Genomic DNA, 57,139 nt, shown 5'->3' with positions numbered 1-57,139 from the left:
GCGCGAGAGCCGCGTGGTGCGGCTGCTCGGTCTCCGTCGGATCCTTGAAGGCAGGAATCGGCTCGGGCTTCGGGGCCTCGGCCGGAGCGGCCTGGGCAGGCGCCTTTGCGGCGGAATCGGACGCCGGCGCGGCCTGAGAGGCCGCCGCGGGAGCGGAGAAAATCGACGACCAGTCGGGGCGCGCCCCCTGCTTCTGCGCGTCGGCTCCCGAAAGCGGGCTGTCCATGCCGGTGGCCACCACCGTCACCCTCAGGTTATCGCCCATCGAATCGTCGCGGGCCGAGCCGAAAATCACGTTCGCGCCAGGCGAGACGAAATTGTTCAGGATCTTCATCACCTTGCGCGGCTCGGAGAGCTTGAGCGAGTTGCTCGCCGTCACGTAAACCAGAAGCCCGCGGGCTCCGTGCAGGTCGGTACCTTCGAGCAGCGGCGAGGACACGGCCTGCGTGGCCGCCTTCTCCGCGCGGTCCGGCCCGGAGGCGGTAGCCGATCCCATGAGGGCCGTGCCGTGCTCGCGCATCACGGTGGACAAATCGTTGAAGTCGACGTTGATCAGGCCCGGCGTGTGGATGATCTCCGCAATGCCGTTGCAGGCCTTGTAGAGCACCTCGTTCGCGGCATTGAAGCAGTCTTCCATGGTCGCGTCCTCGCCAAACTCGTCTTCGAGCTTGTCATTGAGGATCACGATGAGCGAGTCCACGTACTTCTTCAGGTTCTCGATGCCCTTTTCGGCGCGCGTCATGCGCGGCGTGCCCTCGTAGGAGAAGGGCTTGGTCACCACGCCGACGGTGAGGATGCCCTCCTCCTTGGCGATCTTGGCGATGACGGGGGCCGCGCCCGTGCCGGTGCCGCCGCCCATGCCCGCAGTGATGAAGAGCAGGTGCGCACCTGAGACGGCGTCGCGGATCCGCTCGGCGGAATCCACCGCGGCCTTCGCTCCGACCTCGGGGTTGGCTCCGGCGCCCAGGCCGCTCTCGCCAAGCTGCAGCAGGACGTGGGCCTTGTTCATCGCAAGCGCCTGGTGGTCGGTATTGGCGGCGATGAACTCGATGCCGTCGGCGCCCTGGTCCACCATATACTGGACGGCGTTGCCGCCGCCCCCGCCCACGCCGATCACTTTGATCACCGTGTTGCGCGGGTCTTTGTCCAGCATTTCGAAACTACTCATTGCACATCTCCGTGAGGCAGCCCTGACTGCTCGCCTTTAAGCCCTCCGTCGCGGAGAGCGTGAATTTGGAACATTATCTACGATTTTGGTGTGTTCAGCTCAATTTTCGCAAGATCGGCGCGCCCCCGCAGGGGCGGGGCAAATCAGTAATTGCCGATGAACCAGCGCTTGATCGTCTCCCAGGTGCCCCGGCCCATATGCATTTTTCCGCTGTCCATCGCCTTGCGGTGCACCATGGCGTCCCGGGCCGCCTCCCTGAGCAGCCCCACCGCCGTCGACCAGGCCGGGGAGCTGCCCGTGCCGCCGATCGTCTGTCCGATATCCGGCGAGCCGATCCGGCAGTGCTGCTCAAAGACGCTGCGGGCGAGCTTAAGAAAGCCCTCGGTCTGGCTCACGCCTCCGGTGAACACGATGCCGGCGGGAATGCGCTGGTCGAGCCCCGTCCACTTGAGCATCTCGCGCACGATTTTCAGGATTTCGCGCAGCCTCGCCTCGATCACCTCGGCGAGCTCCTGCTGCGCGATCACTCGGGCTTCGCCCACCGGAGTGTCGGCGTACAGCAGCTCCGCGGGATTGATGACGTCGCAGGCCCTGTAGCGGCTCGCGTCCGCCCCGCCGAAGCGCAGCTTCACGAGCTCGGCCGCCTTCTCATCGAGCTGGTAGAGCGCGGCGATGTCCTTTGTGACGGCGCTGCCGCCCAGGGGGACGATCGCCGTGAACCAGACGACGTTGCGGATGTAGACGGTCACGTCGACCGTGCCGCCGCCGAAATCGATCAGGCAGACCCCCAGATCGCGCTCCGAGGGCGTGAGAACCGCCCAGGCCGAGGCCCACACAGGCACGGTCCAGTGCGCCACCTCGACGCCGCTGCGGCGAACGCACCGCAGCAGGTTGGTCGCCGTCGTGGGCGAGCCGCAGGCCACGTGTATCGATGCCTCGAGCCGGTTTCCCGTCATGCCCATGGGCTTGAGGATGCCGCTCTCGCCGTCGACCGCGAACTCCTGGATCAGGATCTTGAGCACCTGCTCGCCGCTCTTGAGCTTGACCTCCTTCGCGTTGGCCACGGCCGCGTCCACATCGGACTGGCCGATCTCGGGTCCGCGCACGGGCGTGGCGCCCACGTTGTTCACGAATCTGAGCCGGTAGTCCTCGCAGGCCGTGTACACATCGGTGATGTGCAGCCCCGAGGTTCTCTCGGCCTCGTCAATGGCCGCGCGGATCGATCCCACGGCCGCCCCGATGTCCACCACGACGCCGCTGCGCACGCCCTCGGAGCGCGTGGAGCCGAGGCCGCAGATCTTCACCGCGCCCTCGCTGTTCGGTTCCGCAACGATCACCGCGACCTTGCTGGTGCCGACGTCGAGCGCCGCCAGTAAATTGCTTTTGTCCATATCGTCCTACACCGCCGGGCCATCCGCTTTCCCGGCGTCCTTCGGCTGCGCGGCCTGGGCCTCCGCGGCGGCCTGCTTCTGTTCATGGGCCGCGATCTTCGCGGGGTCCGGCATCGTGGCCGCGAATGCGTTCACGTAGCGCGCGTCAATCTGAGCGGGCGGCCCTCCCATCATGCGGGCCACCTCGCCGTAGTGGGCGACCACCAGGGCAAAGCGGCTGCCCGCGCTGCTGTCGTGAGTCTCGCGCCCGAGGATAATCCGCGTTTCGGGAACGCTGCCGCCCTCGATCTTCATCGACCAGGCCCCCCGGTCGGTCACGGAAAGCTCCTCGACGTCCGCGCCAAGCCGGCGCGCCAAGGGCTCGAGCACGCCGAACATCTCCACCACCTGCGGGGCCATCGGGTCGGGCCCGGAGAACCGGGGCAGCTTCTGCGCCTCAGAGGCCTTCACCTCCTTCGGCGCGAAAATCTCCCCGCGATCCGACAGCAACCGGGTTCCTCCCCAGAGCGCCGCCGCGCGCCGGCGCACGATTGTGACGCGGAGCGCATCGGGCCAGACCCGCTCGACGCTCGCCCGCGACACCCAGGGCACCGCCTCGGCCACCCCGCGCAGCGCGTCGATGTCGGCGGTGAAGTAGTTCCCGCGCAGGCCCTCCCAGAGCGATTTCTCGAGCGCCGGGCAGTCGATGAAGTCCGTCTCCCCGACGATCTCTATCGTGCGGATGCTGAAGTACGGCCGGTGCACCACATAGTCGCCCGCCAGCCAGGCAAGCGCCGCCAGGCACAGCATCATCACGATGCCCGCGCCCCTGCGGATCTGCCGCTTCGCCCCCGTGGTTTCCTGCATGGCTGTCGTCCCTCAGCCTTGAAAAGGCGCCCCCGGCCTCAGTCGAGCCTCGCCGCGGCCGCCACCTGCATCACGAGCTCCTCGTAGGAAATGCCCGCGGCGCGCGCGGCCATCGGCACGAGCGAATGCGGAGTCATCCCCGGATTCGTGTTGATCTCGAGCAGCCGCCAGGCCCCCTCTTCCATCATGAAGTCGATGCGGCCCCAGCCGCGGGCCCCAATCACCCGGTAGGCGCGCAGCACGTCGCGCTCAATCGCCTGCGCGGTGTTCTCGGGAAGACCGGCCGGGCAGGCGTACTTCACCTCGCTGCCCTGATACTTGTTGACGCTGTTGTAGTCGCCGCCCGGGGCGATGATCTCCACAATCGGGAGCATCCGCGCCGAGCCGCCCTCGCCGAGCACCGCGGCGGTGAACTCCCGGCCGTGGATCAGGCGCTCGACGCGCACCGAATCGTGCCCTCCGCAGCTCTCGCGGATCGCCTTCGCCAGCGAGGCCTCGTCGGCCCGCTTGAGCTTCACGACCCCGAAGGAGCTGCCGTCGTGGTCGGGCTTCACGATGAGGCTCGCGCCGAGCCGGGCGATGATGGAGGCCGCCTCCCGCGGATCGTTCGTCCTCACTCCGTCGGGTACGGGCAGCCCCTCCCCGTGCCAGAGCCGGCAGGTCGCGTCCTTGTCGATGGCCAGCGCGCTCGCAAGCACGCCCGAACCCGTATAGGGGATTCTCAGCCACTCGAGCACGCCCTGAATCGTTCCGTCCTCTCCGCCCAGGCCGTGGAGCATGTTGAAGGCCCGGTCGAATCCCCCGGACTCGAGCTCTCCGAGGCTCTGCCGGCCCGGGTCGAAGGCGCGGGCGTCCACGCCACAGCTGCGAAGCGCCTCAAGCACGCCCTGCCCGCTCGACAGCGACACCTCGCGCTCGCTTGAGCGCCCGCCCATCAATACCGCCACCCGGCCCAGACTCGCCGCGTCAATCATTTTTCTTCCCCCCCTGCAAGCTTGATGATGGCCGGTGCGGCTCGGCCTATGGAGCCGGCGCCCAGCGTGAGCACGACATCGCCGTCGCGCACCACCTTGAGGACTGCCGCGGGCACATCCTCCACTTTTTCCTCATAGATCAGATCCGCTCCGCCCGCAAGCCGGATCGCCCTGGCCAGGGAGCGGCTGTCGGCCCCCACGATCGGGGACTCGCCTGCAGGATAGACCTCGGTGAGCACGAGCACGTCGGCGCCGCGGTTGAGCACCTGCACGAGATCCTCAAAGCAGTCGCGCGTGCGAGTGAAGCGGTGCGGCTGGAAGGCGACCACGATGCGGTGCCCGGGGAAGGCTCCACGGGCGGAGTCGATCGTCGCCTGCATTTCATGGGGATGGTGGCCGTAGTCGTCGATCAGCGTAAAGGTTCCGCCGCCCTCCTCCTGCGGCACGCGCAGCCCCTCGGTCACGGCAAAGCGCCTGCCGACGCCGCGGAAGGAAGCAAGGCCGCGGCGGATCGCTTCGTCGGAGACGCCCACCAGGGTGGCCACCGTGATCGCGGCGAGCGAATTGGCCACATACTGCATGCCCGGCAGGTTCAGAACCACAGGCAGGGGCTCGTAGCCCGGCCGCAGCACCGTGTACTTCATCTGCAGCCCGCAGCGCTCGACGCCCACCGCGCGCACCTGGGCGTCCTCGCTGAGGCCGTAGGTCACCACGCGCTTGGTCACCCTCGGGATGATCGAGCGCACGTTCTCGTCATCGATGCACAGCACCGCCACGCCGTAAAAAGGCAGCCTCTCCACGAAGCGCACGAAGGCTTCCTTCAGCCGCCCGAAGTCCTGCCCATAGGTGTCCATATGGTCGTGGTCGATGTTGGTGACCACGGCGAGCACCGGCGAGAGGTTGAGAAACGAGGCGTCGGACTCGTCGGCCTCGGCGACCAGATACTCGCCTGTCCCGAGCTTCGCGTTGGTGCCGGCCGCGTTGAGCCTGCCGCCGATCACGAACGTGGGGTCGAGCCCTGCCTCGGAAATGAGTGCGGTGGTGAGCGACGTGGTCGTGGTCTTGCCGTGCGTGCCCGCAATGGCGATGCCCTTGCGCAGCCGCATGAGTTCGGCGAGCATCACCGCCCGGGGAACCACCGGGATGCGCGCCGCGCGGGCCGCCTGCACCTCCGGATTGTCCTCATGCACGGCCGAGGAGACCACCACCGCATCAGCCCCTTTTACGTGGCTCGCGTCGTGCCCCTTCCAGACCGTGGCCCCCAGGCTCCTGAGGCGGGCGGTGGTTTCGCTCTCGGCGATGTCCGACCCGGTCACGTGGTAGCCGAGGTTCAGGAGCACCTCCGCTATGCCGCTCATGCCCGCTCCGCCGATTCCGACGAAATGCACGTTTTTGACTACAAATTTCAATGCCATCAGAGCACCTTAAAAGTTAAATCCGTACGTGCCTCAATGATATCCGCAACTCGATCGGCGGCATCCGAATGCGACAGGCGCCGCGCCGCGCAGGCCATGCGCAGCAGCTCCTGGCGGTCTGCGCCGCGCAGCCTCTGCGCAAGCGCCTGCGGCGTGAGGGCGTTTTGCCGCAGGCAGATCCCGGCCCCGTTTTTCTCCATGTACTCGGCGTTCTGCAACTGGTGGGAAGTGGTCTTCACCACCAAAGGAACGAGCATCGCCGCGACGCCCGCCGAGCAGATTTCCGAAACGCTGGTCGCGCCCGCCCTGCAGATCACGAGATCCGACCAGGCGTAGGCCGCGGCCATGTCATCGATAAAGGGGCGGATCGAGGCCTTGAGGCCCGCCTTCGCGTAAAGCCCCCTGACTTCCTCCTCCGCCCCGGCGCCGCACTGGTGAATGACCTCGGGGCGGGCCTCAGGAGGCAGCAGCGCGAGGGCTGCGGGCAGCAGCCGGTTGAGGAAGCGCGCCCCGAGGCTGCCGCCGAAGACGAGCAGGCGCAGCCTCCTGCCGCGGCCCGCCAGCCGCTCCTCGGGAGGCGGAAGCGCCGCAATCTCGCTGCGCACGGGGTTGCCCGTCACCACGGCGCGCGCACCGGCCCGCCGGGCAGCCTCGCCGTCAAAGCCGCACGCGAGGACATCGATAAAAGGAAGCACCATCCGCACCGACAGCAGGCTCGCGGCGTCGCAGTTCATCACCACGGCGGGAATCCCCATCCTGTGAGCGGCGATCGCCGACGGGACGGCGATGTAGCCACCGGTGGAAAAAAAGGCGTTCGCCCCGCGCCGCCGGAGGATGTCCCGCGAAGCGGGAAATGCCCGCAGCAGCTTCACCGCGCCCCTGGCGGCCTCGGCGAGCCCGCGGCCCCGGACGCCTGAAAAGTCGACCGCGTCCATCTCGATGCCGCGCCGCTCGACAAGGCGCCGCTCCATGCCCGTCTCCGTGCCGAGCCAGGAGACCGTCCAGCCCCGGGCGCGCATGGCCGCGGCCACCGCAAGGCCGGGCATCACGTGCCCGCCGGTCCCCGCAGCCGCTATTACCAAATGTTTTCCAGAAGTCATCGCTTTTTCGCTTTTTTCTTATTCCGCAAGCCGGCCTAGATCTGGCCGCCGTGCATCAGCACGCGGTTTTCGTGGTCCACGCGCAGCAGCAGCGCGATGCCGCACAGCGTGGACAGGATCGCCGAACCCCCGTAGCTCATGAGCGGCAGCGTGAGCCCCTTGGTCGGCAGCAGCCCCGTGGCCACGCCGACGTTGATGCAGACCTGCACCCCAATCCAGATGCCCACGCCCTGGGCGACAAGGCCGGAGAAGACGTTGTCCATCTTAACGGCGATGCGGCCGATCTCAAAGGCGCTGCGGATCAGGCGGTAGTACAGGAAAAGCACCACGACCACGCCGACAAATCCGAGCTCTTCGCCGATCACTGCGAAAATAAAGTCCGTATGGGCTTCGGGCAGATAGTTGAGCTTCTCCACCGACCCGCCCAAGCCCGCCCCGAAAATTTCCCCGCGCCCGAGCGCGATGAGAGAGTGGGAAAGCTGGTAGGCCTTGCCCAGCACGTTCTCCTCGTTCCACGGGTCGAGATAGGCCACCACCCGGCTCAGCCTCCAGGGCGTCCAAATGATCATGGACGCCACGAGCCCGACCACGGCCGCGACCATGAGAAAGAAGATTTTATAGGAGAGCCCCCCGACGAACAGCACGCCCATCACGATGGCGATGACAACAATGGTCGCGCCGAGGTCCGGCTGCACGATGAGAAGCGCGGCCACGGCCCCCACGGCAAGAGCCATCGGCAGGAACCCCTTGCGGAAGGAATGCATGTAGTCCTGGCGCGTGAGGGTGAAGTACGAGGCGAAGATCACCGCCACGAACTTCGTGAACTCCGAAACCTGCAGGTTCATGAACGGGAAGCGGATCCAGCGCCGGGAGCCGTTCACGCTCACGCCGACGCCCGGCACGAGCACGAGCACGAGCAGTAGCACGGCCAGCACCCCGAGGGGCTTGGCAAGCCGCAGCCATACCCTCATCGGGACGTGGTAGACGCCGTAGGCCGCGACCAGGGAAATGGCAAGCGAAAAGAGGTGCCGGGTGAGGAAATAGGTCTGGGAGGTGCCGTACTTGGGCGAGTCGGCAAGGGAAATCGAGGCCGAGTAGACCATGACGGTGCCCAGCCCGAGCAACAGGCTCACCACCGCGACCACCACCCAGTCGAAATCGAGGCTCCTGCCGCGCATGAGCCTGCCTCCCGAAACGGGGGTGCTCATCTCGTTGGGATAGACCGCCTCGACCCTGAGCGCGTCTTCGTCCTTTCTGCGGCGCGCAAGGCGGCCGCGGAGCCTATCTAGCACGACCGGCCGGCCTCCTCGGAAGCGATTCGAGCGACGACCTCGCGAAAGAGCTTCGCGCGCTCCACGTAATTAGGAAACATGTCCCAGCTCGCGCAGGCCGGGGAAAGCAGCACCGTGTCGCCCGCGCGGGCCATGGCGAAAGCCTGGCGGACAGCCTGCTCAAGGTCCGGGGCGGCGCTGTGCGGAACGCCCGAGGGCTCGATGGCCCGGGCGATGATCCCGCCGTCGCGCCCGAAGGTGACGGCTCCCTTCGCCCAGCGCTTCACGGCGGGCTCAAGCAGCGAAAAATCCTGCCCCTTGCCGTCGCCGCCGAGAATGACGATAAGCTTCGCGCCTGCGCTGCCCAGCCCTTCGAGCCCGGCGGCGGTCGCCCCCACGTCCGTGCCCTTCGAGTCATCGATGAAATCGACTCCGCGCACCGACTGCACGAACTCCGTGCGGTGCGGCTCGCCGCGGTAGGCCTGCAGCGCCCGCAGCGCGGCGCCCAGATCCGCGCCCGCGGCAAGAGCCAGCGAGAGCGAGGTGAGGGCGTTGAGCGCGTTGTGCAGGCCGCGGATCTTTAGCGCCGAGACCGGCATCAGCCGCTCCAGGCGCAGCCCGCCTGCGTCGTCCAGACGCGAGCGGCACAGCCACTGCACCCCGTCAGATTCCGTGAGTCCCCAGTCGCCGGGGCGCTTCGGCTCGTCAAGCCCGAACGTCTCCGTGCGCTCGCCGGGCCTCGCGCTTTCCATCGACAGGCGGTCGCCCCGGTTGAGCACCTCGAGTGTCCCCGGAGTGAAGATCCGGCGCTTGGCCTCGACGTACGGGCCGAATCCGCCGTGCCAGTCAAGGTGGTCCTGCGTCACGTTGGTAATCACCGCGGCCCTGCAGTGCAGGCTGGAGGTCGTTTCAAGCTGGAAGCTCGAAAGCTCCAGCACCCAGACCTGGGGCAGCTCGCCCGAGGCCGCGCGCATGGAGAGCTCCCGAATCGCGCTCGGCCCGATGTTGCCCGCCGCCACCGCCGTCAGGCCGCTTTCGAGCAGCATCCTCGTGGTGAGCGAGGTGGTCGTGGTCTTGCCGTTTGTGCCCGTCACGCCGATCACGCAGGGACTGTAGCCTGTCTGCCCGCGCAGCCTCTCGAGCTCCCGGGCAAAAAGCTCGATCTCGCCCACGACCTCGATGCCGCGCTCCCGCGCCGCCTTCACCACGGGAGCCGCGGCGGAAAACCGCGGCGAGAGCCCGGGCGAAATCATGACGAGCTGCGCCCCGTCAAGGCCTGCCGGGTCCATCGGGCTTGAAAACTTCGCCGATGGCACCTCCGAGCGCAGCCTGTCCAGCAACGGCGGCTGCCGCCTCGTGTCCTGCACCAGCACGTCAAAACCCCGCCCGGCCAGGTACAAGGCGGCGTTAAAACCGGAGGATCCCAGTCCGAGAACCACAGCCTTTTGAGTTGACATAGCCTTATCCCTTCTTCAGATCCCGCTGCGGGAGATCAGCGGATTTTAAGCGTTGTGAGGCCGATCAGAACAAGAATGATCGTGATGATCCAGAAGCGCACCACCACCTGCGTTTCCGCCCAGCCCTTCAGCTCGAAGTGATGGTGCAGCGGGGCCATGAGGAAAACCCGCTTGCCGTGCGTGAGCCTGAAGTACGTGGTCTGGATGATGACCGAAAGTGTCTCCACGACGAAAATTCCGCCCATGATCGCCAGCACAAGCTCCTGGCGCACGATCACCGCGATGCAGCCAAGAGCGCCTCCGAGCGCGAGCGCGCCCACGTCGCCCATGAACATCTGGGCCGGATGGGCGTTGAACCAGAGGAACGCGAGCCCCGCGCCGGCCATCGCCCCGCAGAAAACGACAAGCTCGCCGGCTCCCGGGATGTAGTGGAAAAGCAGGTACTCGGCGAAATCGGGCCGTCCCAGCGCATAGGCGAAGATGCCGAGCGCGCCGCCCACCATCACGCAGGGCAGGATCGCGAGGCCGTCAAGCCCGTCGGTCAGGTTCACGGCATTGCTCGTGCCCACGATGACGAAATACGTGAGTACGACGAAGCCGAACACGCCGAACGGGAAGGAGATCTGCTTGAAAAACGGAATCGTGAAGTCGAGTCTGCCGCTGTAGGGCAGCGTAAAGCCCGAGCGGAGCCAGTCCCAGAGCATTGAGAAAGCCGAGGAGCCCGAGGGGGCCTCGATCGCGAAGGCGAGGTAGACCGCCACGAGGATGCCGATGAGCGACTGCCAGCCGAACTTTTCACGTGCGCTCATGCCGTGGGGATCGTGGTGCACCACCTTGCGGTAGTCGTCCGTCCAGCCGATCCAACCGTACCCGAGCGTCACGAGCAGCACCACCCAGATGTAGCGGTTCGACAGGTCAATCCACAGCAGCGTCGAAATGGTCATCGAGGCCAGGATCAGGATGCCGCCCATCGTGGGCGTCCCGTCCTTTTTCAGATGGGTCTTCGGCCCGTCGGTGCGCACCGCCTGGCCGAAATGCAGCTTCTTGAGCTCGCGGATCGTGTAAGGGCCGAAGGCCAGCCCTATCGCGAGCGCCGTCAGCGTCGCGAGCACCGCCCTGAGCGACAGGTAGTCGAAGACTGCAAAGGCCCGGACGCTGCCGGAGAGCCAGTGGAAAAGGTAAAGAAGCATGTCAAAACTCAGTTCGTTGTTTGATCAGAGCGGCATCCGCCTTCCTGCAGCGCCTTCACAATCCGATCGAAGTGCATGAAATTGGACGCTTTCACGAGCACCGTGCCGCCCTTCATTGCGGAGACCTCCTCGAGCGCCTGCTGCTGCAGATCGCCGAAGCTCGCGAAATGCCGCGCCCCGGGACCGAAGGCCCGGGCCGCGCAGGCCATCAGAGTCCCGCAGCACAGCATTTTCTGCACCCCGCTTTCTGCGGCGAAGCGCCCGATTTCCTCGTGGTACTCGGCGCCTCGGGAGCCCACCTCGCCCATGTCCCCCGCGATGAGCACGCGGGGAGCGGGAGCGCCGGCGAGCACGCGGATCGCCGCGCGCATCGAGTCGGGGTTCGCATTATAAGTGTCGTCGATCAAGAGCACTCCCGAGGGCAGCATCGTCCTCACGCCGCGGCGGGCGACAGGCCGGAACCGGCGCAGCCCCTCGGCCACCGCCTCCAGCGGAATGCCCGCGGCGAGCGCGCAGGCCGCGGCCGCGCAGGCGTTGCGGCCATTGTGCGCGCCCGCGATCGCGAGCCGCACCATCAGGTCGCCCGCGGGGGTTTTCATGCGCACCTCCGTGCTCGAGGCCATGGCGAAGACTTCCGCCGTCACGTCCGCCGCAGTACCGGGCTGGGTCGCGAAGGTCATCGTGCGCCGCCCCGCGGCGTCCCTGCGCCAGATGCCGGCGCAGGCGTCATCGGCCGGGAAGACCGCCACGCCGTCCTCCGGCAGGGCCTCGATCGCCCGGCCGTTCTCGACAGCCGTTGCCTCAACGTTCGGCAGGAACTCCTGATGCTCGCGCTGGGCGTTGTTGACCAGCGCGACTGTCGGGGCGATCTCTGCGGCGAGCTCGGCCATCTCGCCCACATGGCTCATCCCCGCCTCAACCACGGCGGCCCGGTGGGCGCGGCGCAGCCGCCACAGGGTGATCGGCACTCCCACGCCGTTGTTGAAGTTGCCCTCGGTGGCAAGGCTCCCCTGCTCGCCGAAAGCCGCGCGAAGGACAGAGGCGATCATCTGGGTCGTCGTGGTCTTGCCGTTGCTGCCCGACACGAGGATCACCGGAATCGTGAACCGGCGCCTCCAGGCCGCCGCCGACTCGGAAAAGGCGCGCCCGACGTCGGGCACGACGATCTGGGGCGCGTCCGAGCCCTGCACGGGGCGGGAAACCAGAACCGCGGCCGCGCCCTTGCCAAGTGCATCCCCCGCAAAGTCCGTGCCGTCGAAACGCTCGCCTCGCAGCCCCACGAAAAGTTCTCCGGGCCGCACTTTCCTCGCGTCCGTTGAGACGCCCGTCACCCTGACCGAGCCGTCGCCCAGAAGCTTCGCGCCGGCGATCGTGGCCGCGATTTCCGCTGCCGAAATCAACTCTTCACTCATTTCTGTTCCTTGTTCCTGCGGGCAGCCCGGGCGCGTTCCCCGAAGGCCCGTTCAAGCGCCTCCGCATCGGAGAAGTGATGCCTCACGCCCCGCACTTCCTGATAGGTCTCATGGCCCTTGCCCGCCACGAGGATCACATCCTCGGGGGCGGCCTCGGACACCGCCATCTGAATCGCCTCCGCCCGGTCGAGGATGATGCGGGGACTTCCCGCTCCGGCGGCCACGGCCTGTGCGATGGTCAACGGGTCTTCAAAGCGCGGATTGTCCGTCGTGACGATGACCCGGTCGGCGCCTGCGGCCGCCGAGCGGCCCATGAGGGGCCGCTTGCCGTGATCTCGGTTGCCGCCCGCGCCTACGACGATCCAAAGCCTGCCGCCGCGGGCGCGGGCCACCGGCCGCAGCGTCTCCAGGGCCTTGTCTATCGCGTCAGGCGTATGGCAGTAGTCAACCACGCCCAGCGGCATCCCCGGAGCGCGCACCTGCTGCAGGCGCCCCGGCGGCGGCAGCAGCTCCCCGAGAAGCGCCGCGACCTGCTCCGCCCCGGCCGCTCCGGAGGCAAGCACCACGCCTGCGGCGCCCAGCAGGTTGTCCACGTTGAACAGTCCGAGCGCCTTGGCCTGCACCGGGTACTGCCTGCCCTTCCAGGCGAGGCGGAACGACACGCCCGAAGCCCCGACTTCGACGTCCCGGGCCTCCAGCGCCTCGCAGCCCTCGGGCACGGCCGTGCCCCGCGAGGTCGCCGCAATGGTGCGCACTCCGTGCGCGAGCGCCGTGCGGCACATCCGGGCTCCCGCCGGATCGTCGATGTTTACCACCGCGGCCTCCAGCTCCGGCCGCTCGAAAAGCAGCGCCTTCGCATCCTCGTAGGCCTGCATGGTCTTGTGGTAATCGAGGTGGTCGCGGGTGAGATTGGTGAAAAGGGCCCAGCGGATCCGCGTCCCGTCCAGCCGTCCCTGCACCAGGCCGATCGAACTTGCCTCGATCGCAAAGGCCCGGGCCCCGTCGAGCAGAGCCGCATGAAGCAGACGCTGGATGGTCACCGGGTCGGGCGTGGTGAGGGGCACCGCCGAATAGGAGCGCCCCGCCATGCTGCAGCCTATGGTGCCGAGCACCGCGCAGGGCTGCCCGAGCCGGGTGAAGAGCTCGCCCATCCACTGACTCGTGGTCGTCTTGCCGTTGGTGCCGGTCACCGCCGCCCCCGAAAGGCGGCGTGAAGGCTCTCCGTAATAAGCCGAAGCGAACCCGCCCAGCGAGGCGGCCAGCCCCTTCACCGCGAGGCTGGGGACGGCATCGGGCGGCTGAACCCCCTGCGCGCCCTGCGCCTCGTAGAGCACGGCGCCCGCGCCCGCGTCCGCCGCGGCCTGCATAAAGCGCCGGCCGTCGGCCGAAAGCCCGGGAACTGCGAGAAACACGTCGCCTTTTGCGACGCGCCTTGAATCCAGCTCGAGCTGCGCGTCGGCAGCAACCTTTTGCTTCAACCACTGAAGGGCTTCGCCCAGCGTTGCCTCAGACATTGGCTTCAGAATCCTCTTGAACTTTGACATTCAGTGCGCAGACGGCGCCGCGCCGCCCTGGCGGGGCCTGCGGCCTCCGGCGAGCGCAACGCCGCGCCCGGAGTCTGCGTTTTTCGCGAACACGACCCCCTGAAGCGTGTCAGGCTGGTCGGGCGCCACGTGCAGCGTGGTGAGCACTCCCTCGGCTATCTGCGCGAACACAGGAGCCGCCACAACGCCGCCCACATGGCCGCCTTCCGTCGGATCATCGACCATGACGGCGATGATCACCCGCGGGTTGGAAGCCGGCACGATGCCGATGAAGTCGGAGACGTAGCGGTGCACGTACTGGCCATTCTGAATCTTGTAGGCCGTCCCCGTCTTTCCGGCGACCGAGTAGCCCGGAACCCGGGCGCGGGTCGCGGTACCTCCTGACTCGAGCACGCCCATCATCATGCCGCGCATCTGGTGGGCGGTCTTCGGCTTGTAGACCTGAACGCCCTCTGCCGCCCGCCCGGTCTTGAAGAGGGTGAGCGGAATCACGTCGCCGTTGCGGGCGAAGGCCGTGTAGGCCCGCACGAGCTGCACCAGGGAAACGGCCACGCCGTGGCCGTAGGAGATGGTCGCCTGCTCGATCGGCTGCCAGTTCTTGCCGTTGCGCAGAATGCCGGCGGCCGCGCCGGGGAATCCCACGTCGGGCGCAGTGCCGAACCCGAGGTCTCGATACATCTTGTACATCACCTCGCGGTTCACCTTGAACGAAATCTTGGTGGTGCCGATATTGGAGGACTTCGCGATCACCTGCCGCACGGAAATCCGCCCGTAGTTGTGGGTGTCGCTGATCGTGCGGTTGCCGATCGTGAAGCGCCCGGGCGAGGTGTCGATTATCGTGTCAGGAGTGACCGCGCCCATGTCGAGGCCCTTGGCGACCGCAAAGGGCTTCATCGTGGAGCCGGGCTCGAACACATCAGTCAGCGCGCGGTTTCTCATGCGCTCGAAGGTGACCGTGCGGCGCTCGTTCGGATCGTAAGTCGGGATGTTGGCGAGGGCGAGGATCTCGCCCGTGCGCACGTCGGCCACTATCGCCGCCCCGGCCTTCGCCTTGTGGGCGGCCACCGACTTGGAAAGCGCATCAAACGTGAGGTACTGGATGCGCGAGTCAATCGACAGCTCAATGTCCTTGCCGGACACCGGCTCGCGCAGCCAGGCATCCTCCACGACCCGGCCCAGGCGGTCGCGGATCACGCGCCGGCGGCCCGACTCTCCGGTGAGAACAGTGTCGCGCGCAAGCTCAATGCCCTCCTGGCCCTTCTCCTCCAGGTTGGTGTAGCCGACGACATGGGCGGAGACCTGCCCGTCGGGATACTGGCGCCTCATCTCGTCAGAAACGTGCACGCCGGGGATCTTGCATTCCTTCACCTGGTTGGCCACGCTCACGTCCACCTGCCGGTGCAGGTACACGAAGCTCTTGTTGCGCCGCACGGCGATCTTCGCCATGATCTCCGAGGGCTTCATGTCGAGCAGCTTCCCGAGCTTTGCGATCTGCTCCGGAGTGGCGGCCGCGGCCTCCGAGGGCACGACCCAGACCGACCGGGCGGGCATGGTCGAGGCGAGCACGATGCCGTTGCGGTCGAGGATCTGTCCTCTCGGCGCAGGCACGGACAGCGTGCGGGCGAACCGCACCTCGCCCTGCCGCAGCAGGAAGTCGGTCGAGATGCCGCCCTGGAGCCAGAACGCGCGCAGCACCAGCACGCACAGCGCCCCGGAAATGATGCCGAGCGCTATGTAGGAACGCACCGGCTGGATCTGAACCGCAAGCAGCGGGTCCTGCCCAGGGGCGGCCCGCCGGCCCTTAATCGGAACGCCTTCCAGGCGCCACCAGCGCTTGAACCGGACGATGAGCCGCCTGGCCAGGCGTCTCGCGGTTTTTCTGAGCCACTCATTCATGATTCAGCCCCCCGCTTCCCTTTACCGGCGGCAGCTCCTTGTACTCGAGCGTCACCGTGTTGCGGCTCGTCGCGGGCTGCAGCCCCGATTTCGCAGCCTCGGTGGCGATGTATCCGGGCAGGGCCGCGCGCGAAATCTCCATATAAAGATCCGTCGCGTCGTCGTTGAGCCGCTTGCTCTCGTTTTGCAGCCGCTCGATCTGCGCGGTGAGCGACCGGACCCTGCTCTGGCTCGTGACAAGAGAGATTCCGCTCAGGAAGAGGACTGCGGCCCCCGCCAGCGTCACGACCGTGATGACCCTGAAGCGCCCTCCGCTCATCTGCCGCCTCCCAGCACTTTCTCCGGATCCCTCCAGGGCTCGGCGCTGCGCTCGCCCACCCGCAGCGTCGCCGAGCGGGCGCGGGGGTTCGCTGCGCATTCGGCCTCGCCGGGACGGATGCGCCGCACCCGTTCGAACAGCGGGCTCGGAAGGTCCGACTGCCGCAGCGGCAGCCTCGGGTCGACCTCCCTTTCGGGATGCTCGGCCGCCTCGAAAAATCTTTTCACAATCCGGTCCTCGAGCGAGTGGAAGCTGATCACTGCGAGCCGCCCGCCCGGCGCGAGCAGCTCCCCGGCCTGCCGCAGCGCCTCGCTCAGCTCGTCAAGCTCTCCGTTGATCCTGATGCGTATCGCCTGGAAGGTCCGGGTGGCCGGATGCTGCGCGCTGTCGCTGCGGCTTCTCGGCACCGCCCCCTCCACGATCGAGGCGAGCCTGAAGGTCGTGTCGACGGGCGCCTTCGCGCGCTCGGCGACGATCGCGCGGGCGATGCGCCTCGCATAGCGCTCCTCGCCGTAGCGGGAAATCGTCTCGGCGAGCTCCTGCTCCTTCACGCCGGCGAGCCACTGCGCCGCCGTCATGCCGCAAGAGGTATCCATGCGCATATCGAGGGGGCCGTCACTGCGGAAGGAAAAACCGCGCGAGGCATCGTCGATCTGCGGAGAAGAAACCCCGATGTCCATCATGATGCCGCTCACGGAGCCGGGCGCAACGCCGCGGGCCGCCAGCTCGCCGCTCATGCGGGAAAAGGGAGTATGAATGATCCTGAAGCGGGGATCCACGATCGAGGCGGCGGCTGCCACTGCCTCGGGATCGCGGTCAAAGGCGAAAAGCCTGCCGGCAGGGGAAAGTCTCGCAAGAATGCGGCGCGTGTGCCCGCCGCGCCCGAAGGTGGCATCCACATAAAGGCCGTCAGCCTTCCACACCAGCTCCCGCGGGGTTTCCTCCGCAAGGACCGGCCGATGGGCGAACTCTTTCGAGCCTGCCTGATGAACTGCGCTTTCCAAAACCTGTCCCGCCTGTCAGTTAAAAAATTTCCGGGGGCGGCCGCGGGGGAGCGCCTTCCCTTGAAAACCGGAAGACTCCCTTGGCGCAACGTCCTGCGGCTGGAGCAAAATCGTATCGCGAATCTTAAACGAGTTTGACCAGTTGAAAAAGTTTAAATGAAAATATATCAGGAACCCGCTGAAAACGGGGGTTTGACCACCCCGGTGCTAATTCCCGGGAATTTTCCTTGCATAAGGGAAAACAGCGGAAAAAGGATTTTCACGAAGAGCCGAAAAGGCGTAAACGCCATAAAATTTCATTTCAAAATCATTGGGATTTGATTTTATAGAAATTAGACGTCTCTTTTCTGCGGCCAAAAGATTAACACCGCCGGGTCCGCCGCAGCGATGGATAAGGGCACGGAGTTTCTCTATAAGCCGGATTTTGTTCCGGGTCGCCCCGGTGACGGCCATTCGTCTTGTCCCGGCCTCGCGGCCGGGCTCTAGCCACTTACCCGCAGCCTCGCCGGACAGGGTCATCGGCTGCCTATTTAGTGTTGCTTCCCGTAGAGATTGCCCGTTTCACCCGAACTGAATCGGCTCGTCTCTGCTGCTCTGATCCGCGCCTCGCGGCGGGCAGCCGTTAGCTGCTACGGTGTCCTGTGAAGTCCGGACTTTCCTCGGGCGGGGGCCGCTGGGCCGCCCGTCCACGGCCGTCCGAGAAACTCCGTGCGGAGGCACACTATAAGAAGAAATCTCAAAAGAAGCAAACGCTCCGCCGGGGCGCTGGCATACAATATCCTTTTGATTTGCCGTTCGACCTGTCTGCCAGCAAATGTTCTCAGCAAAAAAACTGATCCCTCTTGCCGTACTCTCCAGTCTGTGCGCGGCCGCTTCCGCCGAGGGCCTCGCGGCCAGGGCGCTGTCCGCGATCAGCGAAACTACGCCCGCCGGCCTTGTCGACGACTCCGAACGCGAGCCGGGAGCCACAGGCTGGTTCAAATCCGTGGGCCGCGGCTTCGGCAGGCTCGTCGACCGGGGCGACACCCATCTCGTGCTGCCCCTGTACACGGAGCATCCGCGCTGGGACTACTCCAATCGCAGCCAGGAGAATGCCTATCCCTTCGGCGGCGGCTTTGCCCGCAGCATGATCGACAGCCGGGGCAACGAAAGGCTCGCCTACGCGATCGTCTTCTCCGACTCCCACTACAAGCCCGAGCCCTTCCTGGGCTACGCCTGGCTGTCCCGCTGGAACGTGGGCCAGACGGGGCTGCATGTCGGCGCGGGCTACCTCGCTGGGCTGACCTTCCGCGCGGATTACATGTGGCTGCCCATCCCCGCGCCCCTGCCCCTTGTCAACGTCGGCACGAAGAACGTCGGGGCCTACATGACCTACATCCCGTTCTCCAACGTCTTTTTCGTTTTCTCCACCATCGCGATTGACAGCCGCTCGTCCAGAGAGATGCCCCTCACGCCGAAAAGCGTCTGGTTCAACCGCAGCAACCTTGTTTACGGCGGCGCCTCCTGGGTGCACAACGACCTGGGCAGTCCGGACGGCATGACGATGAGCTCCGATGCCGGGTGGAACGCGGGCGTGCGCCACTACTTCGATCGCCACTGGGCGGCCGACCTCGGCGTGATACGGTCCCGGCACAACACTTACTGGTACGGCGACAAGCGCCACAAGTGGGACATGACCCAAGTCAATCTCTTCGGCCAGTACCACGCCGATGCCACTGACGCCCTGCGCGTCTTCGCCGGCCTGGGGCTCGGCTACGCCAGCCTGCACCGCGACGGGCTCACGAAAAACTCCGTCCATCCGGCCATGCAGGTGGGATTTACATGGGCCTTCAGCCGCGAATTCCACCTGACCGGCAACATGACGACCGCCTTCCCGCGCTTTCACCACATCGACGACGAGGTGACCACAGGCAAGGCGACGGCCCGGCCCGCTCCGACCTCCTTCAATCTCTCGCTCGGGAAAACGTTCTGAGGCGCAGCCCGAAGCCTCGCGCTCTCGCCGGCTCTTTTATTAAAATACCGGGATCCCGGCTTGAGCCGGGATCCCTTTCTTTTTTCTCACTCAGAAGACTATTTTCATGGATCGCAATGATGAGCTTTTCGAACGCGCGCAGCGTTCCATCCCCGGCGGCGTCAACTCGCCCGTCCGCGCTTTCCGCTCGGTAGGCGGCTCTCCGCGCTTTATGCAGAAGGCCTCCGGGCCCTTCATGTGGGATGTGACCGGAAAGAAGTACATCGACTACATCCTTTCCTGGGGCCCCATGATCCTCGGCCACGGCAACCCGGAGGTCCTGCGGGCGGTCCATGAGGCGTGCGACCGCGGGCTTACTTTTGGAACGGCGACGGAACCCGAAATCCTGATCGCCGAGGAAATCCGCAAGCTCGTCCCCTCCATCGAGACCGTCCGCCTCGCCTCCTCCGGCACAGAGGCCGGCATGAGCGCCATCAGGCTGGCCTGCGGCTTCACGGGCCGCAGCAAGGTGATCAAGTTCGAGGGGTGCTACCACGGGCATTCCGACCGCCTGCTCGTCAAGGCGGGCAGCGGCATGCTCACCTTCGGGCACCCGAGCTCAGCCGGCATCCCCGCCGGGGTCACCGCCGACACGATCGTCCTCGAATACAACAACCCCCAGCAGCTCGAGGACACCTTCAGGAGCTGCGGCAGCGAGATCGCCTGCGTGATCGTCGAGGCCGTGGGCGGCAACATGAACATGGTGAAGGGCTCACCCGAGTTCATCCATGCGATCCGCGATCTGTGCACCCGATACGGCGCCGTGATGATCGTCGACGAGGTCATGACCGGATTCCGCGTCGCGCTGGGCGGCGCTCAGTCGGTCTACGGCGTGAAGCCCGACCTCACCATGCTGGGCAAGGTGGTGGGCGGCGGCATGCCCGTTTCCGCCTTCGGCGGGCGGCGGGACATTATGAACATGGTGGCCCCGCTCGGCCCCGTCTACCAGGCGGGCACGCTGTCCGGGAACCCGGTCGCGGTCGCAGCGGGCCTGGCTACGCTCAGGCTCGTGCAGGCCCCCGGGTTCTACGACCGCCTCACCTCCATTTCCCGCAGGCTCACCGAAGGCCTCACCGAGGCCGCGCGAAGCGAGGGCGTTCCGTTCTGCGCCGACTACTGCGGCGGCATGTTCGGCCTTTACTTCCTGCCGAAAGTGCCCACGCGCTTCTCTGAAGTCACCCGGGCCGACACCGCAGCCTTCGGCCGCTGGTTCCACCACATGCTCGACGCCGGCTGCTATTTCGCGCCCTCCACTTATGAAGCTGGGTTTGTCTCCATCGCCCACACGGACAAGGAGATCAGCCACACCATCGAAGCGGCCCGCGAGGCCTTCGCCGCGCTCAAGGCCGGCCAGTAAGCCGCCGGGCTGTCCCGGACGGGGGAGGAAGACAGGAAATGAAGGGACTGCCCGCTGCATTTGCCGCACTCGCGCTGGCCGCATCCTTGTCTGCCGCGGCCTCAGGCGTGTTCCAGCACCAGCAGCCCGCCGCAGGCGCGCTGCCTTCAGCCGCGGCGCAGGCGACGCCTGCCGCCACCGCCCCGGAGGCGGCGGTCCGCGTGAGGCTGCTCGCGGACCGAACCGCGGCGCTGCCGGGCCGCCCCCTGCAGCTTGCCGTGGAGCTGCGGCACGCTCCGGGCTGGCACACCTACTGGAAAAACCCTGGAGAAGCAGGCGCCCCGACCGAATTCGCCTGGAGCCTGCCCGCCGGGTGGCGCGTCTCCGGGCCCCGCTGGCCCGCTCCCGAGCCGCGCACGGATCAGGGCATCACGAGCTACACGGTTTCTGGCCGCGCGCTCTATCCGTTTCAGGCCTTTGTACCGCCGGACGCGGGCGGCCAGGCGAAGCTCTCGGTGCACGTGTCCTGGATCGCCTGCCGGGAGCAGTGCGTCCCGGGCGAGGCGAGCGCCTTGCTCACGCTGCCGGTGGCCGCGTCGGACTCCGCCTCGGCAGACGCCCGCGCCATCGGACAGGCGCTTGAAGCCTCGCCCCGCCCTCTGAAGGACGGCGTGAGCGCCGCCGCCGGACGCGGCGTCCTGCTTCTCACGGCGGTAAACGGCCTGCGGCCGCAGCAGTTCATTCCCGAGCAGCCGGGACTGCTCGACGAGACGAAGGCCCAGGTCAGGGACGCCGCCAGCGGAAAGGCCCGGCTCGCCCTCTGGCTGTCCCCGAAGCTCAAGAGCGGGCCCGCCCGCATCTCCGGCGTGCTCTTTGCCGAAGACAGCACCGGCCGCAGCCGCCCCTTCGCTCTCGACATCACGCCCGCGGTCCTGCCGCCCGGGGCGCAGCTGCCAAAGCCGGCGCCCGTCGTACAGGCGCCCCCTGCAGGGAGCTCTCCCGGCGGAGAGGCCTCAAGGCTCACTCTCGCCTCCGCGGCCCTCTTCGCAGCCCTGGGCGGCCTCATTCTCAATCTGATGCCCTGCGTCTTTCCGGTTCTATCGCTTAAGATGCTCGGCCTCGTCCGCGCCTCGGGCGAACGCAGGCTCCTGCCCCACGGGCTCGCCTTCACCACCGGGGTGCTGCTCTCCATGGCGGCGCTGTCGGCGCTGCTGCTTGCGCTGAAGGCGATGGGCTCGGAAATCGGCTGGGGCTTCCAGCTCCAGAACCCCCTGGTCGTGCTCCTGCTCGCCCTTCTTTTCTGGGCCATCACGCTCAATCTCGCAGGCCTTTACGAATTCACCTTCGGTTCCCGCGCGGCCGGCGCGGTGGCTTCGAAAACCCCTGCGCGCGGCGTCGCGGGCAGCTTCTTCACCGGCATTCTCGCCGTGGTGGCCGCCAGCCCCTGCACGGCCCCGTTCATGGGCGCGGCGGTCGGCTTCGCACTCGCCCAGCCGGGCGCGGTCTCGATCATCGTATTTCTTTCCCTCGGGCTTGGCATGTCGCTGCCCTGGCTGCTGCTCACCCTTTTCCCCGGGTGGACGCGCCGGCTGCCGCGACCCGGGGCTTGGATGGAAACACTGCGCCACGTGATGGCCGTCCCTGTCGGGCTGGCCGCCCTGTGGCTGCTGTGGGTGCTGAGCCGGCAGGTTTCCCTGCCGGGCCTTGCCTGCGCTGTGGCGGCGCTGCTGCTTGCGGGGCTCGCGCTGCTGCTTCTGGGGCTTTCGCAGCGCGGCCGCAGAGGCGCCCGCTACTGGAGCACCTTCCCTCTGGCGGTCGCCGCAGCCCTGGTCGTTGCTGTCGGCGCCGGGCGCTTCAACGCGGCCTCTTCAGAGGCCGCACAGGGCTGGAAGGCCTGGTCGCCGGAAGCGGTTCAGGAGGCCCTCTCCTCGGGCTCGCCCGTCTTCGTCGACTTCACCGCCGCATGGTGCGTCACCTGCCAGGTGAATCAGGCGGCCGTCGTCAACACCAGCGAGGCCCGGCAGCTGTTCGCCCGCTACGGCTATGCGCGGCTGGCGGCGGACTGGACCAGCCGGGATGAGAAAATCTCTCGGGAGCTGAACCGCTACGGGCGCAGCGGCGTTCCCCTTTATCTTGTTATTTCAAGAGACGGGCGGGTGGACGTGCTGCCAGAACTGCTCACCCCCGAGGCGCTCGCCGCCGCACTGAAGCGGGGAGCCTCCTGATCGGCCCGCCCGCTTGCGAAATAGGCAAGGAACGCGTCGATCGCAGGCCTGCCCTCCGCGGCCCGGGGCGAATCGATCACCGCGCAGAGCGCATAGAGCATTCCGCTGCGCGAGCGCACGTATCCCGCTGCGCTCCGCACGCCGCTCAGGTACCCGGTCTTGATGCGCGCGGTGCCGGCGGGCACAGGCCGCCTTCTCATCGTGCCGTCCAGCCCCGCAATGGGCAGCGACGACATAAACTCGGGCCCCCAGGGAGAGCGGTACTCTGCCGCGAGCGCCAGCGCAATCTGACGCGCTGAAGCCCGGGTCCGCCGCGACAGCCCCGAGCCGTTGTCCGGCACGAGCCCCGCTGTGTCGATGCCCAGCCCCTCAAGCCAGCTCAGCAGCCTCTGCCTCGAGGCCCTGAGGGTCGCGCCCCCGGGTTCGTCTGCGGACAGCAGCAGAAAAAGGCTTCTCGCCATCGGGTTGATGGAGCCCTTGTTCGTCGCCTTGATGAGATCTGCGAGACTCTCCGAGGACAGGCTCAGCAGCTCCCGCTGCCCCTCGGGAATCCGTCCCGTTGACAGCCGCCCCGTCCAGCTCCCTCCCGCCTCGCTCCAGAGCGACCGGAAAAGCGCCTCGTCGAAACGGTCCGCCGAAGCCTCCGGAAACGGCACCATGCTCCAGGTCTGCGCCCCGCAGGCTGCAGGATAGGAGCCTTCAAAGCTCAGCCCGCCGCCGTTGGAGTGCGGCCGCAGGGCCGTGCCGATATTCGAGGGACACGGAGAGCCCGCGTCAAGCGCCACGGCGGCCGGCGTGCTGTAGCCCGCCAGAGAAAAGTCCGCTATCACCCGGGCCTGCCCCGAGGCCTCGTCCGGGACGAACGTGAAGGAAAGCGACTGGAGCGCCAGCGCAAGGGCGTCGGGCCCCTGGTTGTAGGGCCGGTCCGGCCGGCCGTCGAAAGCCGAAGGATCAACGGGCGGCTCGGCGAAGACGGAACGGTCCACCACCACCGGCCCGTCGATGCTGCGCACCCCCAGCCATCGCAACTTCAGCAGGGCCTCCCTGAAGGCGGGAACCGGCAGCCACGGGGCTCCCGAGGCGCGGATGTAGAGCGCCCCCACGCTCCCCCGGCTGTCCGGCCCGGCGGGAACGTAGAAAACAGTTTTCCAGGATGCGGCGGGCCCGTAGCGGTCCAGCGCCGCGGCCGTGGTGAGGATTTTGAAGACAGAGGCCGGCGGCACGGGCTGCCTGTCGTTCCACCCGAGCCCGCTCCCTCCCGGCCCGAGCGGCACCGCCGCCGCGTGGAATTCCTCCGGGCTCAGGCCGGCCCGCTGCACGGCCGCCCGCACCTCCGCGGGCAGTTCCTCCGCTGCCGCTCCGGCCAGGGCGAGGGACAGGAGAAGCAATGATGATACTTTTTGTAACAATTTCATTTCCGGCTTCTTTTGCTCGAAAAATAAATGACTTACCAGCCACCCGCCGCAGCAGGGGGCTGGCATCAGTTTAACGGCGCGCCTTGAAATCGGCACCTCAGGCCCCATATAAGGGGGTAGGCAGATCCGGTGCTGCCACGGCGCATGGATTCTGCTTCTTTATTTCGTAAGGGAGCGATCCGGCTCCTTTTCAAGTTTCAATGGAGAAAGTGAAAATGAACATCCGTCCTTTGCATGACCGCGTGATTGTCAAGCGCCTGCCTGCCGAGCGCACGACCGCTTCGGGCATCGTCATCCCTGACACGGCCGGTGACAAGCCCGACCAGGGCGAAGTGATCGCTGTCGGCCCCGGCCGCCGCGATGAGCAGGGCAAGATCATCCCGATGGGCGTGAAGGTTGGCGACACCGTGCTCTTCGGCAAGTACTCCGGCCAGTCCGTCAAAGTGGGCGGTGATGAGCTTCTCGTGATGCGCGAAGACGACATCATGGGCGTCATCGACTGATTTCATTTATTCCCTTTTCACAAAGTTTTTAACTGGAGATTCACGACATGGCTAAGAAAGTTTTGTTTGGGAATGACGCCCGTGCGCTGATGGTGCAGGGCATCAACACCCTTGCGAACGCTGTCAAGGTGACCCTCGGGCCCAAGGGCCGCAATGTGGTCCTCGAGCGCTCCTTCGGCGGCCCCACCGTCACGAAGGACGGCGTTTCCGTTGCGAAGGAGATCGAACTTAAGGACAAGTTCGAGAACATGGGCGCCCAGATGGTGAAGGAAGTCGCCTCCAAGACCTCCGACAACGCCGGCGACGGCACCACCACCGCCACCGTTCTCGCCCAGTCGATCGTCGACGAAGGCATGAAGTATGTGGCTGCCGGTATGAACCCGATGGATCTGAAGCGCGGCATCGACAAGGCTGTGGCCGCTGCGATTGAAGCCCTCAAGGGAATCTCCCGCCCGACCACGACTTCCAAGGAAATCGCCCAGGTGGGCGCCATTTCCGCCAACTCCGACACGGAAATTGGCCAGATCATCGCTGAAGCGATGGACAAGGTCGGCAAGGAAGGCGTGATCACCGTTGAGGACGGCAAGTCCCTCAACAATGAACTCGATGTCGTCGAAGGCATGCAGTTCGACCGCGGCTACCTGAGCCCCTACTTCATCAACAACCCCGACAAGCAGGCTGCGATTTTTGAGAACCCGTTCATCCTGCTGCACGACAAGAAGATCAGCAACATCCGCGAGCTTCTGCCGGTGCTCGAGCAGGTGGCCAAGGCCGGCCGTCCGCTCGTGATCATTGCCGAAGACGTGGACGGCGAAGCTCTGGCCACCCTGGTGGTCAACTCGCTGCGCGGCGTGCTGAAGGTTGCCGCCGTCAAGGCTCCGGGCTTCGGCGACCGCAGGAAGGCGATGCTCGAAGACATCGCCATCCTGACCGGCGGACAGGTCATCTCCTCCGAGCTCGGCCTGCAGCTTGAAAAGACCACGCTCGCCCAGCTCGGCTCCGCGAAGCGCGTCGAGATCAACAAGGAAAATACGACGATCATCGATGGCGCCGGCGCTGCCGACAAGATCGAGGAGCGCGTGAAGAACATCCGCACCCAGATCGAAGCCGCCACTTCCGACTACGACCGCGAGAAGCTCCAGGAGCGCGTGGCCAAGCTCGCAGGCGGCGTTGCCCTGATCAAGGTCGGCGCTGCGACTGAAGTCGAAATGAAGGAAAAGAAGGCCCGCGTCGAAGACGCTTTGCATGCGACCCGCGCTGCCGTTGAGGAAGGCGTCGTGGCCGGCGGCGGCGTTGCGCTGATCCGCGCGAAGCAGGCGATCGCCGACAAGCTCACCGGCGACAACGACGAGCAGAATGCGGGCATCCGCATCGTGCTGCGCGCCATGGAAGAGCCGATGCGCCAGATCGTGGCGAACGCCGGCGAGGAGCCCTCTGTGGTCGTCAACAAGGTGGCTGACGGCAAGGGCAACTTCGGCTACAACGCCCAGACCGGCACCTACGGCGACATGATCGAAATGGGCGTTCTCGATCCTACGAAGGTGACCCGCACCGCTCTGCAGAACGCGGCTTCCGTCGCCTCCCTCATCCTCACGACCGACTGCATGGTCGCGGAGCTCCCGGAAGAAAAGCCGGCTGCCCCGGCTGCCGGCGGAATGGGCGGAATGGGCGGAATGATGTAATTCCGGCCTAGCCTGACTCAGGCTAGCGTCAGAAAACGAAGGCGGGGCTTCCCTTCGAAAGGGAAGCCCCGCCTTTTTATTTCCAGCCGCGGCGGAAGCGCTGCGGCCCGGGGCGCCGCACAGGATGCGCGGCTACAGATCGCAGACCTTCTTCAGGTCTTCTGTCGTCATGCCCGAATAGATGGCGCGGTACTCTCCGGCCCTGGTCTTGAACACGCCGTAAGGAATCGTCCTCGTGCCGTTGCGCCGGACGATCTTGGAGTTGGTCCAAACCTTCGCGCGGATCTTTTCCGGAAGCTTCCAGACTTCCTTCTGGTCCACCGGCAGCCCTCTGAATTCCTTGTCATGGAAATGCTCCTCGTGCTCGACGAACTTTTTCCATGGATCTGCAGCGGCAAGAATCATCGTACCCTGGGGCTCCGAATTGATACTGAGAACCGCCACAGGGCACCAGACGAATTTGATGCGATCATTCAGGGGAATGCTGGCACGGTAGAGCTTTTCGCACCAGGGGCACTGGGAATCAAACGCGATATAGGCGGTGGGACGCCCTTCGGGCCCCGGAGAGGCAGCGCCGCTGCCTTTTTCAGCTAGCTCGTTGAACATTCCCTCCCCGTACCATTCCAGCGGAACCCTGGGCCAAACTTTTTTCTTCTCCTCCGCGGCAATCGCAGCCGGAGTAGCGACGGCAAGGGCCGCGGCCGCGATGAATTCTCGACGCTGCATCTCTTTCTCCGTTTCTCTCTAGCAAAAACCCGATGCTGAAAAGACAAGGGGTTCCTTCAACTTTAACAGATATGCACCGGACGCAGATCCCCGTCCGCCGGTGTTGTAACATAGCGCTACATAATTTAACTAATGCGGCTTTATCCGACTGACGAGTACGAGAAATGAAATTCACCGAGATGCTTGAACAGCGCTGGCGCGATGCCGACTCCATGCTCTGCGTTGGGCTGGATCCCAATCCCGCCCGCATGCCGGCCTCAGTGCAGGGCCGGGTCGGAGACTTCTGCCGGGCAATCGTCGAGGCCACCGCAGACCTCGTCTGCGCCTTCAAGCCCCAGATCGCCTATTTCGCCGCGATGCGGGCGCTGTCGGAGCTCGAGGAGCTGATCGCCTACATACATGAACGCCATCCGGGCATCCCCGTCATCCTCGATGCGAAGCGGGGGGACATTGGCTCAACGGCGAAGGCTTACGCGCAGGAGGCCTTCGAGGTCTACGGCGCGGACGCCGTCACGGTCTCGCCCTACATGGGCTTCGACACAGTCGAGCCCTATCTGGAGTACGAGGACCGCGGGGTGATCCTGCTTTGCCGGACTTCCAATCCCGGCGGACGCGACATCGAAATGCTGCAGGCCGGCGAGCGCCGGGTCTTCGAGCACGTCGCCGCGATGGCCGCCCAGGCCAGGAAGGACCACGACCAGCTCGGGCTCGTGGTCGGCGCGACCTACCCCGAAGAGATGGCCGGAGTCCGCGCGATTGCGCCGGGCATGCCTTTCCTCGTGCCCGGCATCGGGGCCCAGGGAGGAGATATTCTCGCCGCAGTCAGGGCGGGGCTCGACCGAAACGGCCGCGGAATGATCATCAACTCGAGCCGGGCGGTGCTTTATGCCAGCAGCGGCCCGGATTTCGCCCAAGCGGCCCGCCGCAAGGCGGAGGAAACCAGGAACGCCGTCCGCAGGGCCCGGAACGCGGTGCTCGGGACCCGGAGCTGAGCCTCTGGGCCTTGTCCTCTTCTCAGACCGAGGGTGCGGGAGCCTGCCCGGCCCCCTTGCCCAGCGGCGTGGCGAGCACTTTGTCGATTCTTCTGCCGTCCATATCCACGACCTCAAGGCGCCATCCCTCCCACTCGATGGCGTCGCCCACCTTCGGCAGCTTTCCCAGAAGCAGCATCACCATGCCGGCGAGCGTGCTGTAGCGGTCGTCCTCCTCCTCGGGCACGTCCTTCAGGGCGAGCCGGTCCTTCAGGTCCGGAATGGAAATGATCCCGTCGAGCAGCCACGACCCGTCCGGCCTTTCCACCGCCCACTGGTCGTCCGTCTTCTCCGGCTTGAACTGCCCGGCTATCGCCTCCAGAACATCGCGGGGCGTCACGATGCCCTGGATCTCGCCGTATTCGTTCACCACGAGGGAGAGCGGCGCATCCGTTCTGCGGAACTGCTCGAGCAGCTCCTTGCCGGTCAGCGTCTCCGGCACGTAGTTGGCCGGGACCAGCGCTTCGCTGAAATTGAGCCTGCCCGTCTGCAGAATCTGCTTCATCAGCTTCGGCGTCGAGCAGATGCCCTTCACGTCGTCAAGTGACCCGCTGGCCACCACCAGCCTCGAGCGCTGGGAGGTCAGAATTTTGTCGATGTTCATCTGCTGGGGATCTTCGAGATTAATCCACTCGATTTCGCTGCGGGGGGTCATGAGCGAGTTCACCTGCCTGTCGTCGAGGCGAAACACGTTGATCACCATGTCGCGCTCCTGCTGGTCGATCACCCCTGTCTGCTGGCCCTGCTCGATCACGGCGTTGATCTCGTCCTCGGTCACCGAAGGGGCGGCAGCCCGGTTGCCAAGCAGATGGCGCAGCAGCCAGTTGGTGGTGGCGGCCAGCAGCTTTATGAAGGGGGCGCCTATGATTTCATGAGCGCGCAGAATGCCGACCGACTTCTCCATGATGAGCTCGGGGGCCATCTGCCCGATCCGCTTGGGGAAAAGCTCGCCGAAGATAATGGAAAAATACGTGATGAGGGCCACCGCTATGACCAGGCTCACCCAGCGGGAATAAGCCGCGTCCAGCCCCAGATAGGCCAGAACCGAGGCTATGGGTCCGGCCACGGCGGACTCGCCGATGATGCCCAGGAGAATGCCAATCACCGTAATGCCGGCCTGCATCGTCGACAGGGCCACGGTGGGGTTGTCCAGCATCCGGAGCGTGTCAGCGGCCTTTTTGTCACCGTCCTCAGCAAGAGGCTCGAGCCTGGCCCGGCGGCATGCGACCAGCGCAGTTTCCGTCATGGCGTAAAAGCCATTCAAAAGAATCAGAATGCACAGTAATACGATGCTGATGAAGTTTGACATAGATCCCTGCCGGGGGTTCTCCCCGGTCCGGTGAGTTCCAAAATCAACGTGCCCCGCGGCCCTTCAGGAGTGTGATCAGTCCCGCGATGGCCGCCTCAACGGTCTGCAGTCGCACCGACTCGCGCCCTCCGTCAAAATGGCGGGTCTCGGTCCGGACGACGATGTGCCCCTGCTCGCGCAGGCCCCATCCGAAGCATACTGTTCCGACCGGCCTGCCAGGCTCGGCTCCTCCCGGGCCTGCGATGCCGGTGACCGCGACGGAGCAGTCCGCTCCGCTTTTTGCCACGGCTCCGCGGGCCATTGCCGCGGCCACCGCCTCGGAGACCACGCCTTCGCGCCGCACAAGCGCCGGCTCTACGCCCAGCATCTCGTGCTTGGCTCGGACAGAGTACGTCACATACCCGCGGTCCAGCCACTCGCTCGATCCGGCCACCTCGGTGATGGCGTAAGCAATCCCACCCGCCGTGCAGGACTCTGCCGTCGCGATCTTGGCCCCGGCGGCCCTGGCGGCCCGGCCCAGTTCCTGCGCCAAACCGTAAATTTTCTGGTTCATGGTCTGCTCCCTCTCTTCCCGGCCGCTTTGTTTAACCCGAAGCCGTCCATCTCAGGCAGAACTCTCCCCAACCCAGCCAGGACAAGGCCTGCAGAGCAGCCAGCGCCCACAGGGCGGCGAAAACGTCGTCCAGCATGACGCCAAGCCCGGAATGCATGCGCCGGTCAATGCCGGAAGCCGGGGGGAGCTTCACGATGTCAAAAACGCGAAAGGCAAGGAAGCCGGCCAGCGTCCAGAAAATTCCCGCCGGCAGGACTGCGAGCAGCAGCCACACTGCGGCAACCTCATCGATCACGATGGCCCCCGCATCCTGAACGCCGAGATCCTCGCCAGTGCGGCCGGCCGCCCACACGCCGCAGAAAAAAGCCGCCGCGCCAGGCAGCAGGAGCCACGCTGCCGGCAGCAGACCTTCAAAGCAAAAGAAGCTCAGGGCCGCGGCCAGGGATCCCCAGGTGCCGGGACCGGGCCTCATGACGCCCGCGCCGAAAAAAAGCGCAATGGTGTGCGCAGGCGAAGAAAAGCAGAACCGCAGGCTCGGGCGAACGCGGTAAGCCGGGTTTGAATCCGAATATTTCTTAAAAATGCGCGGAGGGTTTCTCATACGGGAAATCGTCTCTGGCGTTCCTGTCAGGCAAAGTGGTCAAATCCCGCGCTTTTCAACACGACGGCCCGCCGGTGGCCGTCATAAACGGTCAAAGCGCCGTCGTTCTGCTGAGACTCGGCAAGGATCTTACCGACCCGGGTGACCAGGGTGTCGGATCGGATGCCTGCCTCGAAGATTTCGCGGCGCCGGTCCGCAGGAGCCGTGAAGACCAGCTCGTAGTCATCCCCTCCGGACAGAGCCGCCTCCTGCTGCTGCTCGAGCGGCAGCGACTGGAGGGCTTCCGAGCGAGGCAGGCTGTCCCACTCAATTTCCGCCTTCACGTGCGAGCGCTCGAGAATATGGGAAAGGTCCTGCTCGAAGCCGTCGGAGACGTCGATCGCCGCAGTCGCTATCGGCAGCAGCAGCCTGCCCAGCGCATTGCGGGGCTCGGGCCGCTCCATCCTCCGGCGCATAAGCTTGAAGGCCGCGGGCGCCGCAGCCCAGTGGCCCCAACGGTATTTGAGAGCCGCATAGGCGTCTCCCAGAGTGCCGGAAACCCAGATGTCGTCGCCCGGCCTTGCCCCGCCCCGCGTCAATCCCATGCCCGGGGGCAGCTCCCCAAGGGCGGTCACGGAAAAAACGGCCGGTGAATGCGCGGTGGCGGACGGGTTTTGCAACGGAGTGCGCACGGTATCCCCGCCCAGCAGAGCGCAACCGCTCGCCTCGGACAGCTCCCTCAGGCCGGAGGAAAAAGCCTCGAGCCATTTCTCGTCTTTGTCCGGCAGCCCGATGGACAGGAAAAAAGCTCTGGGCACGGCGCCTGCGGCTGCAAGGTCCGACAGATTGACGGCAAGCGTCTTATAGCCTATGTCCCTGGGGTCCGCATCCGGCAGGAAATGAGTTCCCACCGCAAGCATGTCCATCGTGACGGCGATCCGGCTCGTGCCCAAGTCGATGATGGCGCAGTCATCCCCTACGCCCTTGCAGAACCAGGGGCCGTTCGCACTTCCCTGCGAGAAAAAACGGTCAATGATGGAAAACTCTCCATCAGGCGATGCCATCTGAAATACACCTCCTCAAAGGCGCTGTCCGCCTCTTCAGGATTCCGACCTGCGGCCATCGCGGCCGCGGGCCGTTTCGTCCGGGCGAATCTCTCGCGCCACTTTGTCGAGCACGCCGTTGACGAACTTATAGCCGCCCTCGGCTGAGCCGAACTGCTTGGCGAGTTCGACCATTTCATTGATAACAACCATATAGGCGGTTTCCGGATGGTGGGCGAGCTCTGCCGTCCCAAGCAGGAGAATGGCGTGTTCCACGGTGCTCACCTGCTTGAGGGGCCGGCTGATGTGCCGGGAAATGATCTTCTCAAGCCCCTCGCGGTCCGAAATTGCATCCTTCAGCAGAGACCGGAAAAGCTCCTGATCGCAGGCGTCGAATTCCTCGGGGGTGAGGTCGCCGCTTTCCGTGTCTTCCTGGTTGATGAGAGACGGCACGACCAGCGCAACCGCTTCCGGAGAACTCAGCGGGTTCACGATCCATTCATAGAGACCGAGCAGGGCGAAGCGCCTGGCGAAGCTTCTCGCCCGCATGCCGCCCTGGCCCGCGGGGGCCTGTTTATTCTTTTCCATATTTACTCTTCCGGGGCGGCTTCAGTCTTGTCTTCATCCCCTTCCGTGACCTCGGGGAACTCTGCCGCCAGATTCGCCATCTCAACCGCAACCTGTGCGCAGGCCTTGGCCTTGCCCTCGATGCGGTCCTGGCACTGCTCGTCATCCTCGGTGGTGAGGATGCCGTTCGCTATCGGGATATCCCAGTCGAGAGCCACCCGAGAAATGCCCGCCGCCGATTCATTGGAGACAAGCTCAAAATGATAGGTCTCTCCGCGAATGACCGCGCCGAAGGCGATGAGTGCGTCGTACTCTTCAGTCATCGCAAGCTTCTGCAGCGCGAACGGAACCTCCAGGGCGCCCGGCACGTGGCAGACCGTGATGTCTTCCTCAGCCACGCCCAGCCGCTTGAGCTCCTCGAGGCAGTAGCCATACTCCTCCCGGCCCGCATACTCATTGAAGCGAGCGATCACAATGCCGATGCGCAGACCCGTTCCATCCAGATTCTGGGCAATTTCATCGACTGCCATTGCAGACTCCTTTTTATAACCTCATAGCGCCGGGAAAGAGACTGCTCCTCAGTCCGTTTCCCCGGCTCTGTACTATCCGATATTCTAGCCCAGGCCCGGGTCCGTTCCGGCGGAAATTCCGGCGCGGAGCCATCCTTTCCACAGCTTCCCGCTTGTCAGAGCAGCTCGTCCCCGTCGCGCAGCTCGAGGCCGCGCTGAACGTACCGGGCGATGACATCCACCTCAAGGTTCACCATGCTCTGGGGCTTGAGCAGCTTCAGCGTCGTCACCTCCATCGTATGGGGGATGAGATTAATTGAAAAGCGCGGCCCCACCGCTGTGTCCTCCACGGTATTGACCGTGAGCGAAACGCCGTTGACCGCGATGGATCCCTTGTAGGCGATGCAGGGGGCCATTTTCTTCGGAGCGAGAATGACCAGACGGTAGCTCTCGGCCACCCTGTCCATGGATATGACCTCTCCGATCCCGTCCACGTGCCCGGTCACCAGGTGCCCGTCGACGCGGTCGCCCAGACGCATGGCCTTTTCGAGGTTAACCGGCCCGAAGGTATCCAGTCCCGTCGTCTTGGAGAGCGATTCCGCAGATACGTCGATCTTGAACCAGTCCACTCCTTTTTCAACGACAGTCATGCAGGCGCCGTTCACCGCGATGGACTCTCCAACCTGAACCTGATCCAGGCCGAGTTTCGGCGCATCGATGGTCAGCCTCAGCCCATCGCCCAGCTTCTCGGGCTCGCGCACCATGCCAACCGCCTGAATAATTCCTGTAAACATCAGTTTTTCCTCAAATCAATGCGTAAATCTTCCCCCAGTCGGGCTACGGAATGATACGACCACTTCTCGGCCTGGGACAGGGACTGGTACGGGCCCAGCTCCCACAGGCCGCGCCCGCGCCCGATCAGCATCGGGGAAACATAAAGGACGATTTCATCGACCAGCCCGGCCCGCAGGAGCGCGGCATTGAGCACGGAGCCCGCCTCCACGAGAAGATCGTTGACCTCCCGGCGCCCCAGCTCCACCAAAAGCTCCCGCAGATTCACTCTCCCGTCGGCTCCCGGCAACGAGACGACCTCCGCGCCCCGGGACCGCAGAGCGGCGGCGCGAATGCCGTCGGCAGTGGCGCAGGCCACCAGGCAGCCGCCCTCCCCGATCACTCTAGCCGCCTCCGGCATGCGAAGCTGCGAATCAGCAACCACCCGCAGCGGCTGGCGCACGCTGGACGGATCCCGGCCCGCCGGCCGTGCGGTGAGACGGCAGTCATCTGCAAGAACGGTTCCTATACCTGTGAGAACGGCGCCGGACTCGCTGCGAAGCCTCTGGACATCCGCTCTGGAAGCCTCGCCCGTAATCCACTGGCTTTGCCCGTTTTCAAGCGCCGTCCGCCCGTCAATGGAAACCCCGGCCTTCAGCTTCACCCAAGGCGTGCCGCGAGTCATGCGCGTGAAAAACCCGCGGTTGCTCTCCCAGGCTTCCTTCTGCAGCACATTGCGCTCGGTCGGAATGCCTGCGGCCTCGAGCATGGCAAGGCCTTTGCCAGCAACGAGCGGATTCGGGTCGGTCATCGCCGCAACAACGCGGCCCACCCGGTGATCTATGAGAGCTTTCGCGCACGGGGGCGTGCGGCCGTAATGCGAACAGGGCTCGAGCGTGACGTACACCGTGGCGCCGGCAACATCCGCGCCGCGGCCTGCCGCATCCTGAAGAGCCTCAATTTCAGCGTGATGGCCTCCGGCCTTCTGTGTGTAGCCTCTGCCGATCACGACGCCGTTCTTAACAATCACGCAGCCCACGGACGGGTTGGGAGGCGCGATCGCGCGTCCCCGCGCCGAAAGCTCCAGCGCCATGCGCATGAAGCGCAGATCCGATTCTTCTGCCATCAGTGCTTGTCTCCCTTGCCCTCGGTTGCTTCTCGGAGCAGCTCCACAAAAGCCTCGGGCTTCTCTACATTGAAATAAACCGAGGCGAACCGGATGTAGGCCACGGAGTCGAGCCGCCGCAGTTCTTCGAGCACGTAAAGTCCCACTTTCTCGCTCTTGACCTCGCGCTCTCCGAGGGCCATCAGGCGCTGCTCGATGTTGCTGACCGCCTCATCGATTTTCTCGAGGGGCACCGGACGCTTGCGCAGGGCCAGCATCATGGACGCCCGCAGCTTCTTCGCGTCAAACTCCGTACGCGCACCGCCTTTTTTGATGATGGCCGGCAAAGCGAGCTCCACCCTTTCATAAGTCGTAAAGCGCTTGCCGCAGTTCGGGCACTTCCTGCGGCGGCGGATAGCCCAGCCCTCTTCCGAAGACCGGGAATCTATCACCTGGGTTTCATTGCTGTGGCAAAAGGGACAACGCATGCTTTAGAACTCCCTCTGTTTTTCCCGCAGGGACGGCCGCAGATGCGAAGCAAAGCGCACCGCCCTTTCCCTAGCCGCCCGCCCTGCATCGAACTGCCGCTTTCGTCTGCGAGGCTCGAGGCGGTGGTTCCCGCCCCGGCCTCTGCCTGTGAAAAGGACTTATTTCCTATAAACAGGGAAGGCGTGCGTCAGTTCCGCCACCTGGGCCTTCACCTGCTCGAGCACGGCCGCGTCTTCGGGGTGCTCCAGCAGGGTGACGATCAGGTCTGCCACCTTGCGGACTTCAGCCTCCTTGAAACCGCGGGTCGTCATGGCAGGAGTTCCGAGGCGGATGCCGGAGGTAACGAACGGCTTTTCCGGGTCATTGGGGATGGCGTTCTTGTTGGCAGTCATGTGCCCGGCCTCCAGCAGAGCCTGGGCGGCCTTCCCCGTAATGTGCTTCGGGCGAAGGTCCACCAGCATCACGTGGCTCTCCGTCCGTCCGGACACAATGCGCAGTCCCTTCTTCACCAGCTCGTCGGCCATCGCCGCGGCGTTCTTCACGACCTGTTCGCCCCAGAGGCGGTATTCAGGCTTCAGCGCCTCCCCAAGGGCCACAGCTTTCGCCGCGATCACATGCATCAGGGGACCGCCCTGAATGCCGGGGAACACGGCCGAATTAATCTTCTTTTCCAGCTCCGGACGGCAGAAAATAATGCCGCCGCGGGGCCCGCGCAGCGTCTTGTGCGTGGTCGTCGTGACAATATCGGCATACGGGAAGGGGCTCGGATAAACCCCTGCGGCGATAATGCCCGCGTAATGGGCCATGTCGACCATGAGCAGGGCTCCAACCTTGTGGGCGATGTCGGCGAAGCGCTTGAAGTCGATCTTCAGGGAGAAAGCCGAAGCCCCGGCGATAATGAGCTTGGGCTTGTTTTCCTGAGCGAGGCGCTCCACCTGCTCGTAATCGATGTCCTCTTTCTCATTCAGACCGTACGGAACGCAATGGAAATACCGGCCGGAGAAATTAAGGCGCATGCCGTGCGAGAGATGCCCGCCGGCATCCAGCGACATCCCCATGAAGCAGTCGCCCGGCTCGAGCGTAGCGAAAAGAACCGCCATATTGGCCTGTGCGCCGGAGTGCGGCTGCACGTTCACCGCCATCTCGACCCCGGCCGGCTCGCAAAAGAGCTTGCGGGCACGCTCCTGAGCGATGCGCTCCACCACGTCGACGTTTTCACAGCCGCCGTAGTAACGCTTGCCGGGATAGCCTTCGGCGTATTTGTTCGTGAGCTGAGAGCCCTGCGCAAGCATGACCGCAGGAGAAGTGTAGTTTTCGCTCGCGATGAGCTCAATGTAGTCTTCCTGGCGCTTGTTTTCCGCGTCGATGGCCGCCCAGACCTCCGGGTCGCTCACGGCAAGAGTTGTTGGCTGATACATGTAGAAAACCTCTTGTAAAAAAGCCGAAGTCAGAAAAAAACAACTCAGCCCCGGTGACCGGGGCCGCGTCTCACACAGCAATGATTATACGGACTCGGCAGGCCGCGCCATGGGCGCGGATGATCCTGCTGCGGCTAAGCCTTCGCCCGAAGCATCAGGGTGACCGGACCGTCATTCAAAAGCTCGACCTCCATATGGGCCCCGAACCGCCCAGTCTGAACGGACGGAACACCCTCGCGGGATAGCGCCTTGACATACAGCTCGTACAGCCGCCGCCCGTCCTCAGGGGCGGCGGCAGGAGCAAAGCTCGGACGGTTCCCCGAGCTTGTGTCCGCGGCCAGGGTGAACTGGGAGACGACCAGAGCCTCGCCACCCACATCGAGCAGACTGCGGTTCATTTTGCCAACGTCATCGGCAAAGATCCGCATCCTGGCGGTCTTGCGTGCCAGCTTTGCAGCAAGCTCCGGAGTATCACCGCGCTCAGCGCAGAAAAAAACCAGCAGGCCGCGTCCGCAGCTGCCCGTCACCGAGCCCTGCACCCGCACGGCGGCGCGATCAATCCGCTGCAACAAAGCAAGCATCCCGACGGCTCCCGCTGCCGGCTCTCAGCGAACCGTCACGCGCGCCCACTTGCGCTTTCCGACCTGGACGACGAGCGTCTCGCCGGCCTTGGCGCGGACGGCCCTGTCAGTCACCTTCTCGCCGTTGACCTTCACGCCTCCTTGGTCGATGTTCCGGTTCCCCTCCGTCGTGGAGGCGACAAGCCCTGCCTCTTTCAGCAGCCGTCCAAGAGTCAGGGATCCGTCCGGAGCCGGCACCGTGACCACCGGAATTGCATCGGGCATCTCCCCGCCTTTAAAGCGCCTGGAGAATTCCTCATCGGCGGCCTTTGCCGCCTCCTCTCCGTGGAAGCGGGCAACGATCTCGCGGGCGAGCTCAGCCTTGGCGTCGCGTGGATTGCGCTTCCCTTGCAGGCATTCATCCTTGATTTTCGCAATCTCAGCGTTACTTTTAAGCGAGAGCAGGTCGTACCAGTTCCACATCAGATCATCGGAGATGGACATCACTTTGCCGAACATGCTGTCGGCAGACTCCGTGATGCCGATGTAATTGTGCTTCGACTTGCTCATCTTGTTGACGCCGTCAAGGCCGACCAGCAGCGGCATCGTCAGAATGCACTGAGGCTCCTGGCCGTACTGGCGCTGAAGCTCGCGGCCCACGATCAGGTTGAAGCGCTGGTCTGACCCGCCAAGCTCCAGGTCGGCCTTGAGGGCCACGGAATCGTACCCCTGCATCAGCGGATACAGCAGCTCATGCATGGCGATGGGCAGATTCTGAGAAAAGCGCTTGGCGAAGTCATCGCGCTCCAGCAGCCGGGCGAGCGTATAGCGCGAAGCCAGCTTGATGAGCCCCACGGACCCCAGCGCGTTGCTCCACTCGGAGTTGTATCTGACCTCGGTTTTGGCCGGGTCCAGTACGCGTCCGGCCTGATCGAGGTAAGTCTCCGCATTTTCCTTGATCTGTTCAAAAGACAGCGGCGGGCGGGTGACGTTGCGCCCCGAAGGATCTCCGATCGAGGCGGTGAAGTCCCCGACCAGGAAAATCACCGTGTGCCCGAGATCCTGCAGCTGGCGCAACTTGTTGAGCACCACCGTATGGCCGAGGTGGATGTCCGGCGCGGTCGGATCCAGCCCTAGCTTGCAGCGCAGCGGTTTTCCGGCGACGCGTGAGCGGGCCAGCTTCTGCAGCAGCTCGTCTTCAATCAGCAGCGTGTCGGCTCCCCGCTTGATCAGCGCGAGGGCCTCCCGATCCTGATCCGTCACTTCGTACTTCTCGGCCTGCGGCGTCTTCTTCTGTGTTTCTTCTTCCATCGATTGTCCCAACCGTTACGATCTCCTCAGCGCCCAGCCTCTCGGGCAAAAGCCTGCCGGAATCAAAATAAATTGTTCAGCATTATCTTACAAAAATGTAAAAAAAAGTTTTAGCGCACGGATTTGGGGGCGGCTGAATCATCCCAATTGTTATACTTTAAGAATTACTTAACCTTTCAATTCTTTTCTCTGCATGTTCAGGCCCCACTTACTGCTGTCTAAGCTCAATGGCGCTGCGGCGTGCCTGCTGCGCGGCGTCGAGCGCCTGATGCAGAGGCTGCCGCTGCGCAGTCCCGGCTGGTCCCGCAACCAGATTGCAATAGCCGCTGCCGTGGCTGCGCTTCCTTTGTCCGCCGCTCTGGCCACCATTGCGGTAACCGCGGACGACCTTCACCCTGCCGAAGAAACTGCGGCGAGCTCGCCTGCCAGCAGCGGGCTGCGCCACACGACCCTGACGGTGAACCCCGCCGAAACAACGGCATCTCTGCTTGCGAGGCTTGGAATTTCCGACCCCGAGCTGCAGCGTTTCATCTATTCGAACGCCGACGCTTCCGTTTTTGCCTATCCCGCCCAAGGGCTTCTGGCGGAAGCCGACGTCAACCCTGACGGTACCGTCTCCAGTCTGTCGCTCTACCTTGAACGGGGCCGGCTCGGACAGCGCCGCGTGACCATCGGCCGCTCCTCCGGGAACTTCACGGTGAGCAGCGCCCCCTTTGAATGGAAGGTACGCACTTTCGCCGCCACCGTCACCGTCGACAGCGGAGCGCAGGAAGCTTCTGAAAGGGCCGGCATCCCTGAGGATGTCGCTCAGGCCGCGGCTTCAGTGCCATATAAAACCGGCAAGCTTCTGTCACTTGCCCGCAAAGGTGACAGCATTTCATACGCCTACGAAACACGGTCCATCGATGGCCAGACCGTGGGCTCAGGGCGTCTTCTTGCCGTTTCCCTCACGCACGGCGGCCTCACCATTCCGCTGTTCTGGTTCGACGACGGCACGCCGCAGGGCGGCTTTTACTTCGCGGACGGGAAAACCGCCCGCCTGTCCTTCCGACGCTTTCCGCTCAATGCCTTCCGCATGACCTCAGGCTTCAGCGCTGGGCGCCGTCACCCGGTGCTCGGACGCGTGCGACCGCATCTCGGAGTTGACCTCGCCGCACCCAGGGGAGCCCCCGTCTACGCCGTAGCCGATGGCATCGTGAAAGCTGCCGACAGGTCTCTGAGCGGCTACGGCAACCGCATTGACATCAGGCACGGAGGCGGGATCATGACCCGCTACGGGCATCTGAGCGGGTATGCGCGCGGCATTCAGCCGGGCAAAGTCGTAACCCGCGGGCAGCTGATTGGCTACTGCGGCTCCTCCGGCCTCGCCACGGGCCCGCATGTGCATTTCGAATTCCATGTGAACGACAAGCCGGTGGATCCTTCCGCAGTCGCGCTGCCCGGAGGAACCGATCTGCCGTCGAGATACCTGTCAGCTGCCAGGCCCAGAATCGCGTCGATCGCTCAGGCCTTCGATCGGCAGGAAAAAGCCGTGGCGTCCGCCGCCGGCCGAACCGTGCCTGCAGCGGAAATATCCGGCGAAGCTTCGGCCGTTGCCTCCGCAGGAGCAAAAACCCCGGAGCGCCAAGGCTGAACGCCTCCCTCTCCGCCTCCAAAAAAGGCAGCCCGGCCCATGTTAAGATACTTGAGCGATCCGGGGTAAACCCGGATCGTTTCACCTACAGCAAAAGAAGGAGCTGCTCTTGTTCATGCCGCAGATCGATTCCGCTCTGTGCATCGGCCTGATGTCCGGCACCAGTCTCGACGGAGCAGACGCTGTGGCCGTCGATTTCCGCCGGGGTGATCCAGTGTTCCGTGGAAGGGCCCACGAGCCGTTCGCCCCGGATCTGCGGCAGGAGTTGCTCGGGCTTTGCAGTCCGGGCGTCAACGAGCTGGAGCGGGCCGGCCAGGCCTCCCTCGCCCTAGCCGAGGTCTATGCCCGTGCCGTAGACAAACTGCTCTCACAGACACGCATTTCCCGTGACCGGGTTCTGGCGCTCGGCGCGCACGGTCAGACGGTTCGCCATGTCCCTCAGCGCCACTTCTCAATTCAGCTCAACAACCCTGCAAGGCTCGCAGAGCTCACCGGCATTGACGTCATCGCCGACTTCAGGAGCACGGATCTCGCCGCCGGGGGGCAGGGAGCTCCGCTTGTCCCGGCCTTCCACCAAAAAGTCTTTCAATCGGAAACAGCCAACAGGTGCATTGTGAATATCGGGGGCATCGCCAACATCACAGTACTGCCCTCGAAAGCCTCAGGGAAGACCGTGTTCGGGTTCGACTGCGGACCTGGCAACATTCTGATGGATCACTGGTGCCAGCTCCGAACCGGAAGACCTTATGACGAAGACGGCGCCTGGGCTGCAAGCGGACTCGCGCAGCCCGATCTGCTGAATCGAATGCTCGCGGATCCTTTCTTTGCATCTGCACCGCCGAAAAGCACGGGGCGCGAACTTTTCAACATGGAGTGGCTGCGCAGCCACATCGCTCAGTGCGGCCGTTCGCTCAGAAACCGCGACATTCAGGCCACACTGCTCGCGCTGACAGCTCGAGGAATCGCAAATGCTGTAACAGCTTACTGTCCGGAAACCGAGGAGATCTACCTTTGCGGCGGAGGAGCCCTCAACGGTGCGCTTGCGCGGGAAATCGCGGTCCTTATGCCGACAAGGACCATCGCCAGAACCGATGAACTCGGGGTCCGAGCCATGGACGTTGAAGGAATGGCTTTCGCCTGGCTCGCCTATGCCTGGATCAAAGGAGAGGCCGGCAACTGCCCAGACGTGACAGGCGCTGCCGGGCCGAGGCGGCTTGGCGCCCTGTATCCCGCTCCAAGGTCGCTTCGCCGGGCCTCCTGAACAACAACTTTACGTCCCCGAAGAATCTGCGGGGACAGAAAAACTCAGACGCTGAAAGACGACCCGCATCCGCACGTCGTGGTAGCGTTCGGATTTTTAATGACAAACTGCTTTCCGTCCAGATCGTCTTTGAAATCGACGGAGGCGCCCACGAGATACTGATAGCTCATGGAGTCGACGAGGAAGGTGACGCCGTCCTTTTCAATGCGCGTGTCATCGTCTTCCGCCTTTTCGACAAACTCAAAGCCGTACTGGAAGCCAGCGCATCCACCGCCCTGCACAAAAATCCTCAGCATCAGGTTGATGCCGGGATTCCGCTTCTTTTCGTCTTCCAGAAGCCCCTTCACCGCCTGCACGGCGGCATCGCTGAACTGGATGGGGTCGGGCAGAGTGCCAAACTCTGGAACTGTTTCCGCTTTTTTCTCAGCGGTCATTGCTTCAGCCATATTTAATCCTGTTTATGTGTCGGGCCTGACGTATGCCTCATGGTACCCCCGTTTAAAAACGGCAGCAGGACCGCTCAGGCCACGCAGCACCTCTCTTTCTCAGTGAGACACGCATCATAGCAGACTGCTTCGGCGCTCATGAGGCCGTCACCTTCCGCGGAGAAAAGCCGCTTCGGCAGAAAGCCCCAAAAAAAAGCACACCGCTAGGGGTGTGCTTCCGCAACTCGTCTTTCCGTCGCAGAACATCGCGGCGGAAAGAGCGACTGGCCGATTAACGCTTGGAGAACTGCTTGGCGCGGCGGGCCTTGCGAAGGCCGACTTTCTTACGCTCCACTTCACGGGCGTCGCGGGTCACCAGGCCAGCCTTGGAAAGGACAGGCTTGAGACCTGCGTCATAGTCGATGAGCGCGCGGGTGATGCCGTGACGGATAGCGCCGGCCTGACCCGTTTCGCCGCCGCCCTGGACATTCACCATGATGTCAAAGGCTTCCTTGTTGTCAGTCAGCACGAGCGGCTGACGGACAATCATGATGCTGGTTTCACGATGGAAGAACTGCTCGATATCGCGGTCATTGATGACGATCTTGCCGGTGCCCTTCTTCATGAACACGCGGGCGACGGAGCTCTTGCGACGGCCAGTGCCGTAGTTGTAATTTCCGATCATCGTTCAACCTCAGATATCCAGAACCTTGGGCTGCTGCGCGGTGTGCGGATGCTCAGCGCCAGCATAGACATGCAGCTTCTTGATCATGGCATAGCCAAGCGGGCCGTGGGGAAGCATCCCCTTGACAGCCTTTTCAAGCACGCGCCCCGGATGCATTTCCTGCATCTGGCGATAGCTCATATCGTAGATGCCGCCCGGGATCATGGTGTGGCGATAGTAGCGCTTGTCTTCAAATTTGGAGCCGGTCACAACCAGCTTATCAGCATTGATAACGACAATGTAGTCGCCCGTGTCAACATGGGGCGTATATTCCGGCTTGTGCTTGCCACGCAAGCGCAGCGCGATTTCGGCAGCGAGGCGGCCGAGCACCTTGCCAGTAGCGTCGATGACGTACCAGTCGCGCTTAACCTCTTGCGGCTTTGCCGTGAAGGTCTTCATTTGCGATTCACCTTTTTAAAACCGCACGGCATGGCGTCCGCGCGGCATCGATAAAAAAATTCACATCCCTTTCGGGAATGTTCAACTGGAAAGCGTCCTGCATCAGCGGGGGTGTTGCAACATCCCGCGCCGGCTGTGCTTTCATTACTCCGACTGAATGGTCGGGCCGGGCAAGTGGAATTGGGGCAAGCACACGTCCCTGGCGACAGTCAGGGTGCGCATTTTACAATAAAAATGCGCAGCTTGTCCACCTCCCGGCTGAAACTGCCTTAGATCGCCTGTTACAGGGCCTTGGGAGCTTCTTCGTCCTGCGGCAGGGGCTCTTCGGCCTCGTCTTCCGAACCCTCGCGGACACCGGCATCAGCCTCTTCTTCAGAAGGAGCAGCGGCTTCCGCAGCCTGACCCGATTCCTGGTCTGCCTCGAGATCCCCTTCCGGGAGAGCCTTGGCCTCAGGCTGAGCCTCTTCGGGAGCCTTCACGCGGCGGGTGAGCGCAATCACCAGGCGCAGGGCTTCGTTCACATCCTTGGCGGTCGGGAAGAAAGCTGCGACCTCGGCATCGATCTTGACAATCTGCCGCTTGCTGTAGTCCTCGCGGTCCTGGTAACGATTTTCGTTGAAAGCGCGGGCGCGGGGGCCGGTCTTGGTGCTGTAGCGGTCCCGGTTGAAACGGGGACGGTCATCGCCAAAGCGGCGGCCGCCGAAGCGCGGGCGGTCATCGCCGAAACGGCGGTTGTCATCAAAACGGTCAAAGCGCGGACGATCATCGCCGAAGCGGCGGTCTCCGCCAAAACGGCGGTCGCTGCGCTCAGAATTCCATTCGCGGCGTCCGCCAAAACTTTCACGGTGCGACTCACGAGCTTCCCAAGGTTTCCGATCCATCATTTTTGATCCTTTTCCATGTTGCGGATTAAATTTCAATTTCTTGCCGAATATTCCGGCGAGATTCCAGAATTGATAGTTTTTTGGTTAAAAAATTGCGCTAAATTTCATCGCGCAGGCTACACTTGTGTTAGAGATGCACTAAAAGTTTCATCTCTTCGACGCCTGGCCCGGCATCCCGGTTCAGGCCAAAAGTTCAGCATCATAACAATAAGGAGGTTTGTATATGCTCCAGACGCCTCAAGTAGTTTTCCACGGCATTTCCCGCTCTCCTGCAGTTGAGGCTGCAATCAACGAAAAAGCCGAGGCTCTGACAAAATTTGACAGCCGCTTGGGCTCTGTCAGGGCCACCATCTCTCAAGACGGCCACCAGACCACCAGCCTTTTCAACGTTCGCCTTGACTTCGTGACCTCAGGCAAAAATGTAGTCATCAATCGTCAGGGCACCGACGTGATCGCCGCCTTGAATGAAGCGTTCGACAAGGCGGAACGCTCTATTAAGGAAGAAGCCGCGAAACTCCGTCAGCCGTAACACAATCCTCTGATTTTCTAACTTTCAGCCGCTTTCTTTCAGGAAGCGGCTGATTTTTTTTACTAACCAATGCAAGTACAAAAAAAGGAGCCTTCAGGCTCCCGTTCACACTACAAGCCCTGCGCGGGCGGCCGTTTCTGTGGCGTCCCCAAGCAGATTCGAACTGCTGTACCGACCGTGAAAGGGTCGTGTCCTAGGCCACTAGACGATGGGGACCACTTCCATACTTCTTGACACAGGCACTACAGAAATTTGGTGGAGGTAAACGGGATCGAACCGTTGACCTCTTGCATGCCATGCAAGCGCTCTCCCAGCTGAGCTATACCCCCAAAAGAGTTTGGAATATTAGCAGAGAAAACTAAAAAACGCAAACCTCTGCTCCATCCACTGTTCCTGCATCCGGCCGGAGAAAAAAAACCATCCGGCAAGGATGGGATTCTGAGAAGTCTGGTGGAGGTAAACGGGATCGAACCGTTGACCTCTTGCATGCCATGCAAGCGCTCTCCCAGCTGAGCTATACCCCCAGAGACGGAGAGGCATTATATTTGTTTAAATCAAGAAAAGCAAGTCTTCAAAGAAAAAATAGTCATTACGCACGAAAATCCGACGGTATCTCGGGACTGAGTCCCATTTTTTTGACGTGTATTATATATTTAGTATAATACACGCATGAAGATCGAAAAACTTCCCGATTTTGCAAAGCCATATAAGAAGACCGGCTACGATGTCCGGCACAAGGGCGGTTCCTACCAGCTCTTCCGGATCTCATCGCACCGAGTCGAAGGCAAAAGCTATCCGGTCCTCACGCAGGAGTACATCGGCACCATCCGCGAGGATGGCTCCCTGCAGCGCAAAAGCACTCCGTCCCGTCATCCAGTCACATACCAGGAGTTCGGGCTGAGTGACTTCCTGATGCGGCGCCACCACCGAGTCCTGCAGCAGTCCATGTTCAACGGCTCCCCGGAATCAGCCAAAGTCCTGATCCCGCTCGCCATCGTGCTCTATGTCTTCGGCACGGTTTCAGACACTGCGCTCAGCTGCTGCCGGCTCACCGCGGGGCAAATTGACCTGTTGCGGCAGGTCCGGCCGGAAAACCTGCTGCGGGTCGAGCGTCTGAGTTCAAAAATCCTGCAGGAACAACAGCTCCTTTTCGGGGACGACCGAATCGACTTTGAACTGCTGATGCGCCTGTGCGTCGTCGACTCACTGGCTGCAACTGTTCCCGCTTATCCGGCAGAAGCGTTGGAGATTCTCGGAAAACACGGGGTGAAAACATGGCCGAGCTGACAGAGGTCCTTGATTCGCTGAAATGCGCTGCCCTTTTCTTTCAGAATCTGGACACGCCGTATACGGTTGGGAAACGGGAAATTCACCCCCTGGTGCACATTCTTTCCGGCGTCAGGAACTTCCGCAATCCCGGTAAAACCGTTTACCGTCTCGAAAATCTCCTTGCCATCTGTTTCGTGCTCGCGATGAAGGGAGAACTGCATTCCTTCCACTATGCGGCAACCTATGTGCGGATCAAGGAGGACGAGTTTGTTGCCCTGGGACTGATTGAAAAAGGCAAGGTCCCGTCTCACGACACTTTCCGGCGTATCTTCGGGCATCTGGATGCCAATGCCCTGCGAGATGCATTCCTTGAAAGAATCCGGGAGTTCCTGCAGCGCCTGACAGGATTGAATCATGCATCGAGGGGGCGCAGGAAGATCCTTTCCGGCGACGGAAAAACCTTCAACGGCTCAGGCAAAGGGGGCGCAAGGAATCTGAACGTCTTCAACATATACAGTCCCTCTGAGGCTGTCTGCCTGCCCTCGGTTCCCCTGACGGACAAGGATTCTGAAATCAAGGAATTCCAGCGCATGCTGCCAAAATACAACCTGCGCAACACCATCGTCACCGCCGATGCCCTGCACTGCCAGAGGGAAACTTCCCGGATCATCTGCGGGAAAAAGGGTGGATATGTCTTCAAGGTCAAGGCAAACCAGGAGGAACTCCTTGCAGAAATCGCCTCTCGCTTCGAGCGGAAATCCGGGACATGTTCCTCAATGTCATACAACGAGTGCGACTATGAATTTCTTCCCCTGGACAAGCAATACATCGGGTGTGGCTGGCCGGGGCAGAAGACATACGTGAAGATGATTTCCCACAAACGGAAGCACCAGAAAGACTACAGCCCTCTGCCTCAGTATTTCATTGCATCCGAATCGGGCGACAGACTCCTGGCCGAAGCCATCGACAACAGATGGCAGATCGAAGACGGGCTGCACCTGTTCAAAGACCAGACGCTCGGCGAAGACAAGTGCACGTTCATGGATGCCAACGCGGTCAAGGTCATGGCCACGATGAACAACATCGTGTACTCGATTTACAGGATTGCATCGGCCGTTCTCGGTGACAAATCCATGACGGAAACCAAAATCCGATTCAAGGACGACCCCATTGCTCTGATTTCAACTGTCCTGCCTCTTCTCCAAAAGAAGAATCTCTCCGCCCTGATAAGGGCAAACATGAGAGGCAGAAAACCGGTCGGGCAGCCCGCGTAAAAAGAGAGAGTCCGGGCTTCGGTTGTCGATGTCGGCTGCAAGAACCTCTTTGCAACGGCATCGACTTGAAATTTATACTTCCAGCCTCAGTTTGTCCGTGTTCCACCCCTCCCAGAGTTGGACACGTACACTTCGTGCGTAATTACTAAAAAATTCTTCTGTCCCAGCAGCTCGCTTACAGTTGCAAGCGAGCCAGCGGCAGGAAGAGCGTGGCAGATGCTTTTGAAAGGCAGAGAATAAAACAATGCTGGACGATGCCGGCGGCAGGATTGCACGCTGACCGTGTGGCCGCAAAAAATACGGTCTGCAAAATTTTGCCCTCTCCTCATGACTCCTTTACGCATTGTTTATCCTTAAGCAAAGAGAAAAACATCCAGCCTTCACCTCAGAACAAAACAAAGTGTCACACTCCAATCTTCCTGCTCTCGCTCAGCCGAAAATTCGGATTCGAGGAGCAAAACAAAACAACCTGAAGAACGTTTCCGTCGACTTTGACCTCGGAAAGCTCACCGTCGTAACAGGAGTTTCCGGCTCAGGGAAAAGTTCTTTGGTTTTCGACACGCTTTACGCCGAGGGCCAGCGCCGGTACATAGAAACACTCAGCCCTTACGCAAGGCAGTTCCTGGACAGGATGGACCGCCCCCGCGTTGACGCCATCGAAGGCGTGCCTCCGGCCATTGCCATTGACCAGACGAATCCGGTCCGAACGTCTCGCTCAACGGTCGGCACCATGACGGAGCTCAACGATCACATCAAGCTACTGTTTGCCAAATGTGCCTCGCTGTACTGCCCCCGCTGCGGCAAAAAAATAGAGAAGGAGAACCCCGAATCCATCTGGGAAAAAATCCAGAAATACTCCGCCGCTTTAGGCGACCCTAGGCTTCTGATCAACTTCACAGCCCTGATTCCCCGTCGTTTTGGGCTTAACAAGGCTCTGAGCGCCCTGTCAGCCCAGGGCTTCACGCACATCTACCGGCAGACTTCCTCCGCTGCCGGCTGGGATCTTGAGGTCACGGCAGATCGTTTCCGAGCCGGGCGAGCTGAAGCCTCGCGCGCCATTGAAGCCATTGAGCAGGCCCTGAAGCTTGGCAAGGGAAAGCTGACCGTAAGGGCGCTCGCAGCAGATGGCAAAGAAGCCGCCCAATGGCACTTCTCTCAGGACTTCGGATGTGCGGACTGCGGGCTCAGCTTCGCCCCCGCTCTGCCTTCGACCTTCAGCTTCAATTCCCCGCTGGGCGCCTGTCCCACCTGCAGAGGCTTTGGGAGAGTTATCGGCGTCGATTTCGGCCTAGTAGTGCCCAATCCCCGGCTTTCATTGGAAGAGCACGCCATCAAGCCCTGGAGCACTCCGTCTTTTGCAGAGTGCCAGCAGGATCTTCTGCGATACGCCCGCAAGGCCGGTATACCTACTGACGTTCCTTTCGAGGATCTCACGCCGGACGACCGCTGGTGGATCCTCGAGGGAAGCCCTGATTGGACGGGAGACTGGGAACACCAGTGGTACGGCGTCCGGCACTTCTTTGAATGGCTCGAAACGAAATCGTACAAAATGCACATCAGAGTGCTTTTGTCCCGATACAGGAGCTACACCGTGTGCCCGGACTGTAATGGCTCCAGGCTCAGGCCTGAGGCATTATTCTGGCGCCTTGGGTCCTGCGCAAGCGCTGACGCAGCACTCAAGCCTCAAGGCGATGAGCCCGAAATCAAGCGCTTCCGTCCCAAGGGCGTCACCATCCCCCAGCCCCTTTTTGACAAGCTGCCGGGGCTCACGGTTCATGATCTAATGCGGCTGCCCCTGGTCCGGTTGCGGCGGTTCTTTGACAGTTTTGCAACTGAACAGGCCCTGCCCCCGGAAGCGCTGCCAGTCCTAAAGGAAATTCAGACGAGGATCCGTTACCTGTGTGACGTCGGCGTAGGGTACCTCGATTTGGATCGGCAGAGTCGGACCCTGTCCGGAGGGGAAGTGCAGCGTCTTAACCTAACAACCGCTCTTGGCACCTCTCTGGTGAATTCCCTGTTTGTTCTTGACGAACCCTCCATCGGCCTGCATCCCCGCGACATGGACCGCCTTAACTTCATCATGCGCAGTCTGACGGCGGCGGGCAACACGCTGGTCATAGTTGAGCACGACCCTCAGGTCATGCTCAAGGCAGACCGCATTATCGACATGGGGCCCGGGGCTGGTGAAAAGGGGGGAACCATCGACTTTTCCGGCACGCCGGCGGAGATTTTCGCTTCCAATACGCAAACCGGCCTGTATTTGTCCGGGAAAAAGAAAATCATTCATACAGCCGGCCGGAAGCCGGACATGACGCACTGCCTATCTCTGAAAGGAGTGCGCGCCAACAATCTTCGCAACATTGACGTATCCATTCCCCTGCACTGCCTGACCTGCGTCACGGGCGTGTCGGGTTCTGGAAAATCCACCCTCATTCAGGATGTTCTGGTTCCCGCTATCAACAAGCTGAAAGGGCTGCCGTCGGAAACACCCGGACAGTTTGACTCCCTGGAGGGCGTTGACCTCATCGACGGAGTGGACTTTGTGGACCAGTCGCCGATAGGCAAAACCTCGCGGTCAAATCCCGTGAGCTATGTCGGGGCATTCGATCCTATCCGCAAGCTATTCGTCAAAACAGACGTGGCCCGGCTCCAAGGCTGGACGGCAAGCACTTTCAGCTTCAATTCCGGAGACGGCCGATGCCCGACCTGCATGGGATCCGGCTATGAGCATGTGGAGATGCAGTTCCTTTCCGACGTCTACCTCCAGTGCCCTGACTGCAAGGGCCGGCGCTACCGGGACGAAGTCCTGCAGGCAAAGCTGGAAAGAAACGGCCGCAAAGCCTCCATTGCAGACGTGCTGGACATGACGGTCACCGAGGCCTGCGCCTTTTTCTCACAGGATCTGGAAATCCTCTCCCTCCTTCGCCCTCTCATCGACGTTGGACTTGATTACCTGAAGCTCGGGCAGCCGGTCCCTTCCCTGTCGGGTGGCGAAGCGCAGCGGCTTAAGCTCGCAGGCTTCCTGGCAGAAGCGCTTCAGCGCCCCGCTAGGCCCCGCAATTCCGGGGAAAAGCCTAAAGGAAAACTTCTCGTTTTTGATGAACCCACGACGGGACTGCATTTTTCGGATATAGACAAGCTGCTTGCAGCGCTAAGGAAAATCATCGACGCCGGACACTCTGCGCTCGTTGTAGAACACAATCTCGACGTCATTGCCAATGCGGACTGGATCATCGACCTGGGCCCCGAAGGCGGCGATGCGGGTGGCCGTATCGTGGCTGCCGGTACGGTCCCGGACATCGAAGCCTGCGGTGAATCCTATACCGGACAAGCTCTGTTGTCATACCGCCAGGCCATCGAGTCCGGGCGGCCCTTTGAGCATAACTTCACTCGCACGCCTCCGGTCGCCGCGCTCAGCCCTCAGTCCCGCGGCAAAGCGCGGGCCCTCAAAGGACAGATCAGCGTGGTCAACGCACGCGAGCACAATTTGAAGAACCTCACCGTCAATATTCCGCGCGATAAATTTACGGTTGTGACCGGTCTGTCCGGATCGGGCAAATCCACGCTGGCCTTTGACATCGTCTTTAAGGAAGGGCAAAGGCGCTATCTGGAATCGCTCAACGCTTATGCGCGCTCCATTGTCCAGCCTGCGGCAAGAGCAGATGTGGACGCCGTGCTGGGAATACCGCCCACAGTGGCCATTGAACAGAGAACCTCCCGCGGCGGTCGTAAATCCACAGTCGCTACGATGACCGAGATTTACCATTTCCTGCGCCTCTTGTTCATGAAGCTGGGAACGCAGTACTGCCCAAACTGCGGCATTGAGGTCCGCCCCCAGTCTCCAGCCGCCATAGTTGAAGCGGTCCGGAAATCATCCCGAAACTCGAGAATCATGATCCTGGCCCCCCTTGTTTCCCATCGGAAGGGCATTTACACAGAGCTTGCCAAGTGGGCCGACAAACACGGCTACAAGGAACTACGCGTAGACGGCAAGTTGGCCGACACCCGCAAATTCCCTAAACTGGCCCGGTATGCAGAACACTCTATTGAACTGCCCGTGGCAGAACTGGAAGTGACGGAGAAAACACTTCCTGAACTCAAAGCGCATATCGCCACGGCCATCACGCTGGGAAAGGGCATCGTAGGCATATTGAAGCTTGATGCCATCCCCGCCGCAGGCAAGCTCCCTGAAATGGAGGTGTTCTCAACCAAAAGAGCCTGTCCTTCCTGCGACATGAGCTTTCCTGATCTCGATCCCCGGCTGTTCTCCTACAACAGCAAAATGGGCTGGTGCCCGACCTGCTTTGGAACCGGAGTTCTCTTGAAAGGATTCGACGCCAGTCAGACTGGCGAGGAACAGGCATGGGCCTCTGAAGCCGGGGAGTCTGAAACAATATGTCCGGACTGTCACGGGCTGCGGTTAAATAAGATTGCCCTGGCAGTCAAGTTCTCGGGGCGCAGCATCAGTGATCTGTGCCGCATGACCGTGGATGAAGCCATCGGCTTCTTCAAGAGCCTGCGGCTGTCTGAACACGACGCAGCCATTGCAAGCGACATTCTCAAGGAACTTACTTCCCGCCTGTCTTTCCTCTCGAAGGTGGGCTTGGGTTACCTGTCGCTGGACCGGGCGTCTCCCACGCTGTCCGGGGGCGAAGCCCAGCGCATCAGACTCGCATCCCAGCTGGGCTCGAACCTGCGCGGCGTCTGCTATGTGCTGGACGAGCCTACGATCGGTCTCCATCCACGAGACAACGGAATACTGTTGGACGCCATCGGCGCCTTGTCAAAGAAAGGCAACACGCTACTCGTTGTCGAGCACGACGAGGATACCATCCGAAGAGCCGACCATATCATCGACATCGGCCCCGGCGCCGGCAGCGAGGGAGGAACTCTGGTCGCCGAGGGATCCGTTCGCGACATCATCAAAGCCCCGAAGTCCGTGACCGGGCAGATGCTGGCGCATCCTCATCTGCACAGGCTGTCGCCGCGCCGGCCGTTCAATCCTTCCAAAGACCCATGCCTCACGCTTGTCGGGGCCCGACTGCACAACCTGCAGGTAGACCGGGTCTGCTTCCCATTGAACAGGCTCACTGTCATAACAGGCGTTTCGGGCTCAGGAAAATCCAGCCTCTGCAGAGACGTGTTGTTGAGCAATCTGCAGGCGGCCATTGCTGGCAGAGGGAAAAAATCCACACCTTCATGGCAGGGCTGTCAGAGCATTGAAAACTGGCAGAGCGTCGGACGGGTGCTCGAAGTTGACCAGACGCCTATAGGAAAAACGCCGCGTTCCTGCCCCGCCACCTATATCAGCATTTGGGACGCAATCCGTAAAATCCTTGCCGGATCCAATCTCGCCAAGGAGAGAGGGTATACGGCGAGCCGCTTTTCTTTCAACACCAAAGGAGGACGATGCGAGACTTGTGCTGGTCAGGGGCTGAGAACCATTGAGATGAGCTTTCTGCCAGAGGTCAAGGTGATCTGCGAGGACTGCGGGGGCAAGCGCTTCAATGAACAGACCCTAGAGGTGCTCTGGAAAGGCAAAAGTGCGGGGGACATTCTGCAGATGTCCGTCAGGGACGCCGCGGAGTTTTTCGCATCGACACCTGCCATTGCGCGCCCCCTGAAGCTGCTTGACTCGGTGGGGCTAGGCTATCTGACGCTGGGCCAGCCCTCGCCGACCCTGTCAGGCGGGGAAGCACAGCGCATCAAGCTCGTCGCGGAGCTCTCAAAAGTGCGAGAAACTGTAGCGGCAGCCCGCCAGGACAAAACCGGAGATCTCTACGTCCTTGATGAGCCTACCGTGGGCCTACACATGGCCGATGTGCAGAAACTCGTCAACGTTCTTCACAGGCTTGTAGATGCCGGCAACACAGTCATAGTCATAGAGCACAACCTTGACGTCATGGCTGAGGCCGACTGGATCATTGACATGGGACCTGAAGGCGGGAGTGCTGGTGGCCATGTTGTAGCAACAGGGACCCCCCTCGAGGTCAGCGTTGCCGGCACTCCGACAGGAAAGGTGCTGTCTGAATTCATGAAACAGCACACCAAAAAAGCCTGATCTCAGCATTTTTCCGCACGACCGCGCCTTTTCCCATGAGGCCGGACGTGCGAAAAAGGCGCCCTCAGGATTGAGCTGCGGGTTTCGCCTCGCTTTCCTGCATGTTCGCGAGAACTGCAGCCAACGTCTCGGCGCTCATGTACTTCCCTGCCCCATCCCTCACGTGAAGATCGACCTGCGGGAATGGCACTTCGATGCCCTCCTCGGAGTAGCGCTTCAGAACATTGATCAGAATCTGCGTCCTGAGGCCGACCGTTCCGTCCCCTATATTCGACACCCAGACTCCCGCCTCCAAATTAACCGCGCTGTCGCCCAGATTGGTAATGCCGGTCCAGCCTCTTTTGGTTTTGATCACTCGATCGGGTTTGTTAGCCTCCTCGCGGAGGATATCCAAGGCCCTGTTCAGGTCGCTGCCGTAAGCAACTGACACTTTAATCACGGCAACACTGGCGTTGTCTGTGTGGTAGTAATTCTTTACTGAGCTGGTGACAAACGTTTCGTTAGGGACAATATTGTCGACTCCGTTCCAGTCATTGACAACGGTATAGCGGGTGTTTATTTCCGTTATTTTCCCTTTGAATCCGCCGATCTCCACAAAATCTCCAATTTTGACAGATCGATCCAGCAAAATAATGAAGCCGGAAATGTAATTGCTTGCAATTTTCTGCAGACCGAAGCCAACGCCAACGCCCAGCGCTCCACCAAAGACTGAAAGCACAGTCAGATCAATGCCCACAGAACTCATGGCGATCAAGACCGCCGCCACCATCAGCACCCAGCGGCAGATCCGACCCAGGACGACTTTCAGGTTCGGGGCCATCGTCGCCGAACGCCGAAAGGCCTCGTCTATCAGGTTGGCAAACCAGTTAGCCACACCCAAAGTCAGCAGTACGGACACCAGGCCGGAGAAAGCAGTCCAAAGGGTGAGGTTCTCCTTTCCGATTGGGATGGACTGCGTTTCCATGAAATGGATGACCGCCGGAAGAACCCCGGCAAATTCAAGCGCCACCAGAATCCAGAACACCCAGGTGATGACCTTAGTAAGCGCTGGAGTCACCAGTTTTTCGCCTAACATGCCGCGCAGTGCGTAAAGCAGCAGCCTTAGCAGGGCGAACCCATAAAAAACAAGATAGCCAAGTTGTGCGAAAACCAGCGAGCTGTGGCTCGACACCAGCCCGGCATGTTCTATCAGCCAGACAAGGAGCCAAAGAGTCGAGGCTGCGATGAGCGAAAAAGACAAATGGCTCGAGATGTCGATCAAGTATCTCCTGATCCGGCTGTGCCAGGACTCATCTGCCTTGGAGGGGCTGAGACTGAACGCCCAGGCATTGAACCGACGGCTGAGAAACCAAGAAACGGCAATGGCAACGACGAACGCAGCCAGCTGCCAGACATACTCTGTTTTCCAACCGCTGACAATGGCTTCCTCAATATTGTCAAGCAACACCGTGGTCTGGGCGAGCTCGGAAAGAGGCGAATTTTCAGACATCTGCTGCAAGCCTTTTAATGGGGGAAAAAACAAAGGTGACTTCTAACGATGCTCAACTCGCCACACGGCGCAGGCTGCCAGCAGAAGCACTACGGCTGGCGGGAAGAGAGCAGCCAGCACGGGCGGCAGCGTGCTTGCACCGCCCAAGTACGAGAACAGGCTGTTAAGAGCGTAAAACAAAATTCCGATCATCACGCCAAGGAAAATCTTGATGGAGACCCCTCCGGCGCGGGCACTCAGATACGCGAAAGGCATGGAGAGTGCAAGCATAACGAAAATGGAAAGCGGATAAAACGCCTTTTTCCAAAATGCGATCTCATATCGCCCGGTTTCTTCTTTATTGCTCCTTAAATGCTGGAGATAGGACCAAAGATCCGCCATGGACATAGACTCCGGCGCATCGGCCACCATCACGCTTAAGATGTTGGGCTCAAGCGATGTCCTCAAAGGCAGGGTTGATTCGTGATTTAGCAGAATCTTCGACGGCGCATCGGCTTCCGAATTCCGGTTTAAGGTTGGCAGCCTGAAAATAGTGGCATTCTTAAGAATCCATTCCTTGCCGTTATAGCTTCCTTCCGAAGCTTCAATCATCCGCACCAGCTCGTCATTAGAGTTGAACTCGAACACCCGCCAGCCTTTTGCCGACTTCGCCCGCCCGGAGTCAAGGCTCTTGACGTTAACATACCTCACCCCGAGCGCTTCGCGATTTTTTCCAAGAATCTGATCTCGGGCCCATACGCCCGATCTGTACGATTCCGAAGTTATGGACTTGTTGTTAATAACCACCTGTACGTCCTTATTAAAGCGGTCGGCCATAGGCGCGATCACCTCACCTAAAAGATACGTCAGGGTGACAAAAATAACGGCCGGCACGGCCAAGGCCTTTGCAAAACCTACGGGGCTCAGTCCCGCAACCCGCAGAATCGTGAATTCGGAAGTTGAGGCCCAGCGGCTGAGGGTGTACACCGCGCCCAGCAGCACTGCGATTGGCATCACCTCATACAGTCGGGATGGAATTTCGAGCGCTGTGATCAGAAAGGCCTGCGCCAAACTGTAGCGCGTGCCGATCTTTCCCACCTGGGCAATCAGGTCAAAGAAAAGGAACAGTCCAATGAGGGCCAGCAGAACAAGCGCTGTCGCCAGAAAAATCTGAGCTGTCAAATGGCGTGTAATAACTCGCATTCTCTAAACCTTATTTACCACGAGTCCGCCAATAACCAATGGACAGCTGAGGCGGCAACCAACGTTGAAACCAAATCCTGCGAATAAAAAGAACTGTCGTTATCAGCAATACAGCCCCATGGACTGCCAGCATGCCCTGCACCCAAGTCAATCGAGAGTTGGTGATCATTGTCTGAACAGCTGACACTGAATTCAGGTAGAGGATGTAAATCAAGACCGCAACGACAAGATTGAGCGAGCGGCCGGCCCGGGGGTTCGAGAAAGAAAGCGGTATCGCCAGCAGTGCGAGGTTCAGTGCGACGAAAGGCCAGGACAGCCGCCAGAAAAGTTGTCCCATGTTCTTTGGATCCTGCCGATTCTTCCAGAGCTCGTCAGTAGTGAGAGCCTGGGCCTTGTTGACGGACAAAGCCTGATCCGGCTTGATGTCGAGACGGATGCCGTATTTATCAAACTCGGTAATTTGAAAAGAAGGTTTCTGCGCCGGAACGACGTAACGACGGCCGCTTTTTAATTCCACGTAGCGGTCACCTGCATCGTTCGTCATCAGGCGACCTTCCCTGGCCACCACGATTGTCCTTTTATCACCGCGATTTTCAGAAACAAAAATCCCTTTGACAAACTCCTGATCCTCATCAGCCTGCTCTATGAAAAAAACCCGCTTACCACCCTGAGATTCGATGAACTGCCCAGATGCGACCTTTGCTGTATCGTCGCGCTGGCTGAACTGGGATTTGTTCACCTCCATCTGGTTGCGCGCCCATGGGGCCAGAACCAGCGAAACCAATGCGGTCAAAAGAACGATAGGAATAGAAAAGCGGATGACCGGCCTGAGCCACGCCAGGAGCGACAGCCCGCCGGAAGAAAACCAGACCACCATTTCGTTCTGTTGCCAGCTGCGAATCAATGCGATAAGAATCGCGATGAACAGAGACATGGCCAGAAGTGGTGCAAGGTAGGTCAATGCTGAATACAGAACGATTTGAAGAATCGATCCCTGATCGTAAGAACCGCTGTTCACCCTTGCCAGAATTCGAACCAGCGCAACGGTCAACACGATTGAGAAAAGAACAGTGAATACTCCCCCGGCTGTATTCGTAAATTCTGAAACCAGCGAACGTTTGAATATCATAAAAACATTTTCCTGAAGCCTGCCGGGGAACACGGCGTAAAACCGCCAGATTTGAGATTGTAGAACAAACTTTCCGAACACTGAGGGCTGGCGCGCAAAGAGAAGAAACAATTTATTATCGGGCGTCATCCATTCCCTCGGCAGTTCCTTGGGAAATGCGTCAGGAAATACGCAGCAAAAAGTAGAGTTTTACTTCTGCGGATCTCACTTGCAGTCTATGTCCGCAGGCTCAGAGATTACACGGAGGCTTACTTCAAATCCTGCCTCCTGGAACTACCAGCCTCAGGCTACTTGTCTTGAGGCGCACGCAGGGCGGTTCGAGGCTTCGATCGAAAAGGCCCGCTTTTCCGAGCGGGAAAAGGAAAAGCCCCTCCGGACGAATGTCCGGAGGGGCTTGATGGAGAAGCCTGACGGTGACCTACTTTCACCAGAAATACAACTGACTATCATCGGCGCGAAGGTGTTTCACTGTCCTGTTCGGAATGGGAAGGAGTGGGACCGCCCTGCTATGGCCGTCAGGCAAAGGCTTTGGTTCCTGTCCGCGGGACTTCTTCTTCCGCGGCACGAACCGAATGGCTTTCGGAAGGAATGAGAACTTTCAAGGGCGCGATCGCTTTTTTTCCACGCCTTGCTTTTCCCTTTCAAAACCTCTGCAGCTTCTTTTCTTCAAGCAGCACGGTTATAGGATCAAGCCGCACGGGCAATTAGTACTGGTTAGCTCCACGCCTCGCGGCGCTTCCACACCCAGC

46 protein-coding genes, 3 tRNA genes, 1 rRNA gene, 1 other RNA gene and 1 pseudogene (1 of these 52 cut by a window edge) are annotated in these 57,139 nt (G+C 62.2%); 12 read left to right on the top strand and 40 right to left on the bottom strand.

Features of this window, described 5'->3' with window-relative positions; translation table 11 throughout:
- The 15 genes and pseudogenes from ftsZ to rnpB form a co-directional block, all read right to left on the bottom strand.
- Positions 1-1,168: pseudogene (gene ftsZ, locus MAF45_RS07390) on the bottom strand (cell division protein FtsZ) (its annotated part extends 2 nt beyond the left edge of the window); the annotation flags it as partial.
- A gap of 143 nt (positions 1,169-1,311) precedes the next feature.
- Entirely contained in the window at positions 1,312-2,559 is a 1,248-nt protein-coding gene (ftsA, locus tag MAF45_RS07385; RefSeq protein WP_237978994.1) for a cell division protein FtsA, read from the bottom strand.
- A 6-nt stretch (positions 2,560-2,565) separates the two neighbouring features.
- Positions 2,566-3,405, bottom strand: a complete 840-nt coding sequence (locus MAF45_RS07380) for a cell division protein FtsQ/DivIB (protein ID WP_237978993.1) — start codon at positions 3,403-3,405, stop codon at positions 2,566-2,568.
- 38 nt (positions 3,406-3,443) lie between these two features.
- Positions 3,444-4,379: a D-alanine--D-alanine ligase gene (locus MAF45_RS07375; protein WP_237978992.1), complete on the bottom strand. Its 936-nt coding sequence runs from the start codon at positions 4,377-4,379 to the stop codon at positions 3,444-3,446.
- A complete protein-coding gene (gene murC / locus MAF45_RS07370; RefSeq protein WP_237979085.1) occupies positions 4,376-5,788 on the bottom strand; it encodes a UDP-N-acetylmuramate--L-alanine ligase in 1,413 nt (470 codons plus the stop codon). The genes MAF45_RS07375 and murC overlap by 4 nt, the downstream gene beginning before the upstream one ends.
- Positions 5,789-5,793: 5 nt before the next feature.
- Positions 5,794-6,894 (bottom strand): undecaprenyldiphospho-muramoylpentapeptide beta-N-acetylglucosaminyltransferase, encoded by a 1,101-nt coding sequence (gene murG / locus MAF45_RS07365; protein WP_237978991.1) that lies wholly within the window; start codon positions 6,892-6,894, stop codon positions 5,794-5,796.
- Positions 6,895-6,929: 35 nt separating this feature from the next.
- A complete protein-coding gene (ftsW, locus tag MAF45_RS07360) occupies positions 6,930-8,186 on the bottom strand; it encodes a putative lipid II flippase FtsW (protein ID WP_237978990.1) in 1,257 nt (418 codons plus the stop codon).
- Positions 8,180-9,622, bottom strand: coding sequence for a UDP-N-acetylmuramoyl-L-alanine--D-glutamate ligase (gene murD, locus MAF45_RS07355; protein WP_237978989.1), 1,443 nt, complete (start codon positions 9,620-9,622; stop codon positions 8,180-8,182). The genes ftsW and murD overlap by 7 nt, the downstream gene beginning before the upstream one ends.
- A gap of 35 nt (positions 9,623-9,657) precedes the next feature.
- Positions 9,658-10,812, bottom strand: coding sequence for a phospho-N-acetylmuramoyl-pentapeptide-transferase (mraY, locus tag MAF45_RS07350; protein ID WP_237978988.1), 1,155 nt, complete (start codon positions 10,810-10,812; stop codon positions 9,658-9,660).
- Positions 10,813-10,820: 8 nt separating this feature from the next.
- The gene (locus MAF45_RS07345; RefSeq protein WP_237978987.1) at positions 10,821-12,224 is read right to left on the bottom strand and encodes a UDP-N-acetylmuramoyl-tripeptide--D-alanyl-D-alanine ligase; all 1,404 of its coding nucleotides are present in this window, start codon (positions 12,222-12,224) and stop codon (positions 10,821-10,823) included.
- Positions 12,221-13,738, bottom strand: a complete 1,518-nt coding sequence (locus MAF45_RS07340) for a UDP-N-acetylmuramoyl-L-alanyl-D-glutamate--2,6-diaminopimelate ligase (RefSeq protein WP_237978986.1) — start codon at positions 13,736-13,738, stop codon at positions 12,221-12,223. The genes MAF45_RS07345 and MAF45_RS07340 overlap by 4 nt, the downstream gene beginning before the upstream one ends.
- A 30-nt stretch (positions 13,739-13,768) precedes the next feature.
- Positions 13,769-15,664 carry a peptidoglycan D,D-transpeptidase FtsI family protein gene (locus MAF45_RS07335; RefSeq protein WP_237978985.1) on the bottom strand — a complete coding sequence of 632 codons (1,896 nt, stop codon included), beginning with the start codon at positions 15,662-15,664 and terminating at the stop codon, positions 13,769-13,771.
- Positions 15,657-15,983 (bottom strand): hypothetical protein, encoded by a 327-nt coding sequence (locus MAF45_RS07330; protein WP_237978984.1) that lies wholly within the window; start codon positions 15,981-15,983, stop codon positions 15,657-15,659. The genes MAF45_RS07335 and MAF45_RS07330 overlap by 8 nt, the downstream gene beginning before the upstream one ends.
- Positions 15,980-16,987, bottom strand: coding sequence for a 16S rRNA (cytosine(1402)-N(4))-methyltransferase RsmH (rsmH, locus tag MAF45_RS07325; protein WP_237978983.1), 1,008 nt, complete (start codon positions 16,985-16,987; stop codon positions 15,980-15,982). The genes MAF45_RS07330 and rsmH overlap by 4 nt, the downstream gene beginning before the upstream one ends.
- A gap of 397 nt (positions 16,988-17,384) precedes the next feature.
- Positions 17,385-17,695: RNase P RNA component class A (rnpB, locus tag MAF45_RS07320), an RNA gene on the bottom strand.
- Positions 17,696-17,801: 106 nt separating this feature from the next.
- Between rnpB and MAF45_RS07315 the strand changes: the two genes are divergently transcribed.
- The 3 genes from MAF45_RS07315 to MAF45_RS07305 all read left to right on the top strand — a co-directional run bounded on the left by MAF45_RS07315 (position 17,802) and on the right by MAF45_RS07305 (position 22,559).
- Positions 17,802-18,959: a hypothetical protein gene (locus MAF45_RS07315; RefSeq protein WP_237978982.1), complete on the top strand. Its 1,158-nt coding sequence runs from the start codon at positions 17,802-17,804 to the stop codon at positions 18,957-18,959.
- 106 nt (positions 18,960-19,065) lie between these two features.
- Complete coding sequence (hemL, locus tag MAF45_RS07310; protein WP_237978981.1) at positions 19,066-20,355, top strand: glutamate-1-semialdehyde 2,1-aminomutase; 1,290 nt, start codon at positions 19,066-19,068, stop codon at positions 20,353-20,355.
- A 38-nt stretch (positions 20,356-20,393) separates the two neighbouring features.
- Complete coding sequence (locus MAF45_RS07305) at positions 20,394-22,559, top strand: protein-disulfide reductase DsbD family protein (protein WP_237978980.1); 2,166 nt, start codon at positions 20,394-20,396, stop codon at positions 22,557-22,559.
- On the opposite strand, the gene dacB is transcribed toward MAF45_RS07305, so the two are convergent.
- Positions 22,463-23,974, bottom strand: coding sequence for a D-alanyl-D-alanine carboxypeptidase/D-alanyl-D-alanine endopeptidase (gene dacB / locus MAF45_RS07300; RefSeq protein WP_237978979.1), 1,512 nt, complete (start codon positions 23,972-23,974; stop codon positions 22,463-22,465). The genes MAF45_RS07305 and dacB overlap by 97 nt on opposite strands.
- 215 nt (positions 23,975-24,189) lie before the next feature.
- Here dacB and MAF45_RS07295 point away from each other — a divergent pair, with 215 nt between their 5' ends.
- Both MAF45_RS07295 and groL read left to right on the top strand, forming a co-directional pair.
- Positions 24,190-24,477: a co-chaperone GroES gene (locus tag MAF45_RS07295; RefSeq protein ID WP_237978978.1), complete on the top strand. Its 288-nt coding sequence runs from the start codon at positions 24,190-24,192 to the stop codon at positions 24,475-24,477.
- 47 nt (positions 24,478-24,524) lie between these two features.
- Positions 24,525-26,159, top strand: coding sequence for a chaperonin GroEL (gene groL, locus MAF45_RS07290; protein WP_237978977.1), 1,635 nt, complete (start codon positions 24,525-24,527; stop codon positions 26,157-26,159).
- Positions 26,160-26,291: 132 nt separating this feature from the next.
- Here groL and MAF45_RS07285 read toward each other — a convergent pair whose 3' ends face one another.
- Positions 26,292-26,885 carry a thioredoxin fold domain-containing protein gene (locus tag MAF45_RS07285; protein WP_237978976.1) on the bottom strand — a complete coding sequence of 198 codons (594 nt, stop codon included), beginning with the start codon at positions 26,883-26,885 and terminating at the stop codon, positions 26,292-26,294.
- A gap of 164 nt (positions 26,886-27,049) precedes the next feature.
- On the opposite strand from MAF45_RS07285, the gene pyrF reads away from it, so the two are divergent.
- Positions 27,050-27,877 carry an orotidine-5'-phosphate decarboxylase gene (pyrF, locus tag MAF45_RS07280; RefSeq protein ID WP_237978975.1) on the top strand — a complete coding sequence of 276 codons (828 nt, stop codon included), beginning with the start codon at positions 27,050-27,052 and terminating at the stop codon, positions 27,875-27,877.
- A 22-nt stretch (positions 27,878-27,899) separates the two neighbouring features.
- On the opposite strand, the gene MAF45_RS07275 is transcribed toward pyrF, so the two are convergent.
- From MAF45_RS07275 to tyrS, 12 genes are all read right to left on the bottom strand, one after another.
- On the bottom strand, positions 27,900-29,225 hold the full coding sequence (locus MAF45_RS07275) for a hemolysin family protein (protein ID WP_237978974.1): 1,326 nt from the start codon (positions 29,223-29,225) through the stop codon (positions 27,900-27,902).
- A gap of 43 nt (positions 29,226-29,268) precedes the next feature.
- Complete coding sequence (locus tag MAF45_RS07270; protein ID WP_237978973.1) at positions 29,269-29,778, bottom strand: CinA family protein; 510 nt, start codon at positions 29,776-29,778, stop codon at positions 29,269-29,271.
- A gap of 31 nt (positions 29,779-29,809) precedes the next feature.
- A complete protein-coding gene (locus MAF45_RS07265; RefSeq protein ID WP_283207036.1) occupies positions 29,810-30,379 on the bottom strand; it encodes a phosphatidylglycerophosphatase A family protein in 570 nt (189 codons plus the stop codon).
- 26 nt (positions 30,380-30,405) lie between these two features.
- Positions 30,406-31,422 (bottom strand): thiamine-phosphate kinase, encoded by a 1,017-nt coding sequence (gene thiL / locus MAF45_RS07260; RefSeq protein WP_237978971.1) that lies wholly within the window; start codon positions 31,420-31,422, stop codon positions 30,406-30,408.
- 36 nt (positions 31,423-31,458) lie between these two features.
- Entirely contained in the window at positions 31,459-31,989 is a 531-nt protein-coding gene (gene nusB / locus MAF45_RS07255) for a transcription antitermination factor NusB (protein WP_237978970.1), read from the bottom strand.
- Positions 31,990-31,991: 2 nt separating this feature from the next.
- Complete coding sequence (gene ribH, locus MAF45_RS07250) at positions 31,992-32,498, bottom strand: 6,7-dimethyl-8-ribityllumazine synthase (protein WP_237978969.1); 507 nt, start codon at positions 32,496-32,498, stop codon at positions 31,992-31,994.
- 155 nt (positions 32,499-32,653) lie between these two features.
- Positions 32,654-33,271, bottom strand: coding sequence for a riboflavin synthase (locus tag MAF45_RS07245; RefSeq protein WP_237978968.1), 618 nt, complete (start codon positions 33,269-33,271; stop codon positions 32,654-32,656).
- A complete protein-coding gene (gene ribD, locus MAF45_RS07240) occupies positions 33,271-34,374 on the bottom strand; it encodes a bifunctional diaminohydroxyphosphoribosylaminopyrimidine deaminase/5-amino-6-(5-phosphoribosylamino)uracil reductase RibD (protein ID WP_237978967.1) in 1,104 nt (367 codons plus the stop codon). The genes MAF45_RS07245 and ribD overlap by 1 nt, the downstream gene beginning before the upstream one ends.
- Entirely contained in the window at positions 34,374-34,841 is a 468-nt protein-coding gene (nrdR, locus tag MAF45_RS07235; RefSeq protein ID WP_237978966.1) for a transcriptional regulator NrdR, read from the bottom strand. Before nrdR ends, ribD begins: the two co-directional genes overlap by 1 nt.
- A 159-nt stretch (positions 34,842-35,000) precedes the next feature.
- Positions 35,001-36,260 carry a serine hydroxymethyltransferase gene (gene glyA, locus MAF45_RS07230; protein ID WP_237978965.1) on the bottom strand — a complete coding sequence of 420 codons (1,260 nt, stop codon included), beginning with the start codon at positions 36,258-36,260 and terminating at the stop codon, positions 35,001-35,003.
- Between the two features lie 134 nt (positions 36,261-36,394).
- Complete coding sequence (gene dtd, locus MAF45_RS07225) at positions 36,395-36,841, bottom strand: D-aminoacyl-tRNA deacylase (RefSeq protein WP_237978964.1); 447 nt, start codon at positions 36,839-36,841, stop codon at positions 36,395-36,397.
- Positions 36,842-36,865: 24 nt separating this feature from the next.
- The gene (tyrS, locus tag MAF45_RS07220) at positions 36,866-38,131 is read right to left on the bottom strand and encodes a tyrosine--tRNA ligase (protein WP_237978963.1); all 1,266 of its coding nucleotides are present in this window, start codon (positions 38,129-38,131) and stop codon (positions 36,866-36,868) included.
- Between the two features lie 193 nt (positions 38,132-38,324).
- Between tyrS and MAF45_RS07215 the strand changes: the two genes are divergently transcribed.
- Both MAF45_RS07215 and MAF45_RS07210 read left to right on the top strand, forming a co-directional pair.
- On the top strand, positions 38,325-39,764 hold the full coding sequence (locus MAF45_RS07215) for a M23 family metallopeptidase (protein WP_237978962.1): 1,440 nt from the start codon (positions 38,325-38,327) through the stop codon (positions 39,762-39,764).
- A gap of 115 nt (positions 39,765-39,879) precedes the next feature.
- The gene (locus MAF45_RS07210) at positions 39,880-41,025 is read left to right on the top strand and encodes an anhydro-N-acetylmuramic acid kinase (protein ID WP_237978961.1); all 1,146 of its coding nucleotides are present in this window, start codon (positions 39,880-39,882) and stop codon (positions 41,023-41,025) included.
- Positions 41,026-41,069: 44 nt separating this feature from the next.
- Here the strand turns inward: MAF45_RS07210 and erpA are convergent, their stop codons facing one another.
- The 4 genes from erpA to MAF45_RS07190 all read right to left on the bottom strand — a co-directional run bounded on the left by erpA (position 41,070) and on the right by MAF45_RS07190 (position 43,454).
- Positions 41,070-41,459, bottom strand: a complete 390-nt coding sequence (gene erpA / locus MAF45_RS07205) for an iron-sulfur cluster insertion protein ErpA (RefSeq protein WP_237979084.1) — start codon at positions 41,457-41,459, stop codon at positions 41,070-41,072.
- A 283-nt stretch (positions 41,460-41,742) separates the two neighbouring features.
- Positions 41,743-42,135: a 30S ribosomal protein S9 gene (gene rpsI, locus MAF45_RS07200; protein WP_237978960.1), complete on the bottom strand. Its 393-nt coding sequence runs from the start codon at positions 42,133-42,135 to the stop codon at positions 41,743-41,745.
- A 9-nt stretch (positions 42,136-42,144) separates the two neighbouring features.
- Positions 42,145-42,573, bottom strand: a complete 429-nt coding sequence (gene rplM / locus MAF45_RS07195; protein WP_237978959.1) for a 50S ribosomal protein L13 — start codon at positions 42,571-42,573, stop codon at positions 42,145-42,147.
- Positions 42,574-42,854: 281 nt separating this feature from the next.
- Positions 42,855-43,454, bottom strand: coding sequence for a hypothetical protein (locus MAF45_RS07190; RefSeq protein ID WP_237978958.1), 600 nt, complete (start codon positions 43,452-43,454; stop codon positions 42,855-42,857).
- Positions 43,455-43,680: 226 nt separating this feature from the next.
- On the opposite strand from MAF45_RS07190, the gene MAF45_RS07185 reads away from it, so the two are divergent.
- The gene (locus MAF45_RS07185; protein ID WP_237978957.1) at positions 43,681-43,986 is read left to right on the top strand and encodes an HPF/RaiA family ribosome-associated protein; all 306 of its coding nucleotides are present in this window, start codon (positions 43,681-43,683) and stop codon (positions 43,984-43,986) included.
- A 140-nt stretch (positions 43,987-44,126) separates the two neighbouring features.
- Here the strand turns inward: MAF45_RS07185 and MAF45_RS07180 are convergent.
- From MAF45_RS07180 to MAF45_RS07170, 3 genes are all read right to left on the bottom strand, one after another.
- A tRNA-Glu gene (locus MAF45_RS07180) sits at positions 44,127-44,202 on the bottom strand.
- Positions 44,203-44,239: 37 nt separating this feature from the next.
- Positions 44,240-44,315, bottom strand: a tRNA-Ala gene (locus MAF45_RS07175).
- Between the two features lie 119 nt (positions 44,316-44,434).
- Positions 44,435-44,510, bottom strand: a tRNA-Ala gene (locus MAF45_RS07170).
- A 145-nt stretch (positions 44,511-44,655) separates the two neighbouring features.
- Between MAF45_RS07170 and MAF45_RS07165 the strand changes: the two genes are divergently transcribed.
- The 3 genes from MAF45_RS07165 (at position 44,656) to uvrA (ending at position 52,590) form a co-directional block, all read left to right on the top strand.
- Positions 44,656-45,273, top strand: a complete 618-nt coding sequence (locus MAF45_RS07165) for a hypothetical protein (protein WP_237978956.1) — start codon at positions 44,656-44,658, stop codon at positions 45,271-45,273.
- Positions 45,261-46,529 (top strand): ISAs1 family transposase, encoded by a 1,269-nt coding sequence (locus tag MAF45_RS07160; RefSeq protein ID WP_237978955.1) that lies wholly within the window; start codon positions 45,261-45,263, stop codon positions 46,527-46,529. Before MAF45_RS07165 ends, MAF45_RS07160 begins: the two co-directional genes overlap by 13 nt.
- 400 nt (positions 46,530-46,929) lie before the next feature.
- On the top strand, positions 46,930-52,590 hold the full coding sequence (gene uvrA / locus MAF45_RS07155; protein ID WP_237978954.1) for an excinuclease ABC subunit UvrA: 5,661 nt from the start codon (positions 46,930-46,932) through the stop codon (positions 52,588-52,590).
- A 64-nt stretch (positions 52,591-52,654) separates the two neighbouring features.
- On the opposite strand, the gene MAF45_RS07150 is transcribed toward uvrA, so the two are convergent.
- The 4 genes from MAF45_RS07150 to rrf all read right to left on the bottom strand — a co-directional run bounded on the left by MAF45_RS07150 (position 52,655) and on the right by rrf (position 56,910).
- Positions 52,655-54,079 (bottom strand): mechanosensitive ion channel family protein, encoded by a 1,425-nt coding sequence (locus MAF45_RS07150; RefSeq protein ID WP_237978953.1) that lies wholly within the window; start codon positions 54,077-54,079, stop codon positions 52,655-52,657.
- Between the two features lie 42 nt (positions 54,080-54,121).
- Positions 54,122-55,261, bottom strand: coding sequence for an LPS export ABC transporter permease LptG (gene lptG / locus MAF45_RS07145; RefSeq protein WP_237978952.1), 1,140 nt, complete (start codon positions 55,259-55,261; stop codon positions 54,122-54,124).
- A gap of 10 nt (positions 55,262-55,271) precedes the next feature.
- On the bottom strand, positions 55,272-56,519 hold the full coding sequence (gene lptF / locus MAF45_RS07140; RefSeq protein WP_237978951.1) for an LPS export ABC transporter permease LptF: 1,248 nt from the start codon (positions 56,517-56,519) through the stop codon (positions 55,272-55,274).
- A gap of 276 nt (positions 56,520-56,795) precedes the next feature.
- Positions 56,796-56,910, bottom strand: a 5S ribosomal RNA gene (gene rrf / locus MAF45_RS07135).
- Positions 56,911-57,139: the final 229 nt, after the last annotated feature.

It is taken from the genome of Mesosutterella porci (genome assembly GCF_022134585.1).
Classification (GTDB): domain Bacteria; phylum Pseudomonadota; class Gammaproteobacteria; order Burkholderiales; family Burkholderiaceae_F; genus Mesosutterella; species Mesosutterella porci.
The sequence above is the reverse complement of the archived record's forward strand: the minus strand, read 5'-3'. Positions and strand labels throughout refer to the sequence as shown.

Bases quoted from the DNA above. Each gene is read 5' to 3' on its own strand.
- murG (WP_237978991.1), bottom strand. From the start codon at position 6,894: ATGACTTCTGGAAAACATTTGGTAATAGCGGCTGCGGGGACCGGCGGG.
- thiL (WP_237978971.1), bottom strand. From the start codon at position 31,422: ATGGCATCGCCTGATGGAGAGTTTTCCATCATTGACCGTTTTTTCTCG.
- nrdR (WP_237978966.1), bottom strand. From the start codon at position 34,841: ATGCGTTGTCCCTTTTGCCACAGCAATGAAACCCAGGTGATAGATTCC.
- lptF (WP_237978951.1), bottom strand. From the start codon at position 56,519: ATGACGCCCGATAATAAATTGTTTCTTCTCTTTGCGCGCCAGCCCTCA.
- dtd (WP_237978964.1), bottom strand. From the start codon at position 36,841: ATGCTTGCTTTGTTGCAGCGGATTGATCGCGCCGCCGTGCGGGTGCAG.
- MAF45_RS07305 (WP_237978980.1), top strand. From the start codon at position 20,394: ATGAAGGGACTGCCCGCTGCATTTGCCGCACTCGCGCTGGCCGCATCC.
- rpsI (WP_237978960.1), bottom strand. From the start codon at position 42,135: ATGATCGGAAATTACAACTACGGCACTGGCCGTCGCAAGAGCTCCGTC.
- MAF45_RS07210 (WP_237978961.1), top strand. From the start codon at position 39,880: ATGCCGCAGATCGATTCCGCTCTGTGCATCGGCCTGATGTCCGGCACC.
- groL (WP_237978977.1), top strand. From the start codon at position 24,525: ATGGCTAAGAAAGTTTTGTTTGGGAATGACGCCCGTGCGCTGATGGTG.
- lptG (WP_237978952.1), bottom strand. From the start codon at position 55,261: ATGCGAGTTATTACACGCCATTTGACAGCTCAGATTTTTCTGGCGACA.
- MAF45_RS07265 (WP_283207036.1), bottom strand. From the start codon at position 30,379: ATGAGAAACCCTCCGCGCATTTTTAAGAAATATTCGGATTCAAACCCG.
- MAF45_RS07270 (WP_237978973.1), bottom strand. From the start codon at position 29,778: ATGAACCAGAAAATTTACGGTTTGGCGCAGGAACTGGGCCGGGCCGCC.
- MAF45_RS07185 (WP_237978957.1), top strand. From the start codon at position 43,681: ATGCTCCAGACGCCTCAAGTAGTTTTCCACGGCATTTCCCGCTCTCCT.
- MAF45_RS07375 (WP_237978992.1), bottom strand. From the start codon at position 4,379: ATGATTGACGCGGCGAGTCTGGGCCGGGTGGCGGTATTGATGGGCGGG.
- glyA (WP_237978965.1), bottom strand. From the start codon at position 36,260: ATGTATCAGCCAACAACTCTTGCCGTGAGCGACCCGGAGGTCTGGGCG.
- MAF45_RS07150 (WP_237978953.1), bottom strand. From the start codon at position 54,079: ATGTCTGAAAATTCGCCTCTTTCCGAGCTCGCCCAGACCACGGTGTTG.
- MAF45_RS07315 (WP_237978982.1), top strand. From the start codon at position 17,802: ATGTTCTCAGCAAAAAAACTGATCCCTCTTGCCGTACTCTCCAGTCTG.
- mraY (WP_237978988.1), bottom strand. From the start codon at position 10,812: ATGCTTCTTTACCTTTTCCACTGGCTCTCCGGCAGCGTCCGGGCCTTT.
- MAF45_RS07295 (WP_237978978.1), top strand. From the start codon at position 24,190: ATGAACATCCGTCCTTTGCATGACCGCGTGATTGTCAAGCGCCTGCCT.
- MAF45_RS07345 (WP_237978987.1), bottom strand. From the start codon at position 12,224: ATGAGTGAAGAGTTGATTTCGGCAGCGGAAATCGCGGCCACGATCGCC.
- ribH (WP_237978969.1), bottom strand. From the start codon at position 32,498: ATGGCAGTCGATGAAATTGCCCAGAATCTGGATGGAACGGGTCTGCGC.
- pyrF (WP_237978975.1), top strand. From the start codon at position 27,050: ATGAAATTCACCGAGATGCTTGAACAGCGCTGGCGCGATGCCGACTCC.
- MAF45_RS07285 (WP_237978976.1), bottom strand. From the start codon at position 26,885: ATGCAGCGTCGAGAATTCATCGCGGCCGCGGCCCTTGCCGTCGCTACT.
- MAF45_RS07190 (WP_237978958.1), bottom strand. From the start codon at position 43,454: ATGGATCGGAAACCTTGGGAAGCTCGTGAGTCGCACCGTGAAAGTTTT.
- nusB (WP_237978970.1), bottom strand. From the start codon at position 31,989: ATGGAAAAGAATAAACAGGCCCCCGCGGGCCAGGGCGGCATGCGGGCG.
- ribD (WP_237978967.1), bottom strand. From the start codon at position 34,374: ATGGCAGAAGAATCGGATCTGCGCTTCATGCGCATGGCGCTGGAGCTT.
- MAF45_RS07275 (WP_237978974.1), bottom strand. From the start codon at position 29,225: ATGTCAAACTTCATCAGCATCGTATTACTGTGCATTCTGATTCTTTTG.
- MAF45_RS07165 (WP_237978956.1), top strand. From the start codon at position 44,656: ATGAAGATCGAAAAACTTCCCGATTTTGCAAAGCCATATAAGAAGACC.
- tyrS (WP_237978963.1), bottom strand. From the start codon at position 38,131: ATGGAAGAAGAAACACAGAAGAAGACGCCGCAGGCCGAGAAGTACGAA.
- murD (WP_237978989.1), bottom strand. From the start codon at position 9,622: ATGTCAACTCAAAAGGCTGTGGTTCTCGGACTGGGATCCTCCGGTTTT.
- MAF45_RS07160 (WP_237978955.1), top strand. From the start codon at position 45,261: ATGGCCGAGCTGACAGAGGTCCTTGATTCGCTGAAATGCGCTGCCCTT.
- MAF45_RS07245 (WP_237978968.1), bottom strand. From the start codon at position 33,271: ATGTTTACAGGAATTATTCAGGCGGTTGGCATGGTGCGCGAGCCCGAG.
- MAF45_RS07335 (WP_237978985.1), bottom strand. From the start codon at position 15,664: ATGAATGAGTGGCTCAGAAAAACCGCGAGACGCCTGGCCAGGCGGCTC.
- rplM (WP_237978959.1), bottom strand. From the start codon at position 42,573: ATGAAGACCTTCACGGCAAAGCCGCAAGAGGTTAAGCGCGACTGGTAC.
- MAF45_RS07340 (WP_237978986.1), bottom strand. From the start codon at position 13,738: ATGTCTGAGGCAACGCTGGGCGAAGCCCTTCAGTGGTTGAAGCAAAAG.
- hemL (WP_237978981.1), top strand. From the start codon at position 19,066: ATGGATCGCAATGATGAGCTTTTCGAACGCGCGCAGCGTTCCATCCCC.
- MAF45_RS07215 (WP_237978962.1), top strand. From the start codon at position 38,325: ATGTTCAGGCCCCACTTACTGCTGTCTAAGCTCAATGGCGCTGCGGCG.
- dacB (WP_237978979.1), bottom strand. From the start codon at position 23,974: ATGAAATTGTTACAAAAAGTATCATCATTGCTTCTCCTGTCCCTCGCC.
- MAF45_RS07380 (WP_237978993.1), bottom strand. From the start codon at position 3,405: ATGCAGGAAACCACGGGGGCGAAGCGGCAGATCCGCAGGGGCGCGGGC.
- ftsA (WP_237978994.1), bottom strand. From the start codon at position 2,559: ATGGACAAAAGCAATTTACTGGCGGCGCTCGACGTCGGCACCAGCAAG.
- erpA (WP_237979084.1), bottom strand. From the start codon at position 41,459: ATGACCGCTGAGAAAAAAGCGGAAACAGTTCCAGAGTTTGGCACTCTG.
- MAF45_RS07330 (WP_237978984.1), bottom strand. From the start codon at position 15,983: ATGAGCGGAGGGCGCTTCAGGGTCATCACGGTCGTGACGCTGGCGGGG.